Annotated in this window: 60 protein-coding genes and 1 pseudogene (2 of these 61 running past the window's edge); 46 read left to right on the forward strand and 15 right to left on the reverse strand. The window is 42.2% G+C overall.

Features of this window, described 5'->3' with window-relative positions:
• Nucleotides 1-220, reverse strand: the 5' portion of a protein-coding gene (locus ABM313_RS14140) for a hypothetical protein (protein ID WP_434683833.1). 461 nt of this gene lie to the left of the window's left edge; 220 of the gene's 681 nt are visible here — the first part of the coding sequence; its start codon is at nt 218-220; the stop codon falls past the left edge of the window.
• Between the two features lie 637 nt (nt 221-857).
• Here ABM313_RS14140 and ABM313_RS14145 point away from each other — a divergent pair.
• Complete coding sequence (locus ABM313_RS14145; protein ID WP_434683834.1) at nt 858-2,519, forward strand: S8 family serine peptidase; 1,662 nt, start codon at nt 858-860, stop codon at nt 2,517-2,519.
• A gap of 103 nt (nt 2,520-2,622) precedes the next feature.
• On the opposite strand, the gene ABM313_RS14150 is transcribed toward ABM313_RS14145, so the two are convergent.
• Entirely contained in the window at nt 2,623-3,243 is a 621-nt protein-coding gene (locus ABM313_RS14150) for a hypothetical protein (protein WP_434683835.1), read from the reverse strand.
• Between the two features lie 411 nt (nt 3,244-3,654).
• On the opposite strand from ABM313_RS14150, the gene ABM313_RS14155 reads away from it, so the two are divergent.
• The 16 genes from ABM313_RS14155 (at nt 3,655) to ABM313_RS14230 (ending at nt 13,481) form a co-directional block, all read left to right on the forward strand.
• Entirely contained in the window at nt 3,655-4,089 is a 435-nt protein-coding gene (locus tag ABM313_RS14155) for an ATP synthase subunit I (protein ID WP_434683836.1), read from the forward strand.
• Nucleotides 4,090-4,121: 32 nt separating this feature from the next.
• Complete coding sequence (gene atpB, locus ABM313_RS14160; protein ID WP_434683837.1) at nt 4,122-4,895, forward strand: F0F1 ATP synthase subunit A; 774 nt, start codon at nt 4,122-4,124, stop codon at nt 4,893-4,895.
• A 101-nt stretch (nt 4,896-4,996) separates the two neighbouring features.
• Nucleotides 4,997-5,242: an ATP synthase F0 subunit C gene (gene atpE, locus ABM313_RS14165; protein WP_094535410.1), complete on the forward strand. Its 246-nt coding sequence runs from the start codon at nt 4,997-4,999 to the stop codon at nt 5,240-5,242.
• Nucleotides 5,243-5,385: 143 nt separating this feature from the next.
• Nucleotides 5,386-5,883: a F0F1 ATP synthase subunit B' gene (locus ABM313_RS14170; RefSeq protein ID WP_434683838.1), complete on the forward strand. Its 498-nt coding sequence runs from the start codon at nt 5,386-5,388 to the stop codon at nt 5,881-5,883.
• Between the two features lie 68 nt (nt 5,884-5,951).
• Nucleotides 5,952-6,485, forward strand: coding sequence for a F0F1 ATP synthase subunit B (locus tag ABM313_RS14175; protein WP_434683839.1), 534 nt, complete (start codon nt 5,952-5,954; stop codon nt 6,483-6,485).
• Nucleotides 6,486-6,493: 8 nt separating this feature from the next.
• Entirely contained in the window at nt 6,494-7,051 is a 558-nt protein-coding gene (atpH, locus tag ABM313_RS14180) for an ATP synthase F1 subunit delta (protein WP_434683840.1), read from the forward strand.
• A 144-nt stretch (nt 7,052-7,195) separates the two neighbouring features.
• Nucleotides 7,196-8,713 (forward strand): F0F1 ATP synthase subunit alpha, encoded by a 1,518-nt coding sequence (gene atpA, locus ABM313_RS14185; RefSeq protein WP_434683841.1) that lies wholly within the window; start codon nt 7,196-7,198, stop codon nt 8,711-8,713.
• Nucleotides 8,714-8,821: 108 nt separating this feature from the next.
• The gene (locus ABM313_RS14190) at nt 8,822-9,727 is read left to right on the forward strand and encodes a DNA adenine methylase (protein WP_434683842.1); all 906 of its coding nucleotides are present in this window, start codon (nt 8,822-8,824) and stop codon (nt 9,725-9,727) included.
• A 3-nt stretch (nt 9,728-9,730) separates the two neighbouring features.
• On the forward strand, nt 9,731-10,462 hold the full coding sequence (locus tag ABM313_RS14195; RefSeq protein WP_434683843.1) for an HNH endonuclease: 732 nt from the start codon (nt 9,731-9,733) through the stop codon (nt 10,460-10,462).
• A 190-nt stretch (nt 10,463-10,652) separates the two neighbouring features.
• On the forward strand, nt 10,653-11,312 hold the full coding sequence (locus tag ABM313_RS14200; protein WP_434683844.1) for an HAD hydrolase-like protein: 660 nt from the start codon (nt 10,653-10,655) through the stop codon (nt 11,310-11,312).
• Nucleotides 11,313-11,342: 30 nt separating this feature from the next.
• Nucleotides 11,343-11,879: a hypothetical protein gene (locus ABM313_RS14205; protein ID WP_434683845.1), complete on the forward strand. Its 537-nt coding sequence runs from the start codon at nt 11,343-11,345 to the stop codon at nt 11,877-11,879.
• Between the two features lie 82 nt (nt 11,880-11,961).
• Nucleotides 11,962-12,096, forward strand: coding sequence for a hypothetical protein (locus tag ABM313_RS14210; protein ID WP_434683846.1), 135 nt, complete (start codon nt 11,962-11,964; stop codon nt 12,094-12,096).
• 158 nt (nt 12,097-12,254) lie between these two features.
• Nucleotides 12,255-12,509 (forward strand): hypothetical protein, encoded by a 255-nt coding sequence (locus ABM313_RS14215; protein ID WP_434683847.1) that lies wholly within the window; start codon nt 12,255-12,257, stop codon nt 12,507-12,509.
• Complete coding sequence (locus tag ABM313_RS14220; RefSeq protein WP_434683848.1) at nt 12,506-12,850, forward strand: type II toxin-antitoxin system RelE/ParE family toxin; 345 nt, start codon at nt 12,506-12,508, stop codon at nt 12,848-12,850. Before ABM313_RS14215 ends, ABM313_RS14220 begins: the two co-directional genes overlap by 4 nt.
• 120 nt (nt 12,851-12,970) lie before the next feature.
• Entirely contained in the window at nt 12,971-13,219 is a 249-nt protein-coding gene (locus ABM313_RS14225) for a type II toxin-antitoxin system Phd/YefM family antitoxin (protein ID WP_190581826.1), read from the forward strand.
• Nucleotides 13,212-13,481, forward strand: a complete 270-nt coding sequence (locus ABM313_RS14230) for a type II toxin-antitoxin system RelE family toxin (RefSeq protein ID WP_434683849.1) — start codon at nt 13,212-13,214, stop codon at nt 13,479-13,481. The genes ABM313_RS14225 and ABM313_RS14230 overlap by 8 nt, the downstream gene beginning before the upstream one ends.
• Here ABM313_RS14230 and ABM313_RS14235 read toward each other — a convergent pair.
• Nucleotides 13,465-13,707 (reverse strand): hypothetical protein, encoded by a 243-nt coding sequence (locus ABM313_RS14235; protein WP_434683850.1) that lies wholly within the window; start codon nt 13,705-13,707, stop codon nt 13,465-13,467. The two genes, ABM313_RS14230 and ABM313_RS14235, sit on opposite strands and share 17 nt — an antisense overlap.
• 42 nt (nt 13,708-13,749) lie before the next feature.
• Between ABM313_RS14235 and ABM313_RS14240 the strand changes: the two genes are divergently transcribed.
• The 5 genes from ABM313_RS14240 to ABM313_RS14260 all read left to right on the forward strand — a co-directional run bounded on the left by ABM313_RS14240 (nt 13,750) and on the right by ABM313_RS14260 (nt 18,095).
• On the forward strand, nt 13,750-13,965 hold the full coding sequence (locus ABM313_RS14240; protein ID WP_434683851.1) for a hypothetical protein: 216 nt from the start codon (nt 13,750-13,752) through the stop codon (nt 13,963-13,965).
• Nucleotides 13,966-13,968: 3 nt separating this feature from the next.
• On the forward strand, nt 13,969-14,373 hold the full coding sequence (locus ABM313_RS14245) for a hypothetical protein (protein WP_434683852.1): 405 nt from the start codon (nt 13,969-13,971) through the stop codon (nt 14,371-14,373).
• A 136-nt stretch (nt 14,374-14,509) separates the two neighbouring features.
• Nucleotides 14,510-15,847: an FAD-binding oxidoreductase gene (locus tag ABM313_RS14250; protein WP_434683853.1), complete on the forward strand. Its 1,338-nt coding sequence runs from the start codon at nt 14,510-14,512 to the stop codon at nt 15,845-15,847.
• An 87-nt stretch (nt 15,848-15,934) separates the two neighbouring features.
• Nucleotides 15,935-17,371: a Rieske 2Fe-2S domain-containing protein gene (locus ABM313_RS14255; protein WP_434683854.1), complete on the forward strand. Its 1,437-nt coding sequence runs from the start codon at nt 15,935-15,937 to the stop codon at nt 17,369-17,371.
• Between the two features lie 169 nt (nt 17,372-17,540).
• Complete coding sequence (locus ABM313_RS14260) at nt 17,541-18,095, forward strand: glutathione S-transferase family protein (protein ID WP_434683855.1); 555 nt, start codon at nt 17,541-17,543, stop codon at nt 18,093-18,095.
• 42 nt (nt 18,096-18,137) lie between these two features.
• Here ABM313_RS14260 and ABM313_RS14265 read toward each other — a convergent pair whose 3' ends face one another.
• The 4 genes from ABM313_RS14265 to psbE all read right to left on the reverse strand — a co-directional run bounded on the left by ABM313_RS14265 (nt 18,138) and on the right by psbE (nt 19,050).
• On the reverse strand, nt 18,138-18,257 hold the full coding sequence (locus ABM313_RS14265) for a photosystem II reaction center protein J (protein ID WP_009625496.1): 120 nt from the start codon (nt 18,255-18,257) through the stop codon (nt 18,138-18,140).
• Between the two features lie 111 nt (nt 18,258-18,368).
• Nucleotides 18,369-18,485, reverse strand: coding sequence for a photosystem II reaction center protein L (locus ABM313_RS14270; protein WP_071590099.1), 117 nt, complete (start codon nt 18,483-18,485; stop codon nt 18,369-18,371).
• An 81-nt stretch (nt 18,486-18,566) separates the two neighbouring features.
• Nucleotides 18,567-18,701, reverse strand: coding sequence for a cytochrome b559 subunit beta (gene psbF / locus ABM313_RS14275; RefSeq protein WP_094534729.1), 135 nt, complete (start codon nt 18,699-18,701; stop codon nt 18,567-18,569).
• Nucleotides 18,702-18,807: 106 nt separating this feature from the next.
• Entirely contained in the window at nt 18,808-19,050 is a 243-nt protein-coding gene (psbE, locus tag ABM313_RS14280) for a cytochrome b559 subunit alpha (protein ID WP_094534731.1), read from the reverse strand.
• 221 nt (nt 19,051-19,271) lie between these two features.
• Here psbE and ABM313_RS14285 point away from each other — a divergent pair, with 221 nt between their 5' ends.
• The 6 genes from ABM313_RS14285 (at nt 19,272) to ABM313_RS14310 (ending at nt 23,949) form a co-directional block, all read left to right on the forward strand.
• Entirely contained in the window at nt 19,272-19,943 is a 672-nt protein-coding gene (locus tag ABM313_RS14285; RefSeq protein ID WP_434688482.1) for a Uma2 family endonuclease, read from the forward strand.
• A gap of 9 nt (nt 19,944-19,952) precedes the next feature.
• A complete protein-coding gene (locus tag ABM313_RS14290; protein WP_434683856.1) occupies nt 19,953-21,179 on the forward strand; it encodes a GNAT family N-acetyltransferase in 1,227 nt (408 codons plus the stop codon).
• A gap of 52 nt (nt 21,180-21,231) precedes the next feature.
• Complete coding sequence (locus ABM313_RS14295; protein ID WP_434683857.1) at nt 21,232-21,621, forward strand: Fur family transcriptional regulator; 390 nt, start codon at nt 21,232-21,234, stop codon at nt 21,619-21,621.
• Between the two features lie 5 nt (nt 21,622-21,626).
• The gene (locus ABM313_RS14300) at nt 21,627-22,412 is read left to right on the forward strand and encodes a GGDEF domain-containing protein (protein WP_434683858.1); all 786 of its coding nucleotides are present in this window, start codon (nt 21,627-21,629) and stop codon (nt 22,410-22,412) included.
• 37 nt (nt 22,413-22,449) lie between these two features.
• On the forward strand, nt 22,450-22,989 hold the full coding sequence (locus tag ABM313_RS14305) for a DJ-1 family glyoxalase III (protein WP_434683859.1): 540 nt from the start codon (nt 22,450-22,452) through the stop codon (nt 22,987-22,989).
• Nucleotides 22,990-23,133: 144 nt separating this feature from the next.
• Nucleotides 23,134-23,949 carry a CHASE2 domain-containing protein gene (locus tag ABM313_RS14310; RefSeq protein WP_434683860.1) on the forward strand — a complete coding sequence of 272 codons (816 nt, stop codon included), beginning with the start codon at nt 23,134-23,136 and terminating at the stop codon, nt 23,947-23,949.
• On the opposite strand, the gene ABM313_RS14315 is transcribed toward ABM313_RS14310, so the two are convergent.
• Complete coding sequence (locus ABM313_RS14315; RefSeq protein WP_434683804.1) at nt 23,926-24,495, reverse strand: IS630 family transposase; 570 nt, start codon at nt 24,493-24,495, stop codon at nt 23,926-23,928. The genes ABM313_RS14310 and ABM313_RS14315 overlap by 24 nt on opposite strands.
• Nucleotides 24,496-24,497: 2 nt before the next feature.
• Nucleotides 24,498-24,998: a helix-turn-helix domain-containing protein gene (locus tag ABM313_RS14320; RefSeq protein WP_434683803.1), complete on the reverse strand. Its 501-nt coding sequence runs from the start codon at nt 24,996-24,998 to the stop codon at nt 24,498-24,500.
• Nucleotides 24,999-25,050: 52 nt separating this feature from the next.
• Here ABM313_RS14320 and ABM313_RS14325 point away from each other — a divergent pair, with 52 nt between their 5' ends.
• The 6 genes from ABM313_RS14325 (at nt 25,051) to ABM313_RS14350 (ending at nt 32,835) form a co-directional block, all read left to right on the forward strand.
• The gene (locus tag ABM313_RS14325; protein ID WP_434683862.1) at nt 25,051-26,262 is read left to right on the forward strand and encodes an adenylate/guanylate cyclase domain-containing protein; all 1,212 of its coding nucleotides are present in this window, start codon (nt 25,051-25,053) and stop codon (nt 26,260-26,262) included.
• Between the two features lie 82 nt (nt 26,263-26,344).
• Nucleotides 26,345-27,013 carry a DUF928 domain-containing protein gene (locus ABM313_RS14330; RefSeq protein ID WP_434683863.1) on the forward strand — a complete coding sequence of 223 codons (669 nt, stop codon included), beginning with the start codon at nt 26,345-26,347 and terminating at the stop codon, nt 27,011-27,013.
• Between the two features lie 4 nt (nt 27,014-27,017).
• Nucleotides 27,018-27,866 (forward strand): Rpn family recombination-promoting nuclease/putative transposase, encoded by an 849-nt coding sequence (locus tag ABM313_RS14335; protein WP_434683864.1) that lies wholly within the window; start codon nt 27,018-27,020, stop codon nt 27,864-27,866.
• Between the two features lie 250 nt (nt 27,867-28,116).
• On the forward strand, nt 28,117-28,410 hold the full coding sequence (locus ABM313_RS14340; RefSeq protein WP_434683865.1) for a hypothetical protein: 294 nt from the start codon (nt 28,117-28,119) through the stop codon (nt 28,408-28,410).
• A complete protein-coding gene (locus ABM313_RS14345; RefSeq protein WP_434683866.1) occupies nt 28,407-28,844 on the forward strand; it encodes a type II toxin-antitoxin system VapC family toxin in 438 nt (145 codons plus the stop codon). The genes ABM313_RS14340 and ABM313_RS14345 overlap by 4 nt, the downstream gene beginning before the upstream one ends.
• Before the next feature lie 196 nt (nt 28,845-29,040).
• Nucleotides 29,041-32,835: a tetratricopeptide repeat protein gene (locus tag ABM313_RS14350; protein WP_434683868.1), complete on the forward strand. Its 3,795-nt coding sequence runs from the start codon at nt 29,041-29,043 to the stop codon at nt 32,833-32,835.
• An 11-nt stretch (nt 32,836-32,846) separates the two neighbouring features.
• Here ABM313_RS14350 and ABM313_RS14355 read toward each other — a convergent pair whose 3' ends face one another.
• Together ABM313_RS14355 and ilvB are read right to left on the reverse strand one after the other, a co-directional pair.
• Nucleotides 32,847-33,332, reverse strand: a complete 486-nt coding sequence (locus ABM313_RS14355; protein ID WP_281006353.1) for an RNA pyrophosphohydrolase — start codon at nt 33,330-33,332, stop codon at nt 32,847-32,849.
• A gap of 178 nt (nt 33,333-33,510) precedes the next feature.
• Nucleotides 33,511-35,289, reverse strand: a complete 1,779-nt coding sequence (gene ilvB / locus ABM313_RS14360) for a biosynthetic-type acetolactate synthase large subunit (RefSeq protein WP_434683869.1) — start codon at nt 35,287-35,289, stop codon at nt 33,511-33,513.
• A 490-nt stretch (nt 35,290-35,779) separates the two neighbouring features.
• Here ilvB and ABM313_RS14365 point away from each other — a divergent pair.
• Nucleotides 35,780-36,652 (forward strand): annotated as a pseudogene (locus ABM313_RS14365) (FAD-binding oxidoreductase); the annotation flags it as partial.
• 227 nt (nt 36,653-36,879) lie between these two features.
• On the opposite strand, the gene ABM313_RS14370 reads toward ABM313_RS14365, so the two are convergent.
• Entirely contained in the window at nt 36,880-38,472 is a 1,593-nt protein-coding gene (locus ABM313_RS14370; protein WP_434683870.1) for a glycosyltransferase family 39 protein, read from the reverse strand.
• A 386-nt stretch (nt 38,473-38,858) separates the two neighbouring features.
• On the opposite strand from ABM313_RS14370, the gene ABM313_RS14375 reads away from it, so the two are divergent.
• The 5 genes from ABM313_RS14375 to ABM313_RS14395 all read left to right on the forward strand — a co-directional run bounded on the left by ABM313_RS14375 (nt 38,859) and on the right by ABM313_RS14395 (nt 44,647).
• On the forward strand, nt 38,859-40,181 hold the full coding sequence (locus tag ABM313_RS14375) for a sensor histidine kinase (RefSeq protein ID WP_434683871.1): 1,323 nt from the start codon (nt 38,859-38,861) through the stop codon (nt 40,179-40,181).
• 3 nt (nt 40,182-40,184) lie between these two features.
• A complete protein-coding gene (locus tag ABM313_RS14380; protein WP_434683872.1) occupies nt 40,185-41,177 on the forward strand; it encodes a pentapeptide repeat-containing protein in 993 nt (330 codons plus the stop codon).
• 327 nt (nt 41,178-41,504) lie between these two features.
• A complete protein-coding gene (locus ABM313_RS14385) occupies nt 41,505-42,239 on the forward strand; it encodes a hypothetical protein (RefSeq protein ID WP_434683873.1) in 735 nt (244 codons plus the stop codon).
• 1 nt (nt 42,240) lies between these two features.
• A complete protein-coding gene (locus tag ABM313_RS14390; protein WP_434683875.1) occupies nt 42,241-43,131 on the forward strand; it encodes a DMT family transporter in 891 nt (296 codons plus the stop codon).
• Nucleotides 43,132-43,303: 172 nt separating this feature from the next.
• A complete protein-coding gene (locus ABM313_RS14395) occupies nt 43,304-44,647 on the forward strand; it encodes a four-carbon acid sugar kinase family protein (RefSeq protein WP_434683876.1) in 1,344 nt (447 codons plus the stop codon).
• Nucleotides 44,648-44,718: 71 nt separating this feature from the next.
• Here the strand turns inward: ABM313_RS14395 and ABM313_RS14400 are convergent, their stop codons facing one another.
• Nucleotides 44,719-45,306 carry a pentapeptide repeat-containing protein gene (locus ABM313_RS14400; protein WP_434683877.1) on the reverse strand — a complete coding sequence of 196 codons (588 nt, stop codon included), beginning with the start codon at nt 45,304-45,306 and terminating at the stop codon, nt 44,719-44,721.
• A 796-nt stretch (nt 45,307-46,102) separates the two neighbouring features.
• On the opposite strand from ABM313_RS14400, the gene ABM313_RS14405 reads away from it, so the two are divergent.
• The 5 genes from ABM313_RS14405 (at nt 46,103) to ABM313_RS14425 (ending at nt 52,284) form a co-directional block, all read left to right on the forward strand.
• Entirely contained in the window at nt 46,103-46,522 is a 420-nt protein-coding gene (locus ABM313_RS14405; protein ID WP_434683878.1) for an Npun_F0494 family protein, read from the forward strand.
• Nucleotides 46,523-46,771: 249 nt separating this feature from the next.
• Nucleotides 46,772-48,418 (forward strand): hypothetical protein, encoded by a 1,647-nt coding sequence (locus ABM313_RS14410; RefSeq protein ID WP_434683879.1) that lies wholly within the window; start codon nt 46,772-46,774, stop codon nt 48,416-48,418.
• 239 nt (nt 48,419-48,657) lie between these two features.
• Nucleotides 48,658-50,010: a PhoH family protein gene (locus ABM313_RS14415; protein WP_434683880.1), complete on the forward strand. Its 1,353-nt coding sequence runs from the start codon at nt 48,658-48,660 to the stop codon at nt 50,008-50,010.
• 517 nt (nt 50,011-50,527) lie between these two features.
• A complete protein-coding gene (gene arsM / locus ABM313_RS14420; protein ID WP_434683881.1) occupies nt 50,528-51,496 on the forward strand; it encodes an arsenosugar biosynthesis arsenite methyltransferase ArsM in 969 nt (322 codons plus the stop codon).
• A gap of 77 nt (nt 51,497-51,573) precedes the next feature.
• Nucleotides 51,574-52,284 carry a TVP38/TMEM64 family protein gene (locus ABM313_RS14425; protein ID WP_434688483.1) on the forward strand — a complete coding sequence of 237 codons (711 nt, stop codon included), beginning with the start codon at nt 51,574-51,576 and terminating at the stop codon, nt 52,282-52,284.
• Between the two features lie 41 nt (nt 52,285-52,325).
• Here ABM313_RS14425 and ABM313_RS14430 read toward each other — a convergent pair whose 3' ends face one another.
• Entirely contained in the window at nt 52,326-54,863 is a 2,538-nt protein-coding gene (locus ABM313_RS14430; protein ID WP_434683882.1) for a sensor domain-containing protein, read from the reverse strand.
• Nucleotides 54,864-55,191: 328 nt separating this feature from the next.
• A complete protein-coding gene (locus ABM313_RS14435) occupies nt 55,192-55,962 on the reverse strand; it encodes a sirohydrochlorin chelatase (RefSeq protein ID WP_434683883.1) in 771 nt (256 codons plus the stop codon).
• Between the two features lie 210 nt (nt 55,963-56,172).
• Here ABM313_RS14435 and hflX point away from each other — a divergent pair, with 210 nt between their 5' ends.
• On the forward strand, nt 56,173-57,671 hold the 5' portion of the coding sequence (gene hflX / locus ABM313_RS14440) for a GTPase HflX (protein WP_434688485.1). The gene runs 172 nt beyond the window's last position; only the first 1,499 of its 1,671 coding nucleotides appear in the window; it begins with the start codon at nt 56,173-56,175; its stop codon lies beyond the right edge, outside the window.

A 57,671-nucleotide genomic window follows, 5' to 3' on the forward strand; every position in this document is an offset into this window, starting at 1 on the left:
CAACCCGCAGCTTTGTATTAAAGCTAGGAATATTATAAATATCTTCTAAAAGATTAGGTGGTTGCTCTAACCAACGCTGTAATACAGGACTACTCTCGATCACTTGCCGATCTATTTCTAAATCATTGGCTCGCTGTGACATTTTGGCATCGCCATAGGCTGCGGTGCTAATACCAAAGAAAGAAATTGCAGCTATCGCGATCGCCCAAGTTTTTGTCATAAATTTTTGAGACTGTCTAGCAAAGATTAAATTAATTAAAGGCTTCGTCGTCGTAGATAAGGAACTGATTTTTGATAATGCGGCAAAAGCATACCGTCAAAAATCTGTTTTTTATTAAATTGGCGAATCCTAAGTAAGCATATATAGATAATTATGCACGCATATTCTCGTATTCAGACCCTAGATTCAACCGCCAAAATACCTTTTAGGTTTCAAGATGAAAAGCGACACTTTTCATCTTGAAACCTAAATTTTAACGTGAGTTCGATAACGCCATTTGAGCGGCGCGAAGCGCCGCTCAAATGGCGGAAAATGGTAAAAATCGCTTAGCGATTTTTACCATTTTCCACTTTCGTCGAACTGACGTTAAATTTTAGCGAGAGCAGAGATAGATATAGTCTTGATTAAGCAAGCACGACTAACACTTAATTATTGATTAGGATGCATTAGTGCAACGTAACCCGCCTCAATTTGTCAAAATAAAGTGAATAATTAGTGGTGCGCGTCTAAGACGCGCACCACTAATTATTCACTCGAAAGAAAGTATCACCAGTATTACTAAAAGTTTTTGGCTATCCTAGTAATACTTAGCAGCAATTTTGGCGCAAAATCTTATAGACAATGAAGGTAAATAAAAATGCGTAGGTCAGGTTGGTTTGTCAGTTGGATTTTGCTCAGCCTGTCTACTGGCTCCACAGTTTGGGCGCTAGACAAGTCATCCGATCGTCAAGGTATTGATGCAAGAATCTTACAAAAACCACCCTATAACCTGACTGGCAAAGACGTATTTATTGGACAAGTTGAGCTAAGTCGTCCTAGCCGTTTTGCTGTAGATAAAATTTCCAATAAACTCTTGCAACTCGATCGCGTCATTGTCCAGCCCTACGAAGTCTTTTTTCGTGATGGTAAAGCAATCCCCAATCGCAATGTCGATGATCACTCAGCCCAAGTTGCCGCAGTAATCATTAGCCAACATAAAATTCGGCGCGGTATTGCCCCAGATTCTAGATTACTATCCTCGGCATATTCCCAACGCCGTCAAGATGGACAACCTGAAGCCTGCATTGCGGCTCAGCATGTCGCTCGACAATACAACAACAGCGTTCGCGCCATTAATTTTAGCTTTGGAGAACTCCTCAGCGAAGATCCTCGCCCCAAGCCAACATTAGATGGCGATGCGTTACTAACCCTATGCGTCGATTGGATAGCAACTACCTATAATACTTTGCCCGTTGTCGCTGGTAACCAAGGCAAGGGAGGTATCCCAATTCCTACCGATCTTTATAATGGCTTTACAGTTGGATTCACTCGTGAAGTCAATGGCATTTATCGTCAACTTGATCGCGGCAATCTGATTGATGAGCCATATCTAGATCGCAACAGTAATGGGAAATACGATCAGGGTGAAGTCTTTAGTGACCTGAATAAAGATCAGAAATGGACAGCAGGAGTCGAAAGCCCCATTGATGGCAGGAGGTCGATGGCGATACTAGCCCCCGGCAACAACTTACAACTGCCAACCTTACAGGGTAAATTCAAAAATGCTAATGGCTCCAGTTTTGCATCTCCCCATGTTGTTGGGTCGATCGCCCTATTACATGAATATGCCAATCGTCAAATTGCAAGCGGTAATTGGAGCATTGACGCACGTCGCCATGAGTTAATCAAAGCCGTGTTAATTAACTCCGCTGACAAGATTCAAGATCGTGGCGATGGCAAAATTCTTGGTATGTCCAAGACCATTCTCGATGCGTTTGGCAAAACATGGCTCGATACCGAAGCCTATCCAAATCGAGAAATCCCCCTCAGTCGTAGTCTTGGCGCAGGACAACTCAATGCCTATCGAGCGTTTCAGCAATATCAAGCAGGGCAACAATCTCCCATCAATGGATCAGGTAATATTTCAGCGATCGGTTGGGACACAAATATTGTCGAAGCTGATAAATATCAAGAATATGTTTTTAGCGATCCTTTAGTTGCTGATAGCTTTATTTCGGCAACCTTAACCTGGGACCGTCAAGTCAAGCTTAATGACAAAAATGGTAATGGATTATTTGATATTGGCGAAGGCTTTACCGACCAAGGTTTTAATAAAATTGAGTTGTATTTAATGCGATCGCCTGATACCGATATTTCTCAAAGCATCTGGTCATCAGTAAGTCAAATTGACAACTTACAGCATATTTTCATAAAAATCCCCATTACAGGCAAATACAAACTCAGAGTTGTCTTTAAATCACCCCAAACAAATAACTTAAATCAGCGCTACGGTTTAGCTTGGTGGGCAAAATCCATATAAAAAAGCCTCGCAAAGCGAGGCTTTTAATGCTTTGTCTCCTAGAAAGGGTTCACGTTGCGAACCCTTTCTAGGAGACAGTTAAAAAAATTAACCCGCACTGAGGTTATTTAGGTGCTGCCGCGTTAGGGCGCACAAACTGTGCATCCACAAAACCTAACTCAAACAATTGTTGATAAGCTTGTGAACCCAAATCACGAGTAGGCGCTTGACTACGAATCAACTGAATTAGCAGAGGTACAGCTAATTCAGGCTGATTTTTAGCCCGATAGACTACAGCAAGCTGATAGGTCGCCTCATCACGTAACTGAGCTGTTTGTAGAGCCTTGCGACGATGACTATCAGAAATGCGATTATCAATTCCTGAAAAACTCGTCGTTAACTCTTGATAAAAATTTGATAACTGGTTAAACACTTGACGGGCATCTTGCAACTTAGAGACAGCTTGATCGTAATTTTGCTGACTAATTGCATTCATCGACTCCGACATCAATCGCTGTCCACCCGTAATACTAAACACACTACTCTCAAGAGAATTGGGCTTAGTAGGCTCTACAGGCTGAGCTTGGGGAGAAGCGACGGGCTGTGACTGGGCTAGAAGTTGTTCTGCTGAAGCAGAATTTGGCGCGATCGCTCCTAGAGACAGCAAAGCAGCAGAGACAAGAGAAACAACTGCGGCTGGAAAAGCAAACTGAAACGGGCGAGGCTTAGCGAAAGATGTGGACATAGGTTGCAAATTCTGGATGCTCACAAAAAGTAATGAGTTTTAGGTGAACACTTATAAAGAGTTTAAAAAATAAATTTCAATTTAAACAATTTAAAATTTAATTTTTTAATTTAATTTTTTAAGCATTCGTCTAAAACTTTTTGCTATGGTAACACCCCAACATAGACGAAATACCTATTAAAAGTATCCGCCAAAAAGTATAGGAGGGTGATTTACGCTGCCACACATCTATTTGTTGAAGAGTTGTAAAGCAAATGTGACATCTTGCGTGATATGCTTAGCAACGGTGTAGGCAGCTACATCCAAGTTTTTGGACACCCATTTTCGTTACTATTCTCAGTAACAGTTCTTCACTCAAATCACTCAAATAATCAGCAAATTTCGCTAAAAAGCAGCCGCTAAAAGTCAACAGTGAAGATCATTCCCGCAAAAAACAGTACAGCGCCCCAGACGGTTGTAGAAACCTCATCCACATCAGTCTCTGATGGCATGGAAGAGTACAACCGCCTCAAGTTTAAGCTGTTATTACTTACGCTCGCTTCTGGAGTCATTATTGGCTTAGCAGTGTGGTTTTGGTATGGATGGAAAATCGCTCTCAGTTATGCTGTTGGGGCATTGGTTGGCACGGTTTATTTCAGAATGTTGACCAAAAGCGTAGACCGATTGGGTGGTGAGTCCAACCGTCTCGGTTTTTCTCGCCTTGGGTTGTTTGTAATTCTGATTGCGATCGCTGCCAAATCGGATCAATTGGAAATTCTGCCCGCATTCTTCGGCTTTATGACCTATAAAGTAGCTGTTTTAGTGATTCTTGCTCAAGATTTGAGCAATGGGTTCCATTCTCGCTGATTTGACCTCCTACAGGTTGTAACATATCGAACATGATTGATCCAGTATCTTTTGGCTATGCAATGAGCCATCAAACCAGTCTTGCCGCGCTAGAAGTGGGCAAACACTTTTATTGGCAGTTCGGTAACTTTACGGTACATGGTCAAGTATTAATCGTGAGCTGGATTGTAATGGGTGCAGTACTAGTTGCTGGACTCATTGGAGCTAGCACCGCTAAAGCTGACCAGCGTGTTCCCGCAGGTTTTCAAAATTTCATGGAATATGCTCTGGAATACGTTCAGGGCATCGCTAAAGACCAGATTGGCGAAAAGCACTATAGAGAATGGGTGCCATTTGTTGGTAGTCTATTCTTGTTTATCTTCGTATCAAACTGGTTAGGAGCGCTAGTTCCTTGGAAATTGATCGAATTGCCAGAGGGCGAACTTGCTGCCCCGACAAGCGACATCAATACCACGATCGCCCTAGCATTATTAGTCTCCCTAGCCTATTTCTATGCTGGATTGAGCAAGCGCGGTTTGGAATACTTCACTAGATATGTCCAAGCCTCTCCGTTTCTCCTTCCTTTATGGGTTCTTGAAGATTTCACAAAACCCCTTTCGCTAAGCTTCCGTCTTTTCGGAAACATCCTTGCGGATGAGCTGGTTGTGGGGGTCATGGTTCTCCTCGTGCCTTTGTTTGTACCTCTGCCATTGATGATTCTGGGACTATTTACCAGTGCCATCCAAGCTTTGATTTTTTCTACGCTGGCAGCGTCATACATCGGTGAAGCGATGGAAGGTCATGGTGATGAAGGGCATGAACATTAGTTCATTCACTTCAAACAATTGATTCAAGCGATTGATTCGGGAAGTTTACTTCCCATATATGTAAACCAATAACAATAATCTAAGAAAGGAAAAAGAACGTGATTGATCCATTAGTAGCCTCAGCATCCGTAATCGCCGCTAGTATCGCCGTTGGTCTTGGTGCAGTTGGACCTGGTATTGGTCAAGGTACAGCAGCAAGCCGTGCTGTAGAAGGTATTGCTCGTCAGCCTGAAGCTGAAGGCAAAATCCGTGGCACACTATTGTTGAGCTTAGCTTTCATGGAAGCTCTTACCATTTACGGTCTGGTTGTTGCACTTGTATTGCTATTTGCTAACCCCTTCGCCTAATAGCTCTAGCATCTCAAAGAAGCTAAGTATAGACATCCTGTAATTGTGGATCATCCTTAGCTTCTTTGTACATCTAGATAATCGCCTTTGGTGATTGCAATTCGTAATCGCACTAGAAAGAGTGCTGTTTCAGCAATATAACTATGACAATTTGGAACCTTTTTTCAACTGTTCTCATGGCTGCGGAAGCAGTAGAACACAAAGGCGGCTTGTTTGATATCAATGCCACGCTTCCAATTATGGCGGTGCAGTTTATTGTTTTCGTAGCGCTTCTCAACGTTATTTTCTTTAAGCCTCTAACCAAAGCGATCGATGATCGCGATGATTATGTTAGAACGCAAATTATCGGAGCAAAAGAGCGCCTCGAAAAGTCAGAACTAGTTGTTAAGCAATATGAGCAAGAGCTTGCTACTGCTCGTAAAGCGACTCAAAACATTTTGGCTACCGCTCAAGCGGACGCAAACAAGATTCGTAAAGAACGTATTGATGCTGCTGTTGCTGAAGCGCAAGCTAAGGTTGCCAGCGCAAAAGCAGAAATCGACAAGCAAAAGCAGGATGCTACTGCATCTTTGGACGCGGAAGTGGAGTCTCTCAGTCGCCAAGTTCTAGAAAAGCTACTAGGTAACTTAGTAAGATCCTAGTTTTAGTCTTTATATTCCTAGATAGTTCTTGTCTGGCTTCTTGCCATTGAGTAATAGAAATAACGTTTATGATTAGAAATTTCGTCTTACTTGCAAGTGAAGCGGTAGAGCATTCAGGGTTCGGACTAAACACCGATATTCTGGAAACTAACCTAATCAACTTAGTGATCGTTATCGGTCTTTTGATTTATGCAGGTCGCGGTTTCTTAGGCAAAATTCTCTCAGCGCGTTTGGAGTCAATCCAATCGGCGATCGCTGATGCAGAAAAGCGCCAAAAGGATGCATCAGATAAGCTTGCCGTACAGCAAGGAAAATTAGCGCAAGCCAAAACCGAAGCTGATAACCTACGTCAAAAAGCTGAAGCTGATGCAAAACACGCGGCTGATTTAATTTTGGCAACGGTTGATGCAGATATTGCGCGTTTGCGTGAAGCTGCCGATCAAGAGATTGCGACTGAACAAGATCGGGTAATTGTGCAGTTGCGTCAGCAAGTTGCCGAGAAAGCTCTTGCGAGTGTGCAGTCTTACTTTGATCGCGGTTTGAGTGAATCTACTCAGATCGAATTAATTGACCGTAGCATTGCCCTTTTGAGTTCTGACTAGGAGAAAACATGAAATCTAATTCTGTTAGTCAAGCCGTCGTTGCCCCTTATGCTGATGCTTTGATCTCTTTGGCGCAAGAGCAAAATCATTTGGATGCGATCGCCAAAGACGTTCGTTTAATTGGTGATACCCTTGCTGATTCTGTTGAACTCACTCAACTTTTGGCAAGCCCTCTAATTGGTGCAAATGTTAAAAAAGGTGTGATTGAAAGTGTTTTTGGTTCATCAGTTAATGTTTTAACCAAAAGCTTTTTACTCCTACTAGTAGATCGCAAACGTATTGCCTTCTTGGGTGAGATTGTAAAAGAGTTCAAAGCTCTGTTACGAGTAATCGATCAAGTTTCTCTTGCTGAAATCACGACTGCTCTGAAATTAAGCAGAGCACAAGAAGATAGCATCCGCGATCGCGTCAAAGCAATGACCAAAGCTAAGAGTGTCGAACTTGACATCACCATCAATCCTGACTTGATCGGTGGTGTAATCATCAAAGTTGGCTCTCAAGTAGTAGATGCCAGCATTCGCGGACAACTACGCCGACTAAAAAGCAGCCTAACCGCAGGCGTTTAGAAGTAAAAAGGTAAAAGGGAAAGGGAAAAAAGTAATCACCAATTCCCTATCACCAATTACCAAAAGCTAATAGCTAAATGCTAATAGCTAAACCCCCAAAATATTAAAAACAAATCGATCGCTGATAACTGGTAAAACACAACTATGGTTAGCATCAGACCTGACGAAATAAGCAATATTATCAAGCAGCAAATTGCTAATTATAACCAAGAGCTGCAAGTTTCCAACGTTGGTACTGTCCTGCAAGTCGGTGACGGTATCGCTCGTGTCTACGGCTTGGAACAGTGCATGGCTGGCGAGTTGCTGGAATTTGAAGATGGTACTGTCGGCATTGCGCTGAACCTTGAAGAAGACAACGTTGGTGTTGTGTTGATGGGTGAAGGTCGTAAAATCGCTGAAGGTAGCTCGGTCAAAGCAACTGGTCGCATTGCCCAGATTCCTGTAGGCGAAGCATTCATTGGTCGCGTTGTTGATGGGTTGGCTCAACCTATCGATGGTAAAGGCGAAATCAAAGCAACTGAATCTCGTTTAATCGAATCTCCTGCTCCTGGGATTATTGCTCGTAAATCCGTATTTGAACCTCTGCAAACTGGTATCACTGCGATCGACGCGATGATTCCTGTTGGACGTGGTCAACGCGAATTGATCATTGGTGACCGTCAAACTGGTAAGACTTCGGTTGCAGTAGACACGATCATCAATCAAAAAGGTTTGGATTGTATCTGCGTATATGTAGCGATCGGTCAAAAAGCTTCCACCGTTGCTAACGTAGTTAACAAGCTTCGTGAAAGTGGCGCAATGGAATACACGATCGTTGTTATGGCAAGCGCCAACGATCCTGCCACCTTGCAGTACCTCGCTCCTTACACTGGCGCAGCATTGGCTGAGTACTTCATGTACAAAGGCAAAGGCACTTTGATCGTATATGATGACTTGTCCAAGCAAGCTCAAGCTTATCGTCAGATGGCTCTCTTGCTCCGTCGTCCACCAGGTCGTGAAGCATATCCTGGGGATGTATTCTACTTACACTCTCGCTTGCTCGAACGTGCAGCTAAGTTGAGTGATGAACTTGGTGGTGGCTCGATGACCGCATTGCCAATCATCGAAACCCAAGCAGGTGACGTATCCGCTTACATTCCTACCAACGTAATTTCGATTACCGACGGTCAAATCTTCTTGTCTTCTGACTTGTTCAACGCTGGTATTCGTCCTGCGATCAACCCTGGTATCTCGGTATCCCGTGTTGGTTCCGCAGCACAAATCAAGGCAATGAAACAGGTTGCAGGTAAGATCAAGCTCGAACTAGCTCAGTACGATGACCTTGTAGCTTTCGCTCAGTTCGCGTCTGATTTGGACAAAACCACTCAAGCCCAACTAGCTCGTGGTCAACGTCTCCGCGAAATTCTCAAGCAGCCTCAATATTCTCCATTGCCCGTATGGGATCAAGTTGCAATTATCTACACTGCAATTAATGGTTATCTTGATGAATTGGAAGTCGAGCAGGTTGGCGCATTCAACAAGGGACTACGTAATTACTTGGCAACCAGCAAGCCTAAGTATTCTGAAATCGTTAAGGCTGAGAAGGCCTTGACTAAGGATGCTGAAGCAATCTTGAAAGAAGCGATCGCTGAATACAAGAAAACATTTTTGGCTTCTGTCTAATCCACAAATAAGCCAATAAAAAAGAGGGCAGATGATGCCCTCTTTTTTATTGAAAATGAAATTTAAACTCTGTGATATGCTGCTAGACAAGTAGTCTTTTTTACTTCGATGTCTAATTTGCCACATCCAGTTCAATATCAGGGGAGTAAGAGAAATCTCGCTTCATTTATTCTTGGTTTTTTCCCTGACAAAATAGATAGGTTAGTTGAGCCTTTTGCGGGGACTGCATCAATTAGTATTGCGGCTTCTGCGAATCATTACGCACAAAGATTTTGGTTAAACGATCTTAATCAACCTCTAATTGAATTACTTCAGTTGATAATTGATGACCCGCAAGCGATCGCTGATACTTACGCAAGTATCTGGGAAGAGCAGCATCATAATTCGATTAATCACTATTTTGAAATTAGAACAAGGTTTAATCAAACTAATGATCCAAAATTGTTTTTATATTTATTAGCTAGATGTGTAAAAGGTTCGGTACGTTATAACTCTGAAGGTTTATTTAATCAGAGTCCAGATAAGAGACGCAAAGGAACAATTCCTGCAACGATGCGTAAAAATATTTCAGGAGTTTCTAGCCTATTAAAAGGTAAATGTCAATTTACAGCTTGGGATTATCGCAAAGTATTAACGGAAGTCAAAAGAACTGATTTGGTTTATCTCGATCCGCCTTATCAGGGTGTATGTGGAAATAGAGATTCCAGATATTTCTCGGGTATTGATTTTGATGAATTTGTTCTCGCTCTTGAGAGTCTCAATGATCGGGGCATTAGGTTTGTAATTAGTTATGACGGGAAGTTAGGGAATAAGACGTTTGGGCAGATTTTGCCTGAGAGATTGGCTCTTAAGAGAATTGAAATTGAAGTTGGGAGATCGTCACAAGCAACTCTTTTAGGTAGAGCAGAAAAAACTATTGAGTCTTTGTATTTATCGCCAAATCTGATTCAGGATAAATTGATCGATTTATCTAGCTATAGGCGTGAACAGCCTAGACAATTGACGTTAGTGTAAAAAATGGATATCTCTCAGTCATTACCCGATGATTTTTTACAGCTTTGTCAGTCTGTGACTGCGAAAAGACCGAAAGCGGTAATTGATCACATTCTCCAATATGGTTTTATTACGACTGAAGATTTGAAGGAAACCTATGGTTATAATCATCCGCCGAGAGCTGCTAGGGATGTACGCGAGCATGGTATTCCCTTAGAAACTTTTCGGGTGCTTGGAAGCGATGGCAGAAAAATTGCTGCCTATAGATTTGGAGATATTAGCAAGACAAGATTTTCGAGGTTGTCTGGTCGCACAGGTTTATCGAAACAGATTAAGGATGAGTTGGTTAAGAAGTATGGTTGTCGCTGTTTTATCTATTTAGAGGAGGTAGATGAGCGGGAGTTACAAATCGATCATCGTGTCCCTTTTGAGGTTGATGGTGAACCAGATTTAGCGCCTGAAAACTTTATGCTTTTATGTGGTTCGGCAAATCGAGCTAAGTCTTGGGCTTGTGAGTATTGCCAAAATTGGATTGAGCTTAAGGATAAGTCTATTTGTTTGTCATGTTACTGGGCATATCCAGAAAATCATCTACATATTGCAATGCGACAGGTGAGACGAGTTGATCTTTTGTGGGAGGGTGATAAGGTGGCTGTGTATGAGGCGTTAAAGCAAATAGCAATTAGTTTAGGTAAAGAAATGTCTGAGTTTGTTAAGGAAATTATTGAGCGAGAAATTAGTTATGATAAAGATTAGGTAATTGGCAAATACTGACACCATTGATATCGTCTTTTCTCAAAATCCATTTTAGAAAGTGTGATATCTAGATAAAAAATGTGGTTTTATCTTATAACTATTTATGAGGTTAGCAACTCTAGAAATTAACTACTATCAATGTTAATCTTTATTTTTAAAGTCGGGCAATTTTTTATATGCAATAAAACAAATGGTTAAAGGAATAATTTTTGATGTTGGTGGAGTTTTAGCACATGACGTTTGGGAAGGTATGCTGCTTAATAAAGACAAAGGGTTGGTTGTAAGATATGGGTTGGATAGTGAACAAGCTTTTCAAATTGGCAAAGAATTATGGGAAGTATTTGCTTATAAGCCTTGTAAAAATCAAGAAAGTTGGATTGATATTGAAAAAGAATATTGGAGTCAGTTTATTAATAGGTGCAATATAGATACTTCTATTGAAGAAATTATTGATTTAACAGATGATTTTATTTTGCCAGTTAAAGGGATGCAAACTCTTTTAGGAACGCTCAAGGCAAATGGTATAGATTTAGCAATATGTTCAAATAACAACGAATTTTGGTTTCATCGCCAAATGACAAAACTTAATTTACAAAATTTTTTTGAACCGAATAAAATAACTATATCTAGTCGTGTTGGTTCATCAAAATCAAGTTCAGATTTTAAAATGTTTCATGCTACGATATCTGCGCTAAATATTGATATATCAGAATGCCTTTTCATTGATGATAGACCTGAAGCTATTATGCAATCTGTAAAATATGGTATTACATCTATATTGTTTCCATCACACGCTGACTTTGGCAGTCAATACCTCTCTTTCATATTGCAAAGAATGCAAGTTATCTAAAGTTATTTTTAGTCCTAAGTTATACCAACTATGAATTCATTAGAAATTATGTTTAAGGAATATGATGCCCTGAGGCAAGAAGTCTTAGCTTCGATGACCAACAGAATTTCTATTTTATCTTTTGGTATAGCTGCCGTCGGAGCTATTTTTACCGCTAGTATTGCAACATACACCAATCAACCTTCTTCCCTATTAATTAGTCTAATTCTTACAGTAATACTCCCATTTATATGCGCATTTATCTTATTTATGTGGCTTGGTGAATACCAGAGAATGCAAAGAGCGGGTAGATTTTTAGTTGAGTTAGAACAAAAAATTAATTTAGAAGCATCTAAAGAAATTCTGACTTGGGAAACTAATTTAAGAAAACAGCGCTCCCATATGAATTATCCCTATAATACAACTGTTTTATTACTTATCGTTATCAGCGGCGCTTCTCAAGTAATTGGATTAACTAATTTGGGTTCTTCTATAAGCATTATTGTAGGATTAGTAATTATAGGGATTATAATTCATATAATTTTGTATTTATATATGGTTTCTTTGATATCAAAATTACAGCAGTAAAATAATCAATCAATAGAATTTTTTTATTTTTGGTGAATAGGCGATCGCTGTTTGGTTATTTGAATGAATAGGTGATCGCTATTTGTGGGGATTGAATAGGCGATCGCTGGTTGGTTTGTTTTTTAGAGAGGCGATCGCTGTTTATGGGAAATGGATAGGCGATCGCTGGTTGGTTTGTTTTTTAGAGAGGCGATCGCTGTTTATGGGAAATGGATAGGCGATCGCTGGTTGGTTTGTTTTTTAGAGAGGCGATCGCTGTTTTTGGGGAATAGATAGGCGATCGCTGTTTTGTAATGTCAATGGTGGGGCGATCGCTGAGATTAATTTTCTAAGGCTATAATTGCTCTAGAAACTTTGTGCTGGAACAGTCATACTATGTCGATAGTTATTACCCTTAACCCAAAATTAGAAGCATTGCTCCATAGTAGAGCCGCCAAACAAGGACAAGACGTTAATTTTATTGCATCAGAATTGTTAGCGAATATCTTAGACTGGGAAGAGAAAGATTCTGAGGAAGCTATCAAGGGCATTCAAGTAGGACTAGATGATTTTAAGGCAGGAAGATATCGATCTTTTCAAGACTTTGCTGAAGAACAACGCCACAAGTACAACCTGCCAGTCAATTCATGAACTACCGTATCGAAATCTCAAGTATTGCTGAAGCTGAAGCTGATAAAGCATTTTTACGACTATCTCAAATTTCTTCTCCTACTAAAGCAAGCCAATGGTATTCAGGGTTATTAGATGTGATTACCTCTTTATCTCAAATGCCTAAGCGTTGTCCATTAGCAAGAGAGAATGAGCATTTTAGCCAAGAACTTCGTCAATTGCTCTATGGTCAAGGACGAAATTCATATCGAGTGATTTTTACTATTTTGGAAGGACAAGAAATTTCCACAGTTCGCATTCTTCATATTCGCCACGCATATCAGCAAACAATTGGTGAAGATCCAGAATTAGATGAAACTTAGGCGATCGCTGTTTATGGGGATGGATAGGTGATCGCTGGTTCATTTATTGAGGAGTAACAATAGCTAAAATAGCCAATATGGTTATAATAGCTAACAACACTGTTAGGAGCTATTACCACCATGAAAACGTTAGGGGCATCAGAAGCAAAAAACCGCTTTGGCGAACTACTGGATCTAGCTCGTAGAGAGCCAGTGCAAATAGCGAAAAAAGGACGCAGTGTCGCCATTATGATGTCAATTGAAGAATTTGAAAGATTTTTGGATTTAGAAAATCAATTTTTGGCTCTAAAAGCAGAGCAAGCCAGACAAGAAGGTTTTATCGGCATTACAGAAAGTGAGGCTTTATTATCAGAGATTCTAAATGCTTAAGATTAACCTGTCTCGACAAGCCGCTAAACGTTTAAAAAAGCTACCTGAAAAGAATGCCAAACAAGTCGCAACCAAAATCACCGAATTAAGCTCAAATCCTTATCCTCAAGATTCTCTCAAGTTAAAAGGTTATCCCTATCACAGATCTGATATTGGTGAATATCGGATAGTTTATTGTGTAGAAGAGCAAACACTAGAAATCTTATTAATTGATAAACGGAACGATGATGAAGTCTATAAACAACTTAAAAGAATGATATAGAAACTATGAGATAAAGAACTTCATCAGGGAGAGATCGATGTTTATGAAGATGGATAGGCGATCGCTGTTTAGTTGATTTTTTTGAGGGGCGATCGCTGTTTATGGGGATGGATAGGCGATCGCTATTTTGTAATTTGATTGGTGGGGCGATCGCATTGTTTTGTTTTTGATGAATAGGCGATCGCTGCTTGGTGAATTGAATGATGGGGCGATCGCATTTGATCAAGTAAGCTAGAAGAACAAGATCTCAGATTATGGAGACACTAACATGACATTAGCCGAAGTAATTCCAGCAGCACGACAACTTAGTGCGATCGAAAAGCTCAAACTAATTCGTGTTCTTGTAGAAGACTTAGATATTGCTGAAGATATTGCACCAATCGAACCATTTAAAACCTATGACCTGCCGACTCCTTACGATATGTTTGGTGCTGGTGCAATTTTAATGGAAGCCCTCAAACAAACAGACACGACTCATCAATAACTTATGAGATTCAAGTACTCCACCAGTAGCCCAAATCAAAACGAATTTGATAGCCTTCCAAGAGTTCCACTAACTCTACAACAAGGCGATCGGATAGTTGAAACAGTTGGTTTAGTAGACAGTGGCGCTACGATTAACGTCTTGCCATATGAAATTGGATTGCAACTGGGTGGTGGCTGGGATGACCGCAAGGCTATCATTCGATTAACAGGTAATCTTGGTAATCAGCAAGCAATACCATTTTCTGTAATCTCTCAGATTGGAGAATTTGAACCAATCAATTTAGTGTTTGCTTGGACAAATAGCCCAAACGCTCCGTTAATTCTTGGTCAAACTAACTTTTTTCTTGAATTTGATGTGTGTTTTTATCGTTCCAAGTCAGAGTTTGAAATTAAACTAAAATCGTAAATAAGGCGATCGCCTTATTTACGATTTTAGCGAATAGGCGATCGCTGTTATTAGTTTGCATGATGGGGCGATCGCTAATGTTGTCTTAGCAAGGCTTTTCAGAACTAGAATAGGATGATAGCGACAGTCGGCAAATATGCAAATATCTTTAGACAATCTGTTAGAAGAATTATCGGGACTTGAAACAATTACCAATCCCACTCAAGTTGCAAAACTTTCAGAGGATTATGCTCACTTTAGTCCAGTTCTTGTTCCATTACTAGCTGGCAAAGTCGGCGATGTCGTAGTCCGTCCTAGCAACGAAAGTGAAGTACTGAGAATCGCTAAAACTTGCGTAAAATACCAAATCCCCTTGACAGTGCGCGGTAGTGGTACAGGCAACTATGGGCAATGTACACCCCTCAAGGGTGGGGTGATTTTAGAAACTTCGCGATTGCAAGAAATCAAATGGATTAGAGCAGGACTTGCTTGCGTAGAAACAGGCGTAAAAATGGTGACCCTTGATAAAAAAGCTCAAGAAATTGGCTGGGAATCGCGGATGGTTCCATCAACGGTGCGAAGTGCGACTGTAGGCGGATTTATCGCAGGTGGTAGTGGCGGGATTGGCTCAGTTTTGTACGGGCAATTGCGCGATCGCGGCAACTTGCGAGCCGTGCGCGTCGTTACTCTCGAAGATGAACCAAGAGTCATTGAACTACGTGGTGATGATGTGCAGAAGGTTGCTCACGCCTATGGCACAAATGGCATCATTACCCAATTGGAAGTTCCATTAGCTCCTGCCTATGGTTGGGCCGAATATGTTGTCAGTTTCGCTGATTTCATGACTGCGGCGAGATTTGGGCAAGCTCTGGGGAATAGTGATGGCATTATCAAAAAGATGATCAGTGTTCATGCTGCACCAATTTCTAATTATTTCACCGCTTTACAGAGTTATATTCCCGCAGATTCTCATTGTGCTTTAGTGCTAGTTGCCGAAAGCGATCGCGAACCATTTAAAAGCCTGATCCAAGAATTTCAGGGTGAGATTTGCTACGAAAAAACTGCTCAGGAAGCAAGTAAAGGGATTAGTCTAGTTGAATTCTCATGGAATCACACTACTTTACATGCTCGCGCTGCCGATACTTCCCTAACTTATCTCCAAAGTCTATTCCTGAACGATCCGCAATTGGCACTTGTGCAGCAAATGCATGAGCATTTCGGTGATGAAGTGATGATGCATTTGGAATTTATCAAGGTAAATGGAGTCGTAATTCCTGCGGCAATTCAAGTGGTGCGCTTTACAACGGGCGATCGTCTGAATGAAATTATTGAATACCATGAGTCGCAGGGGGTATTTATTGCCAATCCCCATACCTATATTCTCGAAGATGGGGGCATGAAAACAGTTGATTACGATCAGCTCAACTTCAAGCGCCAAGTCGATCCCTACGGTTTGATGAATCCCGACAAAATGAAAGGCTGGCAAATTAAATAATCACAGATGACACTTTGCATCACCTGTGAGCAACGATCGCAAGCTAAACTATTTACATAACTTTACAAAGCGAATAGTCCATTAGCTATGACTGCAAACACTTTGCTTAGAGATAATCTCGACAACACGTTTAAATCTGAGACTGATCAGCGATCGCAAGTTTTGCCTGCGGGTGGACAAGATCCCGATCGCTTTGATTGGCAAGAGGTATGGTATCCCGTCTTTTATATTGAAGACCTAGATAAAACTAAACCTACCAAATTTACCTTGCTAGAACGCGATTTGGTGATTTGGTGGGATCGGCACACAAATTCATGGAAAGCCTTTGACGATCGCTGTCCCCATCGGTTAGTCCCTCTATCAGAAGGAAGAATTGCAGAGGACGGCTTATTAGAATGTCCGTATCACGGTTGGGCTTTTAAAGGCGATGGAAACTGCGATCGCATACCTCAACAGCCCGAAGACGGACAAGCTCACACCTCAAAACGTGCTTGTGTAAAGTCATTACCTACCTCTGAGCGTCAAGGCTTACTATTTATTTACGCAGGCAAGCCCGAAAATGCCCCTCAAGTCAAAATTCCAATCATTGAACCTCTGGAAACTGAGACTGAAAAATGGACTCTTTTCGGCACTTTTCGCGACTTGCCCTACGACGCGATCACTCTATTAGAAAATGTTCTTGATGCAAGCCATCTTCCCTTTACGCATCATAAATCTGTCGGTAATCGTGCTAATGCCGCTCCAATGATATTAGAAGTTCTCGAAAGTGATAAGTACGGTTTTACTGGAACTTGGGAAGAAGGTCCAAGACGAGGCAAATTAGGAAGGCAAGACACTACCTTTATCGCACCTTCGTTGATGTGGCATGATCTCACATCTAAGCAATTTGGTCGCACGATCACGGCTGTCTATGCGACACCCACTCGCAAAGGTGAATGTCGCTTGTTTGCGAGATTTCCCTTTCAATTTAATTCCGCAATTCCCAGATTTTTTATTGGTATTACGCCACGTTGGTATTCACATATTGGACAAAATGGAATCTTAGAAGATGACCAGATCTTTCTGCATTATCAAGAGCGTTATTTAGCCCAAGCTCTCACTCAGCCAGAAATTGATGGCAATTATGCTAAGGCATTCTATTTGGCAACAGCCGCCGACACCTATGTTTCGGAATTACGGAAATGGGTAAATCGGTATGAAGCCGATCCCTTTGTCGGAGAAAGATTAGCTGCACCCTTAGCTAAGGAAATTCTCTTAGATCGCTATCACTCTCATACTTCCAAGTGTGCAAGTTGCAGCCAAGCTTTGCGAAATGTCCGCAAAATTAAGGCAATCAGTATGGTGCTTGCGGCGATCGCATGGACAGCCACACCATTACTCAGTTATATTTTTGTCCCAGCTAATTTAACCATGATTTTGCTTGGTTCTAGTACTGCCGTGATCGCGATCGCCATCTGGCTAATTTGTAACAAACTAGAGCGTAAATTTATTTACGGACAAGAAACGCCTTTACGCAATTTATAGATAAAGATAAAGAGCTAGAGCTAAGCAAGCCCGTAAAGTTGCACCCCGTAGGGGCGCAACTTTACGGGCTTGGTAATTTTTTGCACAGGTACATAAAGCGCTTTGCACCTTAATATAAATGAGGTCGCTTAGCGACCTCATTTATCATTTATTGTGTTTAGGAAAAACTATGATCAAGCTCTATGGCGGCGCGAGAAGTCGCGCCTCAATCGTCAGATGGTATCTCGAAGAATTGCAAGCTCCCTATGAGTTTCAATTACTAGATATGAAAGTGGGTGAGCATTTACAGCCTGAATTCTTAGCCATTAATCCCTTTGGTAAAGTCCCTGCGATTGATGATGATGGCTTTATCGTCTGGGAATCAGGGGCGATTATGCTGTATCTGGCTGAAAAATATGACCAATTGAAGACGTTACAAGAAAGAGCGATCGCTGATCAGTGGGTCTTATTTGCTAACTCAACACTAGGAACTGGACTCTTTGTTACCGAAAGTCGTGAGAAAGAAACACCTCGTTTACTGGGCAGCTTAAACAAGGTTCTCGAAAATCAGGCTTATATTACTGGCGAAAACTTCACGGTGTCAGATGTAGCCGTAGGTTCGATTTTGGGCTATGCAGTTATGATGTTGCAAATGTCCTATGCTGACTATCCTACAATCGATGCTTACATGAAACGAATTAGCGATCGTCCCGCTTACAAAAAAGCAATCTTAGGGATCTCATAAAAAAAGAAGGGGCGCAATGCGCCCCTTCTTTTTTATGGAAAGTTAGCTTGCCGAACCAAGTCCAACATAGGAACCATAAAAGAAAAGACCGACAACGACTAGTACACCAGTACCAGCAACTGTAGCAACTAGCCAAAGCGGAATACGTCCATTTTGAAGCATGAATGAAACCTCCAAATAAAAATTGTTTTTATGAAATGAATTGCAAATGAGTTTGAGAATTTAGAGATTATTTAAGAAATAGAATCTCTTCTAACTAATCTCTACACCACACTAGTTAAAGAAATAACTGGAAAAAAGTAGCACAGTTACGAAAATGAGTAATAGTCCCAAGAAGAGAGAAGTACGGTTCAACTCTACAGGTTGGCTGTTAGGATTTTTAGGAGCCATAGGTAGGTAAAAGGAGAAAGGTTAAAGGTATAAGGTAAAAAGTTTTGTTTTTTAAGAAAGCAAAACTAGAATAAATTTCGATTAGCGGCTAATGAATTGCATTGCAGCGATCGCGCCGATGAAGAACACGGTAGGAACGCCTAAACCGTGAACAGCCAGCCAACGGAAAGTAAATACAGGATATTGAATGGGTTGGTTAGGGTTGTTGCTTGCCATAGTTATTAAGTAGTGGATGCGTTGATTGAGTGCGTTAATGGGGAGTCGTTAATTTAGCGCTTGAGTTGATGGCTGCAAAATTAACGAAATATTGTGGATCTAAGCGCTATTTACCCATTTGGATATCTTTGGAGGGATTGTAGCGATCAGTTACCAGAGGAGCGGTCTGACGATCTTGACCGTAGTATTCGTTGGGGCGTGGTGTGCCAAATACGTCATAAGCTAAGCCTGTGCTTACAAATAGCCAACCTGCCAAAAATAAAGCGGGAATTGTAAGGCTGTGGATTAGCCAATAACGAACGCTAGTAATAATGTCGGAAAATGGGCGTTCTCCAGTAGTACCTGCCATAACAGTCCTCTAAATGTGTGATGTTTAAAATCTTTATCTTAAATAATAATTTACTATTGTACATACTTGCGATCGCAGAGCTAAAACAATAGCCTCATCAATCCTAAATATTTTATGAGAGTAAGCCCTGTGGGGGCTTACTCTCATAAAATATTTAGATGATATCAATTACAATCAAAATATCTCAAAACTATCCAATTTCAGTTTGGGAGCCAAACAAAATGGTCAGTCAACTGAGCAAACCTAACCCCAACGAAGTCGAGATTATTTATCCCGAAAGTGATGGCAAACCAATGGCTGACAATACCAAACAGTTTGAACTAATCGTGGAAATTAAGAAAGGCTTAGATTGGCTATACTTCAATAATCCCCAAGTATTTGTAGCAGGGGATCTATTCTGGTATCCTGTCAAAGGGCAGAACACGATAGTTACTGCACCTGATGTAATGGTCGTATTTGGTCGTCCAAAAGGAGATAGGGGATCTTATCGTCAATGGGAAGAGGATAATATTGCGCCTCAAGTCGTTTTCGAGATTCTCTCACCTAGTAATAGCCGTCATGAGATGAGCAAAAAGCTTCTCTTCTTCGATCGCTACAATGTCGAAGAATATTATCTCTATGACCCCGAAACCAATCTACTTGATATTTGGCTCCGCACTAACAATGGATTAGAGCCAATCTTCTCCAATGATGATTGGGTTAGCCCACGCCTCAATGTTCGCTTTGATACATCTACAGGTCATCTACAACTCTATCGTCCTGACGGTACAAAGTTCCAATCCTATATCGAAGTCAATAACTTGTTAGAAGCAACTACAGAGAGACTTAGTGAAGCCGAAGCTATGCTTCAAAAATATCGAGATCGCTTTGGTGATCTCCCAAGCGAAGGCTAGAGCTAAGGAATGAAAATTCGCAAAATCGACAAAAACGATCGCCTTGAAATTCTCAAGGGGGATTTGTATGCCTATTCACGCTGGACTAATCAAGATTTGCCCCGATCGCATTTGACAGCGATCAATCCTGAAGAGGTCTTAGCGGCGGAAATTGATGGGACGATTGTGGCGGCGTTGCAATGTTTTAGCTTTCAGCAGTCAGTGCGCGGTAGCCTCAAAGCGATGGGAGGCATCGGTGGGGTATGGACATATCCTGAATATCGCAATCAAGGCTGTGTCAAGGCTCTGATGAAAAGTGCTTTTTTAGAAATGCGGATGCAAGGGATCTGCGTAAGTATGCTTACGCCCTTTAAAGAAAGTTTTTATGAGTCACTGGGCTATGCGATCGCCAATGCCACCCATGAAGTCAATATTCCTGTCTCGTCTTTATCAAAATATTTAAAACTGCCAAAAGCAGATCACTTAACTTGCGATCGCCTCGCCGCAACTGAAGCAAAGGATATTTTGGCAAATTTCCTCTACGAAAGCCTACGATCGCAAACACTGCTACCCCATAGTCATGGGCTGGCAATTACCAATTTCACCTACGATCAGTGGTGGCATTTGCATCGCCAAAAACTCTGTGTAGTAATCAAACGCGATCGCCAACCCGTAGCCATAGCGATCTACGCAATCGATAGCAGTGGCAATTTGCCAATGCGCGATCGCCAAATCGAAGTTTCGTCAATATTTTGGACAGATATTGAATCACGCGATCGCTTATTCAACTTCTTTGCTAGTCATCGTGATCAGATTCATAGCTTGAAAATGCCAATACCATTGGGCGCAAATGTGCATACATGGTTCAGTAATGCAGGACGTTTAGAATCAACCATGACAGATCCTTGGATGGTCAGAGTGATCGATATTGTCGGAGCTTTGCATGGGTTACCGATCACCTGTGAGCCATTTACCTTTGCCCTCAGTGATCCCTATTGCAATTGGAATGATGGTGTTTTTGGCGTGAATGGCGATCGCGGTCAGCTTACTGTTAAACGCTACGGTAATGGTGATATGGCAAATCTGGCGATAGACTTTCAAGCAACGATCACAGGTATTTCCGCTTTGATTTATGGTACTCAGGCGATCGATGAAATTGTACATCAACAATGGATTAACCAAATCACGCCAGAAACCTGTGAGCGATTAGAAAAATGCTTTACACCATGTCTGATTTATAATCCTTTTAAGTTCTAACCATGCCCAAGAAAAGATCCTGCGGATATTTTCTTGGGTAAATATCAAAAGCATGAAAGTAAAACTCACTCGCAGCCAAGAACGAGTGCTACATCTCCTCCAACATCACGATCGCGCTATATCCGCGCAGGATATTCATTCGGAGTTACGCAATAGTGAAAACAGTGTGGGTCTGGCTACGGTTTATCGCTCTCTAGATACACTTAAACTACAAGGCTTAATCAAAGCATTGACCTTGCCCAATGGCGAAACTGTTTATAGTGTTACTCCCGCCGATAAACACCACCTCAACTGTCTCAATTGTGGTAAATCTTTACCCATTGACTGTTGCCCTATCCACGATCTTGGCAATCAACTAGCCAAAAAGCATACCTTTCAAATTTACTATCACACGCTTGAATTTTTTGGTTTGTGTAGTGAATGTCAACAGGGAACAGATTAGATGTTATGTCTCACAAAAAGATTCAAAGTGGAAATAGTTGGCAAAAAGTCATATTAGGGCTGGGACATTTTCGCGCAGTATTAGCCATCACTTTGTTTTCCATTGTGTTGTCGGTAGTGATCACTTTCGGAATGATGACACTGTTGTGGTGGGAGGGACTGGATATACTATTCAGATCATTGCAGGTTGCTGTCATTGTTCCCGCAGTTGTTGCGCCATTAGCAAGTAACTTTGTTTTCAAACTGTTATTTGAGCTTGAGGATCTACAAAAACAACTTAGAGAAATGGTTAACTGCGATCCCTTAACGAAGGTACATAGTCGTCGATATATTATGGATTGTCTGGAAATTGAATCAACAAGAGCCTTGCGCTCAAATGAGCCAATGTCGTTGATGATGATTGATGCTGATAACTTTAAGTCGATTAATGATTGTTATGGACATGCAACTGGCGATATCGTTCTCCAAGAGATTGCTCAAAAATGTAAATCTACCCTGCGCCCCTATGATGTAATAGCCCGTTTCGGTGGTGAGGAATTTGTGGTACTTTTGCCAAACACGACCTTGCTAGAAGCCTATGATATTGCTGAGCGTATTCGTGAGAATGTGGCTGGGCAGCTTATTGAATCAACTGATGGAACACTGATTAGAGTCACGGTTAGTATAGGCATTAGCCTTTTTACACCGCCAGATCTAAGGTGCATGAACTTACTATCCCACGCAGATCGCGGATTGTATAAGGCTAAGCATAATGGTCGTAATCAATGTGCGATCGCAGGAGACTCAGACTAGTAGCATCTCTAAGCAAATCATAAAATCAATAAATATCATGATCAGAGTTCTTATCCCCCTTTTTGAAGGCTTTGAAGAAATCGAAGCGGTTACGGTTATCGATGTATTGCGTCGTGGGGAGATTGAGGTAGTTACGGCTGGCTTAGTAACGACAACGGTGATGGGTGCTCATGCGATCACCATTATTGCCGATACACTTCTCGATCAAGTTGATGCTAGTCAATTTGATGCGATCGTCCTCGCTGGTGGAGCAGGTACGTTTCAGCTGAGAGAAGATCCACGCATTGCCAAAATGTTAATCGCCCATGCTGCTGCCAATAAATTAGTCGCCGCTATCTGCGCTGCTCCAAGTGTTCTCTCCACCGCAGGTTTACTCAAGGATAAACGCGCCACATCCTATCCATCAGTCAAAGCTCAAATGCAAGTCGCGGAATATTTGACAATTCCTGTGGTCGTTGATGGCAATGTGGCGACCAGTCGAGGACCGGGCACAGCGATGGCGTTTGCGCTGAAGTTAGCGGAGATTTTGCAAGGTGCGGAGATCGCTAATAAACTCGCCACAGATATGATCGTGTAGCATATACAGGGTTTTGTGTTATGAGATTCTATGGGTTTAATTTGTCCTAAGCATTATGGCGATCGCTATAGATACGATAAAACTATTAGAGTTAGGCTTAACTAATCCTGACTCTAATTGAAATTAAGACTTTTATCGGTACTAATGCTAAAGAAGTTTCAAGGGCTTAAATCTCTATTTCCCAAATACCAAATGCCGAATCAATTGCCGAATTTGACAGGATTAAAATTGTCGAGATTTCGGTCGGCATTTGTCAGCAGCGCAATTATTTTGGGGATGCTTTATGGAGTCAGGCAACTTGGGGGACTGCAACAATTGGAGCTACTGTTTTTTGACCAGATGATGCGATCGCGTCCAGACAAAGTAGCCGATCCGCGATTGTTACTGGTCACGATCACCGAAAGCGACATCAAACAATACAAATGGCCCCTAACCGATCGCCTTGTCGCACAGACTTTATCAGAGCTAAATCGACATCAACCCGCCGCGATCGCTGTCGATCTCAACCTTCAGCGCAATATTCCCATTGAGCCAGAACGTAGCGAACTAATAGCTCAATTGCGTCGCCCCAATGTGATTGCCGCAGTGAGCAGTGGCAACAATCAGAACGAGCGCATCGATCCACCCGTTGAGTTACCCAAAGAACAGGTCGGCTTAGTCGATCTACCTGCCGACCCTGATGGATTTATGCGGAGGGTATTGCTATTTACCAATCGCGCTTCTTTATCGATTCAACTGCTCAATGCTTATTTGCGAGCAGACTGTCCCCGCGATCGCCCACAGCGCCAAGATTTAGTTTGTCAAAATCTCAAGCCATCTTTTAATTCCCAAAAAGAATATCAATTAGGAGAAGTGACATTTCCGCTTCTCAAGTCAGATTCTGGAGCTTACCAAACGATTAATAGTGGCGGCTATCAGATTCTGATTAATACCAAATCACAAAAGAGAGGCAACAGATAGAGCATCCAGTATGGAATCTCTACCGACAAGAGAAGCAATTACAGATTTAGTCATTTCGGAGAGACGATTCTTGACCAAAAGCCGCAACTCATCCATATTTTTGGGTAAAGAAAATCTCAACCCTTGCTTCAAATGTAGCCAAACCCGCTCAATTGGGTTTAATTCTGGAGAATGAGCAGGCTGAAATATCAAAATGATATTGTGAGGTAATCGTAAACGCTTAGCCCGATGACAACCAGCCTGATCAACTTGCAAGATAATTATGCTGTCTGCAAATTTCTCTGATACAAGGTCTAGAAATATTTGAAAACAGTCAGTGTTGAGATGACTAAATTCATAGAAAAAGCTTTCTCCCGTCGCAGGTTCGACGATGCCGTATAACCATGTAGCCTGAAACTGCCACTGGACTTTTGCCTTGGGTTTGACCCCACGAGCCGTTATTTTACGACCACTGATGGTTTTCAAACCAATCCTTGTTTCGTCTTGACAAAAGAATCGGACTTTTCCCGTTAATCCCAACACGGTCACGGCATACCATGCCACCATGGCTAGGTTATCCGAGAGTTTTTTTTATATTCCTCGCGTTGCCCTTGGTTTTGACTGGCGCTATAGGGACGGGCTACCTTTGGTTTTGCCTTCATTCGGTAATGCACCAAGTCATGCACATTTTTATAGGTACTTTCGATTCCTAGTTTTTCCTGTAGCCATTGTCGTATCTCTCCGTAGCTATTAAATCCTTTTTCCTGTTGCAGTTGTTTGTCCAGTGCTTTTTGCGCCCAATCTGGGATTTTGGGTATTCTGCCTACTCTTGGTTTATGGCTTAGTATTCCTGCTATTCCTCCCTCTCGATATCCTCTGATCCACTCTTGCACTGTGCTACGGTTTCTCCCGATTAGTTGAGCGGCGGCTTGCACTGTGCCAGCTTGCTTGCTTTTCAGTAAGTACAATACTTGCACTCGTTCTTTATCTGAGCCTGTTTTCTGCCGCCCTAGCATCTCTTTTAGCTCTTCTTCGCTTTCACTTATTTCTAATCTATATACCCCTGCCATTTTGTTATCCTCTTTCTCCTTTTTCTCTTATATCATCTGTTGCCTCTTCTTTGTGTTTTGGTATGACTATCGTGGTTCTTCTCAATCATTGCAGCGAGTGACTCTCTCTCAAGTTCTGCAAAAGGAAGTGAATCCTGATTTGATTAAAGGGAAAATTGTGCTGATTGGTGTAAGTGCGCCCAGCCTCAAGGATGTCTTTTTAACGCCTTATAGTTCGACAGCTAAGGGAACTGTGAGAATGGCAGGAGTGGAAATTCAAGCTCACATTACCAGTCAGTTGCTTGGTGCAATGCTAGATGGCGATCGCCTGTTCTGGTTTTGGGCGGAGTGGCAAGAGCTTTTATGGATGTTAATTTGGGCGATCGCAGGGATTAGCTTAACTTGGCTCATTCGCAAACCGCTTATTTTAATCCTTAGTGAACTTCTAGGTCTATTGATCCTATTGGGATTCAGCTACGGTCTATTTTTGCAACAGGGTTGGATTCCTGTGGTTGCTCCTGCATTAGCGTTTGGGCTAGCGAGCATTACCACCTTAATTGATCGCCAATATCAGCTTCAACAACAGCAACAAATGATGATGCGGCTATTGGGTCAACAGACTTCACCAGAGATTGCCAATGCACTTTGGGAAGGACGCGATCGCCTGTTGCAGTCTGGTCGATTACCTTGGCAAAATGTGACCGCAACGGTTCTATTTACGGATATTCGGAGTTTCAGTACGATTGTGGAAGGGGCAGATCCAGAACGGGTGATGGGTTGGCTCAATGAATATCTGACGGTAATGGCGGATGTGGTGCAGTCGCATCAGGGCGTGGTGAATAAGTTTATTGGCGATAGTGTGATGGCGGTGTTTGGTGTGCCGATCGCCCTTCAGCAACAGGCGGAGATTGCTACGGATGCGCGGCGATCGGTAGCTTGTGCCTTGGCAATGCGATCGGCGCTAAGGTCATTAAATCAGAATTTTGAGCAGAGAGGATTACCCAAAATTGAGATGCGGGTGGGCATTTTTACGGGGGCAGTGATGGTGGGCAGTCTGGGTGGTAAGAGTCGTTTGGAATATGGGGTAATTGGCGATACGGTGAATATTGCCTCACGGTTGGAGTCCTGTGAGAAGGAACGTCAAGATGAAGACTGTCGCATTTTAATCGCACACGAGACGCTGGATTATTTGGAGGAGCTTTATGAGGTGGAAAGTTGGGGAGCGATATTTTTAAAGGGTCGGGTGCAGTCAGTGGAAGTGTATCGCGTAATTGGTTACAGATAGAGGTTATGGCGAAAATTGTATTTCATCGTAAGATCTTGTAAATTACATTGCTTGTTTGTGCTGGATTACACTCCATAAATTCATGAAAATTCTTAGTCAGACTAGGTTTCTTAGGACAATGGTATTGATGGCTTGTGCGATCGCGGCAATGCCAAGCCAGTCACTCACAGCACAAACTATTCCCTCCTACGATCCACCTCCACAAACTGAGCCGACAATACGCGGTAATAATTGCTCTACGGTTGCACCTGAGTTGTTGTCGCCTGTGTCAAAGAAGGTGATCACTACGGCTGCTTATCCAACATTTTTGTTTTTTGTTCCAACTACTACAGCGCGTCAGGTGCAGTTCTCAATACGCGATCGCGATCGTAAGTCGATTTATCGCCAGACTTTTAGTTTGTCTGGTCAGTCGGGGATTTTGCGAGTGGTGCTACCGACTGAACCCAATATTAAAGAGCTTGCGATGGGGCAAAGCTACAAGTGGGAATTTAGTATCATTTGCGATCCTAGGAATCGCCGCATTGATGATTTTGTGGTGGGTGAGTTGCAAAGGGTGGCGCTGGTTGATGCTAAGGTTCCGACTCAGTTGACTCTATGGGAGAGATATAGAGCGTTTGAGTATGATGCTTTGATGGTCTTAGATTTGTTACGCCGAAATAATCCTAAAGATCGCCTAATTCAGTCTGAGTGGGAGGCTTGGTTGGTGCGTCACCAGATGGGTGATGTGAAAGGATTGCCAGCGATTAAATGAAGTCATGATCGACAATATCTGTAAGTTCTTAGCCGAAACCTTCCCCACCGATTTTGCCAGTTGGCTTTTAGGGGAAGCGATCGCCTTGACGACACTCAAACCCTCTGAACTCTCAGTTGAACCGATTCGCGCTGACTCGGTTATTTTTCTCCAGTCATCAAAAATCATTCTCCATATTGAGTTTCAGACCGAAGCGAATAAAAATATTCCTTTCCGTATGGCAGATTATCGACTGCGCCTGTATCGACAATTTGCAGACACAGAAATATATCAAGTCGTCATCTACCTCACCCCCAGTCAATCGCCCCTAGTATATGAAAATACGTTCAGTGCTGGGGAGCTAAATCATAAATTTAATGTGATTAGACTCTGGGAGCAGCCTACGGAGATATTTCAAAAGTATCGCGGACTATTGCCCTTTGCAACGCTGTCACAAACGGACAACCCTGAGGAAACGTTAAGACAAGTTGCTAAGCAAATCGAAAATATTGCTGATAAGCAGGTGCAAAGTAACGTAGCTGCATCGACCGCTATAATATCAGGCATAGCCCTGAGCCAAGAAATCATCCAAAGATTACTAAGGAGCGAAATCATGAAAGAGTCAGTTATTTATCAAGCAATTTTGCGGGAAGGCATGGCTGAAGGTGAAGCTAAAGGCGAAGCTAAAGGTAAGGCTGAAGGCAAAGCTGAAGCTACTAATCAGCTTGCCTTAAATATGCTGCGCTCTAATATTGCTATAGATTTGGTTGTGCAAATTACTGGATTAAGTCTCAAGCAAGTCCAAAAGTTGCAAAAAACCAGCACTAAACCGCCAAAAGCCTCAAAGTCACCAAAGCGATTATCGCCGCGTTAATGTCATAAATTATTGCGCCCCTATAAACACAAATTTGTAGGGGTTTAGCATTTGCGCCAATATTTTTATACTCCCCATCACAATCTTGAAACGCAAATGCTAAACCCTCTATGCTTTCACCGATCGCTTGTCCCTGCGTTGTGAGGTTAGGGCAAAGCATTCCCAAATTAAATTTGCCTGAAAACTTATAGATTTCTGTGGGAATGCTTTGCCCCTACAGAGATCATCTGTGTATTTTAGAGGAGTTAATATGACGCAAATTATTTTAGAAATCGGTCAGCCTGTGGTCATTGAAAAGCTGAGAAGTCTTGCCCAAAAGTATCAGCGAACTTTGGAGGAGCAGATTGTTCTAATTTTAGAAAATGCTGTTACTCCTTTGTCACAAGAACAAAGCACTTTTTTTGCCTTAGATAATGGTCAAGATGGCTTTTGGGACATGACTTTAAGGTTTAGACAGAGGATGCAGCAGGAGGATATTGTGTTCGCCGACGAAGATTTTGCCGATCTACGCGATCGCTCTGTGGGTCGGGAGGTTGAGTTTTGACTTTAAGGTATTTGCTAGACACCAATGTTATTTCGGAGGCAACTCGTCCAATTCCTAATTCTAATATTGTCCGAAAGCTTACTGAGCATCAACGAGAGATAGGGACGGCATCGGTGGTGTTGCATGAGCTTTTATATGGTTGTTTGCGTTTGCCAGAGTCACAAAAACGCCAATTTTTGCTTGAGTATATCAATCAAATTCCTTTTAAAATGCCAATCCTGAGCTATGACCCACAGGCGGCGCAGTGGCACGCGGAGGAGAGGGCTAGGTTGTCAAAGGTTGGTAAAACTCCTGCGTTTGCAGATGGTCAGCTTGCGAGTATTGCTTACATCAATAATTTAGTTTTAGTGACTAATAATGTTTCTGATTTTCAGTTTTTTGATGGCTTAAAGATTGAGAATTGGTTTGTTAATAGCGAGGATAGAGAGTTATGAGTACGATCATAAGGCGATTATCGTAGCTGCATCGACCGCTAAAATTTTAGTAGTTTCAGCATAAGAAATCTGTAAATGCCCAGATCCCCGACTTTTTCTAAGCAAGCAATGACAATTTGCAAATTCACAAAAAAAGTCGGGGATCTTAATCTATAGCTTTAAATCAAATTAACGTTCAATCAATAGAGATGATGAAATGATGCGTAAAGTTGGTGTGGCGGTGAGTCGGGTTGGATTGATTTTGATGTTGGGAATGTTTGGTGTTCCTTTGGTTGCGCCGAGTTTTAGTCAATCAAATTCTGCTGTTTCAGAGCGATCGGCAGCTTTGAAGGAAGCAGATGAACTCAATCAGCAGGTGGTTCAACTCTACAGTCAGAGGAAATATCGAGAGGCTATTGCTATTGCACAACGTGTCCTCGCAATTTCCGAAAAAGTATTAGGAGCCGAGCATCCTGATGTCGCCCAAAGCCTCAATAATCTTGCCGTGTTGTATGAGTTACAAGGGAACTACCCATCCGCCGAACCACTTTATAAACGTTCCCTCGCGATTCGCGAAAAAGTATTAGGATCTGAGCATCCCGATGTTGCCATTAGCCTCAATAATCTTGCAGAGCTGTATCGCGCCCAAGGAAACTATCCAGCCGCCGAACCTCTTTTCAAGCGTTCCCTCGCGATTCAAGAAAAAGCATTAGGAGTAGAGCATCTTGATGTCGCCACTAGCCTTAATAATCTTGCATTGTTGTATGAGTTACAAGGGAACTACCCCGCCGCCGAACCACTTTATAAACATTCCCTCGCGATTCGCGAAAAAGTATTAGGATCTGAGCATCCCGATGTTGCCATTAGCCTCAATAATCTTGCAGAGCTGTATCGCGCCCAAGGAAACTATCCAGCCGCCGAACCTCTTTTCAAGCGTTCCCTCGCGATTCAAGAAAAAGCATTAGGAGTAGAGCATCTTGATGTCGCCACTAGCCTTAATAATCTTGCATTGTTGTATGAGTTACAAGGGAACTACCCCGCCGCCGAACCACTTTATAAACATTCCCTCGCGATTCGCGAAAAAGTATTAGGATCTGAGCATCTTGATGTCGCCACTAGCCTCAATAATCTTGCAGGGTTGTATCAGTTACAAGGAAACTACCCAGCCGCCGAACCTCTTTTCAAGCGTTCCCTCGCGATTCAAGAAAAAGCATTAGGAGTAGAGCATCTTGATGTCGCCACTAGCCTTAATAATCTTGCATTGTTGTATGAATTACAAGGGAACTACCCCGCCGCTGAACCACTTTTTAAGCGTTCCCTCGCGATTCGAGAAAAAGCATTAGGAACCAAGCATCCCTCTATCGCCAATAGCCTCAATAATCTTGCAGGGTTGTATAGCGCCCAAGGGAACTACCCAGCCGCCGAACCACTTTATAAACGTTCCCTCGCGATTAGTGAAAAAGCATTAGGAACTGAGCACCCCTCTGTCGCCAATAGCCTCAATAATCTTGCAGGGTTGTATAGGTTACAGGGGAACTACCCAGCCGCCGAACCACTTTATAAACGTTCCCTCGCGATTCAAGAAAAAGCATTAGGAGTAGAGCATCTTGATGTCGCCACTAGCCTCAGTAATTTTGCAGGGTTGTATTATTTACAGGGAAATTATCCAGCCGCTGAACCACTTCTTAAGCGTTCCCTCGCGATTCGAGAAAAAGCATTAGGAACCAAGCATCCCTCTGTCGCCACTAGCCTCAATAATCTCGCAGTTTTGTATGTAGCACAGGGAAATTATCCAGCCGCTGAACCACTTCTTAAGCGTTCCCTCGCGATTCGAGAAAAAGCATTAGGAGCAGAGCATCCCGATGTTGCATCTAGCCTCAATGGTCTCGCATTTTTGGATAAATCACAGGGGAACTACCCCGCCGCCGAACCACTTTATAAACGCTCTATCGCGATCTACGAAAAAGCCCTAGGATCAAACCATCCCGAAGTCGCCTCTGGTCTTCATAATCTCGCAATGTTGTATGTTGAACAAGGAAACTACTCAGATGCCGAATCACTTTTTAAACGCTCCCTCGCGATCTATGAAGTTTATAAAGTATTTGGAGATGAGCTTCCTAATATTTCCTACACCCTCAATGGTCTCGCAAAATTGTATTGGTTACAAGGAAACTACCCAGCCGCCGAATCACTTTTTAAACGCTCCTTGGTGATTCGAGAAAAAGCATTAGGAGCAGAGCATCCCGATGTTGCCACTAGCCTTAGTGGTCTCGCGGTGATGTATTGGTTACAAGGGGATATCGATCGCGCCATCACATTCCTCCAAAAAGGACTTGAAGTTCAAGAACATAACTTAAAACTCAATCTAGCGTCTGGCACTGAAACCCAAAAACAGGCTTACATGCAAACCGTTTTAGGAACAACCGAGTCCACCGTTTCCCTCCACGTCCAATCCGCCCCCACAAACCCCGCAGCCATTCGCCTTGCACTAACTGCCATCTTGCAACGCAAAGGTCGTCTCCTCGACATCCTATCGACCAACATGCACACCCTGCGCCAATACATCACCCCCGACATCCAACCACAATTTGACCAATGGCTCACCCTCAAAAGCCAACTCGCCAACCTTGCCCTCAAAAACACCCCCATCGACAAATATCGCACCCTCCAACAACAAGCCGAAGCACTAGAATCCAACCTCAACCGCCGCAGTGCCGAACTGCAAACAATCAACGAAACCGTCACGATCGCCGCCGTCCAAAAACAAATCCCCACCAATGCCGTCCTGATTGAATTCTTTCGCTACGATCCATTCAATTCTAAAGCCGCACTGAATAAAGACAAATGGGGCAAGCCTCGCTATGTTGCCTATATCCTCCAAAACCAAGGAGAACCCAAATGGGTAGACCTCGGTGACGCGGCAACCTTAGAGCCATCAATTCAAACATTTCGCCAAGCCATCAGCCGCCCACCCACAAACCCCGATCGCGAAGTCGATCCGCAATTAACCGTAGCCGAAGTCAAACAAACTGCCCGTGAACTTGACCAAAAGCTGATGCAACCGATCCGCCCATTGCTAGGCAACGCCCGTCATCTGCTGATTTCCCCCGATAGCGATCTCAACCTCATCCCCTTCGCCGCCCTCGTCGATCAGCAAAATCGCTTCCTCCTCGAAACCTACGACATCACCTATCTCTCATCAGGACGTGACTTGCTCCGCCCCAAACGCACAGACATCAATCTCACAAATCCTGTACTCTTCTCCGATCCTGACTATGGCAAACCCTCAGACAAAATGATCGCCACCATCGGTCGCAACCCTTGCTCAGTTCAAATAGCTTCTAGAGGTGAAGAAATAACTTCCCTCGCTAATCAAATATTCTGTCAACTTCCCAACGTCGCCGCCGAAACTAGCGCTATTCAGAACCTCTTGCCACAGGCGCAATTATTGAGCCAAGCCCAAGCCACCAAATCTGCCGCCAAAAAACTTCGCAACCCTAGCATTCTCCACTTTGCCACCCACGGCTTCTTCCTACCCGATCCACCCAACGCCAACCCCGACACCCCGATCCGCCAAAATCCCCTCTCGCAATCTGCTCTCGTTCTCGCCAACTTCAACCAGCGCCAATCCTGCGGCGATGATCCCAACTGCAACGGCGTACTCACCGCCCAAGATGTAACTACTATTGACCTCAGAGGAACCAAACTCGTATTTCTCTCCGCCTGTGAGACAGGGCTAGGCAAAATCACCAACGGCGAAGGCGTATATGGATTGCGTCGCGCCTTTACCCTCGCAGGAGCCGAGAGCCAAGTGATGAGCCTCTGGAAAGTCAACGACCAAGTTACAAGAGAGTTAGTCGAGAGCTATTACCAAAATCTCAAGGCAAATCAAGGGCGCAGTCAGTCCCTCAAAACAATTCAGCTAGATTTGCTCAAAAAATATGGCTATCCCTACTATTGGGCCGCCTTTATCCCCTCTGGCAATTGGTCAGCAATGCCCGAAGTTTTTTGAAATCCTCAAAATTATGGTAGTTTCCCAATGTAATCGCGAATTACGGGCGTAAAGATTTTAACTACCTGTTGATAAACCTCTCTTTTAAACCTAACAATCGAATCCAGAGTCTTGTCGATCGCCATAAATTGCACCACCCGAAACTCGCGATCATGGATATCTAATTGGCAATCAGAGGCAGGATGATCCCAATAAAAAGCAAACCAGCGCTGTCTTTGACCACAATAGTTTGCCCATTTGCCTGATAGCTTTAGGGTCGGTGGGAAATCATAATAGAGCCATTCAGGATGCACATAGGCTAATACGGCATCGTTAATGCCAACTTCTTCATACAGTTCACGCAACGCGGCGGCTTGAGGATCTTCACCATCATCGATTCCACCCTGTGGAAATTGCCATGAATCAGGCACTCCGATACGTTCACCGACCAGCACCTCACCTTTGCGATTAAAAACAATAATCCCCACATTTGGGCGATAAGATTTTTCTGGTGTCATAGATTTTCACGTAAACAAAGCAAAAGCATAGCACCGTCATTAATTATCATCAAAAAGAGAAAATCCTCGCGCTCAGTGCGAGGATTTTCTCTTACAGCGCTTTGCACTCAAGTCCATATATGAATCCAGCAAAGTGCTGCTTGGCAGCACTTTGCTGGATTACGATCGAGGCGTAGCCCTAGACTAAGACTCGTTCCAATTGAGCTACAGGTTCCGAGATTTCTGAACTTAGCGGCGATCGCTTTGGAGTTTGCAAACCAACCATTTCCGCATTACTTGCACCTGGAGGAACCATCGGATAGCAGTTTTCATCACGCTTGACGCGGAAATCTGCAAATACAGGACCATCATAGGCAAGAATCTCCGCAACCGCAGATTGCAAATCACTTGGTTCAATTACCTTAATCCCCTTAATCCCAAAGGCTTCAGCAAGCTTCACAAAATCAGGCATACCCACTTCCATATTAGAAGAAGAGTAGCGCTCATCATAAAAGCTTTCTTGCCATTGGCGCACCATGCCTTGCCAACCATTATTGATAACGATCACTTTGACGTTAATGCCATACTGCGCCAAAGTACCAAGCTCCTGAATATTCATCTGAATACTGGCATCACCACTAATACAGATCACTTGGTCGTCAGGTAAAGCTACCTTTGCGCCCATTGCCGCAGGCATCCCATAGCCCATCGTGCCAAGCCCTGCGCTGGAAATCCATTTGCGAGGACCAGTTTTGATTAACTGAGCCGCCCACATTTGATGCTGACCAACATCAGTAGTGAAATAAGCATTAGGTGCTTGCTTACCAAATTCATAGATCACTTGCTGTGGTGACAAAACATTGTCATAGGCAGGCACTTCCAGAGGGTAATCCTCTTTCCACTCGTCAAGTTGGACGAACCAATCTTTGGTTTGAATATTTTCTTCGTAACTAGTTGCTTCAAGTAGAGCCTGTAGGACTTCCTTCACATCGCCGACGATTGGCACATCGGGTTTACGATTTTTGCCTACTTCCGCAGGATCGATATCAATATGGATAACTTTGGCTTCAGGTGCAAACTTGTCTAGACGACCCGTAACGCGATCATCAAATCTTGCCCCAACAGCAATCAATAAATCGCATCCCTGTACGGCAAAGTTAGCATAGGCAGTACCATGCATCCCCAACATACCGAGGGAAAGATAATTGCTCTCGTCATACGCACCTTTGCCCATTAGGGTTGTGGTTACAGGCAACTGGAAGCGTTTGGCAAGTTCGGCAAGCTCAGCATGAGCGTCAGCAAGCACCGTACCACCACCTGCATAGAGCAATGGTCTTTTGGCTTCACGGATTAAAGCGATCGCCGCAGCAATTTGATGCAGATGTCCCTTGACCTTGGGCTGATAACCAGGTAAATCAATCTGCACATCAGGATTATATTCAAATGATTTCTGAGCAATGTCCTTAGGAATATCTACTAATACAGGACCCGGACGACCAGTGCCAGCAATATGAAAAGCTTCAGCAATGATTCGTGCAATATCTTCAGGTCTACGAATTACATAGGAATGCTTAACGATAGGAAGAGTAATGCCCCAAATATCCGTTTCTTGAAAGGCATCTGTACCGATCGCATAGGAAGGAACTTGTCCTGTGATTACCACCATCGGGATCGAATCCATTTGCGCCGTCGCAATCCCAGTCACTAAGTTGGTTGCCCCAGGTCCTGAGGTCGCAACGCATACCCCCACGTTTCCAGTAGCGCGGGCATATCCATCAGCAGCATGGACGGCTCCCTGCTCATGACGCACGAGATAATGCTTAAGCTCTCCTCTTGCCTCAGACTTATAGATTTCATCGTACACTGGCAGAATTGCTCCACCAGGATAGCCAAAGATATGTTTTACACCCTGCCGTCTCACACTGTCGATGAGAGCAAATGCACCCGTTGTTAGCAAAGTAGCCTCCTCTAGACTCATACTGATCTTGTTCGCGATCTAAGCAAAACTTGTTGTTGAAGCATTTCCAGATACTTTTTGCCCTCTACTACGAACAAGTAGTTTGTTGCAAGTACCTTAAGTTGATAATTTGTAGCAATTGTATCGATAATAACATAGACAAGCTGCCCCAAAGCTGCTATGAACGATGTCTTCAGCAGCCAAAATTTAAGGAGTTATGCCTTAGTCCTGCCAATCAAATTTTGGCGCATAGTAAAGCCAGTAGCTCATTCTAAATTTGCTATCGAGATTTTGACTTTTTTTAAGTTTTGTTATGGGCTGCTCAAAGCGATCGCAATATCTTCCAAATTTCAAGAATTCAAAAAATATTAACAAACATGTAATGTTTGCCCCACAAAAGAGATCTTTAAGCTACAAAATACCGACAAGTCCCATTTGAAAATATAATGACTTCGTGTTCTTCTGTCATATATCGTCCATATAACTTCTCATGAGTGCAAATTCAGACAAAGATATTCCCGTTAATATCTACCGACCTGCCAATCCCTTTACAGCAAAATGTATCTCCAATGATGTACTGGTTAGACCAGGCGCAGTTGGTGATACTCGCCATGTAAAGATTGATATTTCTGGAGGCGATCTTCGTTACTTAGAAGGTCAAAGTATTGGTGTCGTCCCCCCTGGTGAAGACAAAAATGGTAAGCCGAATAAACTTCGCCTCTACTCGATCGCCTCAACCCGCCTCGGTGATGATCTTGATGGTAAAACTCTATCTTTAAGCGTCAAGCGTTTAGAGTATCAAAACGAAGCAGGTGAAACTGTTAAAGGTGTATGTTCTAATTTCTTGACCGATCTTAAACCTGGTGATGAAGTCAAGCTGACTGGTCCAGTTGGTAAAGAAATGTTGTTGCCAGACGATCCTAATGCCACAATCATCATGATTGCTACAGGTACAGGTATCGCACCTTTCCGTGCCTTTTTATGGCGGATGTTCAAAGAAAAGCATGAAGATTACAAATTCAATGGTTTAGCTTGGCTGTTCTTTGGTGTACCAACTGACACGACAGTTTTGTACAAGCCAGACCTTGAATGGCTAGCTTACAAACACAAGCGGAACTTCCGCTATGATGTGGCGATTAGCCGTGAGCAGAAGAATTCTAAGGGTGAAAAGATGTACATCCAAAATCGCATGGCTGAATATGCTGATGAGTTGTGGGAAGTAATGCAAAAGCCAACTACCCATACTTACATGTGCGGCTTGCGCGGTATGGAAGATGGGATCGCTGAGTTTATGACTAAGACAGCTGAGAAAAATGGTGCTGTTTGGAAGGATTTTGAAAAGCAAATGAAGCGTGACGGTCGTTGGCACGTTGAAACTTACTAAAAAACTTAGATTGGAGTTCTTTCTTCTACTATCTAATACCAACTCAAAAAAGTTTAGTTATGCTTTTATGAGTTAAGTATCAAACCTAGCAAGGGTTTTCAAAAGATAGTTAGAGAACAAATCAAAGCCCAAAATAAAAGTGGAGGCGCAAAGTGCCTCCACTTTTATTTTGGAATATACTATACAAGCTACAAATGGCTATATCGAAATCACGTTATATTAGCGACTTAGGTCGGCTTTAATTTCCAAATAATTGTTTTGTCACCTTCTTTCAATACTACTGGCTGTACTTGATAACCTTGATTAATAATTTCTGATAAATCAGGTCCTTTATCATTAGTTTTATCAAATCCATGGATATGATAAAAAACAAAAATATCTTTAAATTGATTAGGAATCTTCGGATTATTAGGCTGTTTAAACAAAAATAGTTTCGCTTTATTTTGTAATAAATAACTTAGGCTGAATATATCGCCAACATCAGCAACAGAAATATTTTCCTTGTTGCTGATAAAGTTAATTAACAAAGGGGATTCACTTTTATTAATAATATCTGCAACCAAACTTAGTTGGTCATCCTTGCTATCTTGAACTAACTTTGCTGTAGAACCAGTAAACCCAATGATAAGGGTAATGATCAGAATTACTATTCCTGTATTTCTTAACCAATTTTTATTTGACTCTGATGCAATCATATAGCCAATCACACAAGTCAAAGCAACCTGAGTCCCCAACAAAAATGGCCATAGATATCTAGGAATAAAAGAAAAACTTGATTTAGAAACTAAGTCTGCAATTGTAAATATGATTAGAGTTGGCAATGTTGATGTTAATACAAATAGCCATATACGCTTAGAGACTTTGCTATACATGAAGTAAAGTGAAGCCAAAAATATTATAAGAAAGACGATTCTAACCCTTGAATAATGAACAAAAACATGGGTAATATTGACTAACCAAATGTACACTAAATCTTGAATAGGGCGATCAACAAACATCCAAGATGTAGTACTTTTAACTCTAGATGTATTAGTTAATATAATCCATATCCAAGGGATATAAGATAAAATTGCGGCAAATGCAGAAATCAAAAAATAAATCAAAATTTTTGTCAGTCGAAACTTTTCTATAACAGCTAGATAAATTCCATGACCAAGCAAAACTATACCAGTTATTGGAAATGTATATAAACCTACAATTATACTTATTGCATAAATTGCAAAACTAGTTTTAGTCTTAAGTCTTATAGCTCGAAGAAAAGCAGCACTTGAGCACAGAATTGTTACTATCCATAAACTATATTCTCTTGCTTCTTGAGCATAGGTTAAATGGAGTAATGAAAATGAAGTTAAGGTAATAGCAATCCATCCTAAAAGTGGCGAATTAAATAATTCAATACATAGCCAATAAATGCAGGGAAAAATCAATAAGCTAATTAATACAGATAAAATTCTAATCATAGCAGGTGAACTACCTACTAACTCAGCCCAAAACCTAACCATGACAAAATATAGCGGAGGATGTTGAGCATCATCAACGACTAAAGAGTTAATAGTATCACTCCAATTTCTTTCTAGACTTGGCTTTTGGAATTTCTGGAGATCATTGACATCGACAACTTTGCTATCATAAAGTTGCTGAGCGACTTCTGCTGTTGTAAAACCTGCAATTCTAAAAGAAGTAGCAACTTCATCCAACCAGTAAATTCTTTTGTCTAAACCATTGAATCTCAAAAAGATTCCAGCAACTAAGATCAAAATAAATAAGAAACGTAATCCTTGAGAGATTTTATTTACAGAACGTATTTGAAAATTTAGCATTTTAGTTTATTAACTGCCATAACTTAGACAGAAAGATTAGCAATGATTAAGTGTAAAGCTATCTTAAATAGATGTTTGAAATTTGTCAGCTTAGGAATTGACAAGATATCGTTAAGAGATTTATTTCATAAATCTCTTAACGATATCTTGTGAGGTTTCTCAACGTAAAAATGTTATGTATAAATACAAGAAGTGAGAAATTTACTAATGAATATTTTAGAGTTTAGCGACTCTGGCATATTAACATAGATAAAATAGATGCATAAATAAATATTAAATCATTGGTAAGTAGAAAGGCTTAATTAATAATTACATGCTGAAAAGCCATGTTCAAAAACTTGTAATACTACTGTTTAAGGATTATCGCTATTTTAGAGGGCATAAAAGTGGAATTGCTCTGGTTGCTTGTCGGAATTGCCATTGGCGCGATCGCTACTAGTGCCTGCTGGTTTAGTTGGAATTATGCCAAACAAAGACAGGAGCGCCGCTTTCGTAAGCGATCGCGTCATGTGTTTAAAGCAAAATCAATCCATAGTCTAAAATCTTGGGCGCAGAAGGTTCAGCAAAATATTCGCAAAGAAGTTGCTGAATCCGTAGACAATGGTGGAGAGCGCTTACTGTGGGGGAAAATCGTCGAATTATCTCCTATTGGTTATATCCAAGTTGATCAAGATAATCGTTTAGCCGTATGTAATCAAAAAGCAGCAACCATGATGGGGATTGCTAACCATCAACAGGGATTAATTCGCAAGCCATTTTTACTACAACTAATTCGTTCCTATGAACTTGATCATTTAGTCGAACAAACGAGAACGCGGAAACAAGGCTCGCAAGTGGATTGGGTCTTTCATCCTGCAATTCCTGATCCTGTTGATCCTGTACCACAGGTAGGTAGACCGACTAGAGCCTATAGTATTTACCTAGGGCTGGGGCAGATTGGCATTTTTTTGGTAGATCGCCAAGAGGCGGTAACGATCACACAGCAACGCGATCGCTGGACATCAGACATTGCCCATGAGTTAAAAACACCACTAACCTCGATCCGTCTAGTTGCAGAGACGCTCGAACCCCGTGTTGATCCTGCGGCAAGAATATGGGTAGAACGCCTCCTCGGTGAAATAGAAAGGATTACCAAACTTGTCCAAGACTTGCTGGAGTTAGGTCAGATGGATGTGGGGATAGAGTCTGTTCTACATTTAAGTGAAGTAAATGTTGCGTCAATAGTGGGATCAGTTTGGGCAACTCTTGAACCATTAGCCAATCGCAAACAGGTCAAGCTTAAATATATCGGCGAGGAACAACTAATTTGGCAGCTTGATGAGTCACGCATTTATCGACTTTTGCTTAACTTATTAGACAATAGTATCAAGCACAGCCCATCACTTCAGTCGATTACAATCAAAACCAGCGTGGTAGACTCAAACTTACAAATAGAAACAATTGATGCTGGAGAAGGTTTCCCTGAAGAAGCTCTACCGCACATTTTTGATCGTTTTTATCAAATCGATCCATCAAGGACAAGATCGGGACTTGAGCGTGGCGGTAGTGGCTTAGGATTAGCGATCGTCCGTCAGATCGTCACACTTCATAAAGGAGCGATCGCAGCCAGAAATCATCCTGAGACTGGCGGAGCATGGATTACGATCACCTTACCATATCCAAATCCTGCAACAGAAAAATTGCAAGGCTCTGAGCAACTTCGTAACTAAATCATGAGCGCAGAAAAACTCCTGAAAGACTATGCTGCTGGTCGGCGTGACTTTGCTAGCTTAAATCTAGCCAATGCCAATTTATTTAACAGCGATTTGATCGGCGTGAACTTGACCAAGGCTGACCTGCGGCGAACGAACCTTGTATTCGCCTATCTCAACAAAGTCACCTTCAATCATGCAAATTTATCAGGTGCAAAACTTGGTGGAGCAACCCTGAACCAAGCGATCATGATGAGCGCGAATCTGACTGAAGCAGACTTGCATGGAGCAATGCTGCAACGTGTAAATCTTTTTGGGTCAAATCTTTCCCTAGCTAATTTAATGGATGCCAACCTGACTGAAGCTGATTTACGCAGTGTCAATCTCCGTGGCGCAAATTTACGCTGTGCGATCTTGAGTGCTACGCTTATGCGAGAGGAGAGAGGCTATCCACCCACAACCATGAGTGGGGCAAATTTACGCAAAGCTGATTTGCGTGGCTCAAATCTGAGCGGTGCTGATCTCACAGGAGTTGATCTTTCTGGAGCAAATCTAAGTGAAGCGACCCTTTCAAGGGTGAATTTACAGGGAGCCAATCTGAGCGGCGCGATCGCGAGTGGCGCAATTTTTACTGAGGCAAATCTGAGTAATGTTAATCTCACTGAAGCTAATCTCAAAGGAGCGAACCTTACTAAGGCTGATCTCAAAAATGCCAACTTGCGACTCGCCAACTTATTTGGAGCTAATTTCACTAAAGCGAATATGAGTATGACGACTTTAAGTAATGCAGGCTTAATTCAAGCCATACTTAATGGTTGTGATTTATCGCGATCGCTCCTAGATAAAGCAAATCTGAGTCAAGCTAGTCTAGTTGATGCTTATTTAGTAAGAGCTAATCTCGATGGAGCCGATCTCAGTGATGCGGTGTTAACCAGAGCTGAAATGAGTGGATCCAGCACTATTGGCACAAATTTTAGTGGTGCAACTATGCCCGATGGCAAGTCTCACTTATAGGATGTTCCGCCAGCTACGCTGGCGGAACATCCTTTTTGAGTTTACTTAAACATAGCCATTAGCGGCGTGCTTTGCACGCCGCTAATGGCGAAAAATGGTAAGAATCGCTAAGCGATTCTTACCATTTTTTGCTTTCGTCGAACTGACGTTAAAATACAAATAGCGGCGCAAAGTGCCGCTACTTGTATTTTGGGTTTTATGCCCCAAGCAAAAATTAATGGCAAAAGACAAAATGGCGTAGCCATTTTGTCTTTTGCCATTAATCTTGACTTAGACTGCCTTCATCAATCAATATGACAACTGAGCATTGCATCGCCTAACAAAAATATGGAAGATTTAAATCTTCTAGAGGAAGTTATAGATAGTTTGGAGCAAGACAGCAATGTACTTCGCATTAAACGACTAATCCTCTTTACCTGTCATGATTCTTGGTCAAATGATGTCAACGAAGTTAAAGCGTTGCAGATTCGTCAGCTTGTCCGCGACTTAATGATCATGTTTCCTGATCTCAATACGCTCAAACACAAGTTAAACGCCCATGTCAAGCAGCTTAGTAAGCAGTCTGACTATCTGCTTGCGGCGGACAACATTATTGATAGTCTTGGGTTTCTGTATACTTTGCGCGATGAAGGAAACCTACCTCATAGCTTTTTAAATCCAGATCATCCAGAGCCAGACTCAGGATCGCAACGCGGTTCTTCTGCGGCTAGCGATGATGGATATGAAAAAACTGAAAGTGATACGATTCCCCACAAACATAATCTCAAATATTTAACTAATCTATTTGATTTACGAGCTGATATTTCGAGAAATATCAGTCCTCTCCATGCCAAAATCCTGTTATTTTCTAGTCTAAATTATCGTTTTAGTCCCCAAGAACGTGACTGGTCAGCACTTTATACCTATGACATTGATGATTTGATTCAGCTTATCTTCCAAACCTACGAAACTGTCGAAGCTCTGGAAGCAAGGTTAACTGAAGTCAGCTTAACTCTGGATCAACCCGAAGATGCTAAACGAGCCTCAGCCGTAATTTTACAAGCCATAAAACCTTTCTACTAAAATGACTAGTCCGCAAAATAAAGAAGTAAGTATGGGACTGGTTTATGGATTTCTTGGAGTAGTAATTTTTAGCGTCACTTTGCCTGCAACCCGCATTGCTCTAACTGCTTTCGATCCTGTATTTGTGGGACTAGGTCGAGCAGTAATTGCCTCTGGCTTGTCATTGATTTTATTAATTGCTACTAAGCAGTCGATTCCATCTTGGCGGTTTCTGCCCAACTTTGCTATTGTCGTAATTGGTGCTGTAATTGGTTTTCCATTGTTATCTACGTTAGCAATGCGTGACGCTTCTGCATCCTATGGAGCTGTCATCATTGGTTTATTACCATTAGCGACGGCTCTGTTTGGGGTTTTGCGAGCAGGAGAGCGACCATCATTGATATTTTGGATTTGCGCGATCGCAGGTAGTAGTTTAGTAGTTGCCTTTGCGCTGATATCGGGAACGGGGAGTATGAGTTTTGCAGATTTGTCTCTACTAGGAGCAGTCGTTACCGCGAGCTTAAGCTATACAGAAGGGACAATTTTAGCGCGTACTTTTGGTTCGTGGCAGGTAGTTTGTTGGGCTTTAGTACTGTCTTTCCCGATGATATTACCGATCGTATTACAACATCTGCCTCCATCCTTCACAACTATTTCTAGTAATGCTTGGATCAGTTTCTTATATATCAGTTGCTTCAGTATGTTTTTAGGCTTTTTTGCTTGGTATCGAGGTTTGTTTTTGGGTGGGATAGCTCGGATAGGACAACTGCAACTTTTTCAACCATTTCTGACAATTCTTGCCTCAGCGATACTGCTAGGAGAACCAATGACTATTACCACCTTGGGTTTTGCTTTCGGCGTATTAGTATGTGTAGCTCTAGGCAGAAGTGCTCAATTTAGAGCTAAACCATAATTGGCGGCGCTTTGCGTCGCCAATTATGGTTTAGATTTTTGAAAACTAACCTGCGGCTAGCTTTCAAAAATCTAATTGTGAGGATTGATGTTTGTGATGCTGAAGATTGGCTATTTTTACATAAATCAAGATAAGCTTCTACAAACATTAGTTTGCATTTTATAGAAAAGCAATGGCAGCTACTTCTTCTCGACAGCCTAAAATTATTGTGCTTGATGACGATCCAACAGGCTCACAAACTGTACATAGCTGCCTATTGTTGACTAAGTGGGATACAGACACCCTAAGAATTGGACTTGCCGATCCTTCACCGATTATGTTTGTGTTGACGAATACGCGATCGCTTACGCCTGAAGATGCAGCTAGTGTGACACGCGAAGTCTGTCGCAATCTCAAACCTGCGATCGCCGCCGAAGGTATTCAAGAATTTATGATCGTTAGCCGCTCCGACTCGACGCTGCGTGGACATTATCCCGTCGAGACAGATGCGATCGCTGAAGAGTTAGGTGATTTTGACGCGCATTTTCTTGTGCCAGCATTTTTTGAAGGGGGACGCTTTACCAAGTCGAGTGTGCATTATTTAGTCGTTAATGGTGTACCAACTCCAGTCCATGAAACCGAATTTGCTAAGGATTCAGTTTTTGGCTATACCCACAGCTATTTACCTGATTATGTCGAAGAAAAAACAAAGGGGAAAATCCTTGCTGACAATGTACAGCGTTTTTTATTAGGCGATATTCGGGCGGGGGTACGTCAGCGCTTAGCCAGAATGCATGACAATCAATGTGGTGTGGTCGATGCGGAAAACCAAGCCGATCTCAACCAATTTGCTGCGGATATTTTGGCTGTTGCGTCAACAGGTAAAAGATTTTTGTTCCGTAGTGCGGCGAGTTTGCTGACTGCCCTTGCTAAGCTACCACCCCAACCGATCGCCGCAGAGGAAATGTCGAAATATATGCGATCGCATAAAGCGGGTGTCGCGATCGTTGGTTCTCACGTCAAAAAAACCACTGAGCAATTAGAAAACCTACTCAAAGCACCTAATACTTGTCCCGTAGAGATCGATGTTTCTCGACTCTTAAGTGATGCCGAATCTCAATCCGCAATTCTTAAACAAGAAGCCTTAGCACAGGTTTACCAAGCTCACGGATTAGGTCAAACCGCCGTAGTATTTACCAGTCGCAAAGAACTGGAATTTGCGGATATCGCTGCTCGTCTTGCCTTTGGTCAGGCAGTGTCAGCACTATTGATGGCGATCGTGCAGGAATTACCCACAGATATTGGATTTTTAATTAGTAAAGGTGGGATTACTTCCAACGATGTGTTAAGCACAGGTTTAAATTTGCCTACAGCTAGACTGCTAGGACAAATTCTTGCTGGTTGCTCCGTCGTGCGTACCCCCGAAGATCATCCCCGTTTCCCCGATTTACCCGTAGTCCTCTTCCCTGGTAATGTTGGCGATGCCAATGCATTGGCAACTGTATATACAAGACTGGCGATCGGTATTGAAGAATAAAAGGTTTTTTGTGGTGTGGCTTTGCCACTCCGCAAACCATTGCCAATCATTTTTTATAAATTTCCCTAATCCTAGTAACTAGCGTTGTTTAGAGTTGTGCCATCTAGCAGGGCATATTCAAAGTTACTTTTGAGAAGATTGGAATTGTCTAGATTTGCCTCGGTCAGATTAGTATGTTTGAGATTGGCATAACTCAGATTACAGCCAAAGCAGTTTGCACCTGTCAAATCTGCACCTTCTAGATTTGCAAATTCTAGGCGAGCATTGCTCAGATTTGCCCCTCGTAAATTGGCATTTTGGAGAATTGCACCTCTCAAAATTGCTCCACTTAAATCTGCTCCCCCCAGATTTGCTCCTTTTAAATTGGCATTGCTCAAATCAGAATTAGTCAAGTTTGTAAAACTAAGCGTTGAACGTTCTAGATTTGCTCCCCGTAGGTCAGACTCACTTAAATCAGTTAGGTCAAGATCGGCATTTCGTAAATCTGAACTAGTCAGATTGATAGCTGATAGCTTACAGCAAGATAATTTTAGCCCCGAAAAATTTTCTGAATCAAAATCTTTACGCCCCAGCTCATACATTTTTTTAAGAGCCATTCCCATCGCAAGGGCATTAGTTGTAGGAGAGTGATGAAGTTTAGGGTTTTGAGTGGACATCATGACGATCGCTCTCTAGCTTAGACAATAGCTGTTTGTAGCTATTTGTTTAAATATAAGGCGATCGCCCTTGATTGCACTTCACCCTAATGGATTGCATAAGATGCTTGCTTTCTAAAATAAAGAAGAGACGCAAAGTGCCCCTTCTTTATTTTTAGATTGAATATCTTAACAAGAATAGTAATCTATTTGAACAATGAAGTTTTTTAAAAAAGAAATTAAATTTAATTTCTTTTTTTTAACTCATGTTACATTTCCTAAGGAATGAAGATCACAGATTATTTAGAATCAAGGTATAATAATAGCAATAAGCATGATTAAATATTGCTGATTCCCGCTTGTTATCGGCACTGGAGGAAATAATGTCTAAAGAACAAAAGGGCAATAAAGAGGCTAAAAAGCCCAAGAAAGATCCTTCTGAGAAAAAAGAGAAAAAAGACCCTAAAAGATATAACTAATTTCAATTTTACTCCGTGGATAAACTGAGAATTTCTATAAAGCAAGATTGACTTAATTACAAATCCTTAGGCTGTAAAGTTATACCTATTCTTGAAAGTGTTGTCTCACTTTCAAGAATTAAAAACCAAACCCAGTAATGGTTTTAAAAGTACAAAATGGCTATGCTATTTTGTGCTTTGCTATTTTTATGTTTTAGTATTACGTCCCTGCGAGGTAAAGCTTTAAGGTTGGGGATCTTTCATTTTGGACAATTACTTATCCAAAGGTTAATGCCAGCATTGGGTAGTGCTGCTAGCATTAACTTTAAAGTATTAAACTAGACCAATGCTCGGAAAATGTCATGTCAACCGAAACTTTAAGTAAAAGTAACAACAAAGATATTACTGAATACGAACTACAAATATTACAGAGAGCCGAAGTAGCGCTAAGATGTGCGCCCTTTACAACTAAGTTATTCGCGGATATGGCAACACAAGGCGTAAACCTGAGAGCGATCGCAGGTAATGATGGCATCAAAAATCAATATTTGACCAATCCTACAAGTTTGATCATCGCCGAAAATGCTTTACTATGGCTGATCCAAGTAGGCGTTTTGCGTCGCGAGGTGGATGGACAGGGCATTACTGATAGTTTTCGACTGACCCCGATGGGACATTTGTTATTAAATAAATGGCGATCGCAGCCAAGATTTCCGATCGCAAGTTTAGGCGATCGCTTGCAAAACTTTTGGGCACAGATTCAAATATCACGATTTCTTTAAAATTATAGTCATCCAATTTTTTAAAGAAGGGCAGTGCTTCGCACTGCCCTTCTTCAGACAATAAAGGCAACCCTTAGGGTCGCCTTTATTGTTGTAATGGAACAAAAAACTAGAGAGATCGTCTGCATTCATTAAAGACTTCTTTGCCTAAATATAGTGACGCATTGTGCGCTTGTTTTGCCATGCGTCACTAATCAATAGGTTGACTCTAGCAAATCATGCAATAAATCGAGCTAGGAATAAATAATAATGAACATTTTTCGTAAAAGTTTTCAGAAGACATCTTTATGTCTTCTTGCAGCAACTCTGACTACAGCATCTTTGCTAAATACTATAGAAGTGATCGCCGCTCCATCTGTTCCTCAAATCGTCGCCCAAGTCCCACAGGACTGGCAAACAGGGGTACAGCTATTGCGCTTGCTCGACAACTCTGGCAACCTCTCAAGCATTGGCATTTTATTAGATATTGCCAATAAGCCTTCGACAACCTACGCGAATGCAGTATATCAACTTTATGTCAGACGTGCTGGAGAATGGCGCGAAGTTTATACCAACTCAGGTGCAAGACTACTTTCCAAAAATGCAGGACGACAATCCGCTTTTGTGGAAGTGATTCCTTTACGCCTATTGAGCGAAAAAATTTCGCTTGACGATATTTATAATGGCGATCTTAAGGCAGTGACTAGCGTGCGCTACGATCAGTCCAATGGTTTAAAAGATGCCAGATTTGAGATCGAAGAAATCAGATCCTTTACTTCAATTATCACAGCTAGCGCTTCTGAAGTAAGTTCTGGACGTATTTCTTCGATATACATTAATACATCGAACAATACATCGAACAACTCATCAAACAATTCCTCAAATAACTCATCGAATAATTCAGGACTTTCGGATCGTGATTTGGGAATTACAACTTCTTCTCAATCAACAAGTTCACAGTCTAGCCAAACTGTTGTCGTGCAAACTACCAATGTCCAGACTGGTAGCTCTGTGAAACCGATGAAGCCCATCGTTGTCTCTAGAAAAGATGACGATGACGACGACGATGACGATGATCGTCGCTCTAATCGTCAAGATCGAAAGGATCGTGATGACGATGAAGATGATGATTATGATGACGATCGCCGCTCAGATCGTAAGGATCGTAAGGAACGTGATGGCGTTGAACTATCGAGAAAGAATCCTCATCGTGGGCATTTTAGTCTCGCTGTTTTGCAAAATCAGCCCCGTTTGTCTCAGGTGATTACACGTCTTTCGATCAGATCAAAGCGTTCTAATGGATTTCTTGCAGAGCGATTTGTCGGTGATTATCGCTTTAATATTAATCAGCGTGCGACCTTTATCCGTGGTCTCAATCCAGGCGATCGCCTAATTGTGCGTTTATTCGATTTGAATAATCGTCCTCTCGGCTATAGCGAAGTGCAATTGCTCAAAGACTTCTCAGCTATCAGTTTGATTTTACCTAGCGATCCATCGGCTTATGGAACGTTAAGAACTGTATGTGGTATTGATTCTAAGCGTGTTGGTAAGATCGATAAGAATGTCAAAGTCTATGACTACTTCACTCAAATCCAATCGACCAATGTTCTCAATCAAACAGTTGCTCGTTTTCTGACAACATCGCAAGGTATCCCCATTGGGTTGTTTAATGTTGCAGGGCTACCTCAAGCAACTAATCAATTCACCTATACCAACGCTTTTTCAAAAGGTAATTTTGCACTGATTAATCGCACGATTAATATGTTCACTCAGGATATGCCTCCTGTGATGCAAGTGTTACCAGGTCAGCTAGCCTCTATCATTCCGATTACTAACTCGCAGTCTACATTTGATGTAGTTCGCAAGATTCTAGATTACAAAGATCTGCGTCCAAATGGTATTTCTACCTTGTTTTAACTAAAAAAGGGGCGCTAAGCGTCCTTTTTTAGTTTTACGCATAAACCCAAAATAAAAAAAGCTGCGCTTCGCGCAGCTTTTTTTATGTTTTGGTGTTAAGCATTGTAGCAATTGCTACATAAAATCCACATAATGGTTTCGAAAGTGTCAAGATTAAATTTTAAGGATAGACAGCTTTACTCGGTAAGAAAGCCCTTTCAAATCCTTGCCATCTTTAGCAATACTTAAAATTCAACAATATGAAAAAGATTTTTGTACTTGACACTAATGTATTGCTGTACGATCCCACAGCAATGAAACGATTTGAGGATAATGAGGTCGTCTTACCGATGACCATTATTGAAGAACTCGATCGCTTTAAAAAGCAACCTGAGATGATCGGACGCAATGCACGACAAGTTTCACGAGACTTAGATGAATTGCGAAGTCAGGGGAATATTATCCAAGGGATTGAGTTGGAAAGTGGGGGATTGCTGCGAGTAGCCCTGTGCGATCGCGAAACGTTAAAAACTCTGCCCATTGAACTAGAAGGAGATCGCAATGACAATGCCATTCTCGCAGTCGCACTCGAACTTAAACGTGGTTGTCAATGTCGGGTTGTTATGGTCAGCAAAGACACCAATCTACGGATCAAAGCTGATGCCCTAGGACTGGAAGCTCAAGACTATGAGACGAATAAGGTTGATGTTTCTGAGCTTTATACAGGTATTACGGAAGTAATCGTTGATGCGGCAAAAATTGATCAACTTTTTAAGAATGGTGCGATTTCTATTGATGGTGAACTTTGCCCAAATCAAGCGGTGATGCTGATCGATCAGTTCAATCCTTCCCATACGGCTTTAGCGATCGCCAGCACTAGTAGCCAAGACTCCACGAAACTAGTATCCATTAATAAGCTCATCAATTCAGGAGTTGTCGGAATTAATGCACGCAATCGCGAACAAAAATTTGCCCTCGATCTTTTGCTGAATGACTCAATTCCCCTAGTTACCCTCGTTGGTAAAGCTGGCACTGGCAAAACTTTGTTAGCGATCGCCGTGGGATTACATAAGGTAGCCGATGAGCGCGTATATACTAGGCTGCTAATTTCACGCCCCGTAATCCCAATGGGTAAAGACATTGGCTTTCTGCCTGGAGATATCAAAGAAAAACTGACACCTTGGATGCAGCCCATTTACGATAATTTCGATCTGATTTTTGGTTCTCAGTCTCCTAAAGAGCCGAAAGAAAAGCGGAGTATGCATTCACATACTCGGCGAGGACATGAAGACTTAATGGAGCGAGGACTACTTCAGATTGAACCACTGACATACATTCGAGGACGGACTATTCCTCAACAATTTCTGATTGTGGATGAAGCGCAAAACCTTACTCCCCATGAGGTGAAAACTATTCTTACTCGTGCTGGTGAAGGCACAAAAGTGATTCTAACAGGTGATCCAGAACAAATTGATAATCCCTATATTGATGCAGCAAGTAACGGTTTAACCTATGTTGTAGAGAGGTTTAAAAATGACCCATTGGCTGGACATATTACTCTCAGTAAGGGTGAACGCTCTAAGTTGGCAGAACGCTCTACTGAACTCCTTTAAATCCAAAAGATGAAAGGCTGCACTAAGTGTCACCTTTCATCTTTTAGACGAGAGGCAACGTAGAAAAAGCTAAACTAAAGCAGTAACACCAAAACACAAAATTGCATAGCCATTTTGTGTTTTTAAAACCTTTACTGGGTTTGGGTTTTAATTCCCGAAAGTGTTGTCACACTTTCGGGAATTGGTATAAGTAACTGATGTTAGTTACGTGGAACTCAGATAATGAACCTCTTGCTGCTAGCATAACAAGGCAACCACGGGGGGATTGCCCCTACCTGTAAATTTTAGATCTTGTAGGGGCTGCGCCCCCGTGCCAGCCCTAGACTTACGCCATCGCAAGAATTCCTTCCACGTAACATCAGTAAGTAAGTCATCAAAAGAAACTTGTAAATGTAAAGATCCCCGACTTTTTTTGTGAATTTGCAAATTGTCTTTGCTCGCTTAGAAAAAGTCGGGGATCTTAAATCTCCGCTTTTTTAGTTTTCTTAATCCAATCATTATCCTTGAGTAAATCTTCATGAGCTATCTCGAAACTACCGCCGAATTTTATACGGAAGCTGCAAAAACACCACAGGTTGGGTTGTGCTGCATTAGTACGCCACCACTGCAATTTCCTAATCTCAAAATACCTAAAATCATTGAGCAGATGAACTATGGCTGTGGAACAACTATCCATCCCACAGAACTACGTGGTAGTCCAACGGTCTTGTATATTGGGGTTGGCGGTGGTTTAGAAGCTCTGCAATTTGCTTACTTCTGTCGTCGTAAAGGAAGTGTTATTGCCGTTGATCCAGTTGCTGCCATGCGCGAAGTTGCTAGTCGTAATTTGCAATTAGCGGCTCAAGAAAACGATTGGTTTGAGCCTGAATTTGTGAACATTTTAGAAGGAGATGCCTTTGCATTGCCCGTTCCTGATGCTTCGGTTGATGTGGTTGCTCAGAATTGTCTCTTTAATATTTTTGAGCCTCAAGACTTACAAAGAGCTTTAAAGGAAGTTTATCGAGTTCTCAAACCTAAAGGTAGATTGATTATGAGCGATCCGATCGCTACTCGTCCTATTCCTGCAAATCTCCAAGCTGATGAGCGATTACGGGCGATGTGTCTATCGGGAGCCATGACCTATGACGAGTATATTCATTATCTAATTGCCGCAGGATTTGGACAAATAGAAGTCCGCGCCCGTCGTCCCTATCGCTTGCTGGATACCCATAGCTTTGATTTGGATACGCCGCTGATGTTAGAGAGTTTAGATTCTGTATCATTTAAAGTTCCCATTCCCAGTGATGGAGCTTGTGTATTTACAGGCAAAACCGCTGTTTATAGTGGGCTGGAGTCATCTCTAGATGATCAAGCAGGGCATGTTTTGCAGCGTGGCAATCCTACATCTGTATGTGATAAAACTGCGGCAAAACTTGCTGACAAGTTTCCGCAAGATGTGCTGATCACGGATTCGACTTGGCACTATAACGGCGGTGGATGTTGCTGATGTATAAGAATCCCCTCACCCCTAGCCCTTCTCCCACTGGGAGAGGGGAACAACAGTTTTATGTATCCTCTTACTTGATGCGCTTGCTTTTTGGAGCGATCGCCTTTTTAGCCATCAATGCCATCATAGCCAATCCTGTCTTTGCTCAAGATCCAGCAACCACCTCCAGTTTCAATCCCCAAGAACTACTCCGCACATCCTTGAAATGGGTGGAAAGTCTAGGTTACATCGGTGGGCTTGCTTTTATGCTCATTTATATTGTTGCGACCGTCGCCTTCATCCCAGGTTCCATCTTGACGTTAGGTGCTGGTGTGGTATTTGGGGTATTGTTAGGCTCGCTCTATGTATTCGTCGGTGCAACCTTAGGGGCGATCGCTGCTTTTTTAGTTGGGCGGTATTTAGCCCGTGATTGGATTGGGAAAAAGATTGAAGGTAATCAAAAATTTGCAGCGATTGATCAGGCTGTTAGCCATGCAGGATTCAAAATTGTTCTGTTAACGAGACTGTCACCAGTATTTCCATTTAATTTACTTAATTACGCTTTTGGAATTACTGGAGTTACCCTCAAAGACTATGCAATGGCTTCTGTTGGCATGTTTCCTGGGACGGTGATGTATGTCTATATTGGTTCTCTGGCTGGAGATATTGCCCGTATTGGTAGCGAGAGTCAACCCACAGATGCCACTATTCAATGGGTCATTCGGATTGTTGGTTTTATAGCTACAGTTGCCGTAACGCTATATATCACCAGCATTGCGCGTAAGGCGATCGCCGAAATTAGCAATTAGCAAATCCCAAGAGTAATGGTGGCGCAAAGCGCCACCATTACTTATTTTAATTGTGCTTGCAGTAATAAAGTCGCTTCATGGGCAGGCACAGGGCGGCTAAATAGATAACCCTGCACCGCGTCACAATTATGCGATCGCAAAAATTCCAATTGCTCTTTGCGCTCCACACCTTCAGCGATCGCCCTAAGATTCAAATTATGAGCCATCGCAATAATTGCTGATGTAATTGCGGCATCATCCTTATTTTGAGGGGTTTCGCGAATAAAGCTAGCATCAATTTTTACCTTACTTACAGGCAATAGTCTTAAATAACTCAAAGAAGAATAACCAGTTCCAAAATCATCAATCGATACACTCATACCTCTTGCCTGTAACTGCTTCAGCATCGCAATTGTTGTATTTTGGTCTTGCATCACCAAGCTTTCGGTAATTTCCAATTCTAAATATTGTGGGTCTAGATCGGTTTCCACAAGAATTTGCATAATGCGATCGCAAAGATCGACAACTTGAAACTGTTTTGCAGAGAAATTTACAGCCATCCGAATCGGTGGTAATCCTTCTATTTGCCATAATCGATTTTGGTTGCAGGCTGTTCTCAACACCCATTCACCCAAGCGCACAATCAAGCCATGCTCCTCGGCAGCAGGAATAAACTGATTGGGAGGAACCCATCCTAATTCAGGATGCAGCCAACGCGCTAACGCCTCCATACAGTCAATCTCACCTGTAACCAGATTAATTTGCGGCTGATAGAACACCTGAAACTCTGAGCGATCTAGAGCTTGGCGAATCCCATTCTCGATCGCTACATATTCCTTCACTTTTGCACCGATCGCATGATTGTAGAGTTGATAATGGTTACGCCCCCGTTCTTTAGCCCGAAACATTGCAGTATCCGCATTTTTCATTAAAGTCTCTTCGTCCATACCATCGTTGGGGTAAAGACTAATACCAATACTAGTGCCAATATAAAGAGCCATTTCTTCAACAAAGAAAGGACTTTCAAAGGATTGTAAAATTAGTTGGGCAAATTGTTGAATTGATTCTACACTCTGCAATTCAGGCACAAAGATCATAAATTCATCCCCACCCATCCTTGCTAAAAAGGTATTTTCAATCATGCACTCACTTAACCTTTTAGCAACTTCAATTAGGAGGCGATCGCCTGCGGCATGTCCCATGGTGTCGTTCACTAACTTAAAACGATCTAAATCCAGAAACAGCACCGCTAGTAATGGTGGAATCACTTTAATTTCAGCTAAGTTATTGTGCTCGAGATAGATTTGGAGTTGTTCCGAGGCTTTGACCAAAGCCGTTGACAGGCGATCGCGAAAGAGAACCCGATTCGGCAAATTTGTTAAAGAGTCATGAAAAGCAAGATGTTCAATTTCAGCTTTGGCACGTTTACTTGCCGTAATATCTTCAACTGTTCCTTCAAAATACAGAATATGACCAGCAATATCGTAAACCGCATGAACATTTTCTGAAGTCCAAATAATTGAGCCATCCTTGCGATAAACTTCAGATTCAAAGAATTTTACTTCTTCTTGTTCTTCCAAAAGCTTGATTAATTCTGACCGACGCTGAGGATCGGTATATAGTTGCTGTTGGATATTAGTAAGAGTAGAAATCAAATCTTCAGGAGAATCATATCCATAAATTTTGGCAAGCATCGGATTTGACATCAAGAACTTGCCATCAACGGTTGTTTGAAAAATCCCTTCAATCGCATTCTCAAAAATACTGCGATACTTAGCTTCAGCACGTTTGAGCGCTTCTTCAGCCTGCATCTTTTGGGTAATATCATTGATCAAAATCAGTTCACATTTATGATTTTGATAGTCAAGGGTGTGGGCTGAAACTTCTACAAAGATTTGCGTCCCATCTTTTTTGCAATGTCTCCATACTTCAGGCACACTAAATCCTAGTGAAACCTTGGAGAGAGCCTCCAAAAGCATCGGAATATCTTCGGCAGGACGAATATCCTGTAAGGTCATTGATAGAAATTCTTCTTCGCTATAGCCATAGTGAGTTATGGCAGCTTGATTCACCGCCAAAAACTTTAATGTTGCGAGATCATAAATCCACATCGGATTAGGATTGTTCTCAAATAGATAGCGGGTTCGGTTTTCAAAGTCTTGCTTATTTTTAGCAGTCTGTTCCCAATCAGTAATATCTTCAAATCGATTCACAAAGTGAGGTTCATTCGAGCCGCCAACGTCGAGATCTGTACTTTGAAGTACTTGGACAATTTGACCATCTTCGCGAATATAACGCACATTGATATAACAATGATCGATTTCTCCTGACAGTAATCTCTCTTTGAGAAAATAATACGCAGACAAGTCATCAGGATGACAAATCTGCTGGTACTTGAGTTGGCAGACTTGTTCAGCGCTGTATCCTAACAAATCACAAAAAGATACACTAACCCCCCGAATTTGATCATCTAGAGTTGTTTCAAAAATACCAACTGTACTGTTTTCAATGCATTTAGCAATCCGCATTAAGTTTTTAAGACGCTCTTGTTTGAGAATCTCTTGATATATGGGATTAAGATGTTGATATCTTTCAGACAACTTTTTTTACCTTGTCGGTCTTATTAAAATTGCAGTTTTGCATAGGTAAGCATTTGTGCAACATAACTACCCAAGCCTGTAAATTTACGACACTGCGGGTGACAAATTTACAGGCTTGGATTTGTAATTAATTATGTCCATCTACTTAGGTTAGGCAAGTGTAATTAAAAATAAAACCCTAAAACCTGTTCCACTTGCGTAGCAAGTAGAACAGGTTTTGGTTCTATTTTTTGATTATGGTGAGGTACTTAGAACTTTTGTTCATGTCCACAATGTAAAATACATCATGATTCAGCTTTAAATCTTATAACAATCTGTCGAACATCAGCTAAATGAGTTTTAATGCTAAATCTACAGTCTGCTCATTCGACAATGGTACAGGTAACTGCTGAATCTGGATGTGATCACGATATGGTTTTAGTTTATTGGTAATCGCTTCAGTAATTCCACCTTCAGTCAAAAAATATGGCAACACATTAATTTTACGAATGCCCTGTGCTAAAAAATTCTCAATTTGAGTTTCTATTTTCGGCTCAACTCCCCAATAAGCGGCGATCGCCTGACTCTGGGTTGCTAAGTCCTCAACTACCTGATTCGCCCCAAACCGACGACTACCATGGGCTATGAGAATGCGTCCTTGCCTTTCTAAGCTGCTCTCGTCACTATATTTCTCAAAGTGCTGCAATAGTAGACTCGGAATCTGATTATCTGTACCTACGTGAGCCGTAATCCGAAATATTGATCGATCATCAGATCGATCTGAGAATTTATCAGGAAACTTTTTAGTTAATTTACTTGCCGCGATCGCTACTTGTTCAGGAATATCTTCGCTAACATGCACTCCTTCTAGCAAAAACAGAGGCAAAATCACAATTTCGGAAACCCCATCTGGGATCACCTCCGTCGCAAATTGTTCTAATTGCTGCGATAAATTAAGTTCCTGACCTTCTAGACAACCACCGCTAATATAGCGATTATCATAATCATCGCCATACTTATTTTTTCGCGATCGCGCTATGGTTACAAAATTTTGTAAAGCTAACCATGAACGGCGATCGCTACTGCCGTGGGTTACTAAAAAAAGCGCTGTAGCGTTCATAGTTCTGACTCAGTATAATTGTGATAGCTATCTTAGAACCCCTTTAAGAATTATCTAGATCCCCCCAGCCCCCCTTTTTAAGGAGGGAGAATTTAAATACTTCCCCCTTAAAAAGGGGGATTGAGGGGGATCTCTTAGAGCTTTTGACCGCAATAAGTGATTCTCAATTGGTTTTATAGGCAGTCATCACAATTATACTGAGTAACGCATATCGAAACTATTTACGGAAAAACCCAAGGACTAAAGGCACATCAATTAAAGCAATTGGATCGATTGTACCGATCGCGATTGCCTCAAGATAGCCTCACCACGCCTGAATTAGCTCAACGTCTTGCCGCAGTTAGTGCTGAGCTAAAGGAATCTATCTGCATATATATCAATAGGCGCGGACAGGTGATCCGTGTGGCGATCGGGACACCTAATCAAACCAAAATCCCACCCCTTGAACTGCCTCGCTATGGTAGCGATCGCCTCAGTGGATTGCGCTGTATTTGTGCAAGTCCTGATGCGCTGCCACCCAATCCAACTGACTTAACGGCGATGTTGATGCAACGCCTTGATGCCTTAATAATTTTGCCAGTTAATCCCAAAGGCTATGCTGAGCGGGGATATTTGGCGCATTTATTACCAGCCAATGATACAGAACTGCCTGAACAGCAGAATGCTTGGCGGGTATCAACACCGATGACCGTCGAGGCGCTATCCAAGCAAGATTTCTTAGAATTAGTAGAAGGGCTAGAAGAAGAATTTAGCCGCAACTTTGCAGGTCGAGCGACTGATGATGATTGCGATCGCGTAGTGCTAGTCGGACTGATGCATCAAAAAGAAAAGTCTGACTCGATGCCCTTTACGATGATTGAACTTGGTCAACTCGTAGAAAGCGCAGGCGGCAAGGTGCTAGATGCACTCTGGCAAAAACGCGAACGTCCCCATCCTCAGACCGTTCTCGGTGAAGGCAAAGTATTAGAACTCGCGATCGCCGCCCAAACTAAAGGCGCAAATCTGGTCGTATTTGATCGCGAACTCACAGCTTCCCAAACCCGCAATATTGAAAGAATGATCGGCTTACGAGTTAGCGATCGCACCGAAGTAATTCTTGATATTTTTGCTCAACGCGCCCAGTCATCGGAAGGGAAGTTACAAGTTGAGCTAGCTCAGCTAGAATATCGATTACCGCGATTAGCAGGGCATGGGCAGGCTCTCTCTAGACTCGGCGGCGGTATCGGTACACGCGGACCTGGTGAAACCAAGTTAGAAACCGATCGCCGTGTGATTCAGAAGCGCATCACCTTCCTTCAGCAGCAAGTTAATCATCTGCAAGCACAGCGATCGCGCATTCGCCAAAAACGAGTCGATCAAGAAGTCCCTACAGTCGCGATCGTAGGCTATACCAATGCAGGTAAATCAACCTTACTTAATGCCATGACCAAAGCCGAGGTCTATGCAGCTGACAAGTTGTTCGCCACCCTCGACCCCACCACGCGCCGCCTTACGCTCACGGGTGAGGATGATCAAATGCATACGGTGCTACTCACCGACACCGTAGGATTCATTCACGAACTTCCCAAATCGCTGGTTGATGCCTTTCGTGCCACGCTTGAGGAAGTCTCAGAAGCCGATGTACTAGTGCATTTAGTGGATGCTTCTCATTCTGCTTGGGAAGATCAACTTAAGTCGGTAGATAAAATTCTCAAAGATATGCCGATCGC

Source organism: Pseudanabaena minima str. Chao 2107 (assembly GCF_051131155.1).
Taxonomy (GTDB): domain Bacteria; phylum Cyanobacteriota; class Cyanobacteriia; order Pseudanabaenales; family Pseudanabaenaceae; genus Pseudanabaena; species Pseudanabaena minima.

Excerpts from the sequence above, each read along its gene's own strand:
- ABM313_RS14145 (WP_434683834.1), top strand. The coding sequence starts at position 858 with ATGCGTAGGTCAGGTTGGTTTGTCAGTTGGATTTTGCTCAGCCTGTCT.
- ABM313_RS14150 (WP_434683835.1), bottom strand. The coding sequence starts at position 3,243 with ATGTCCACATCTTTCGCTAAGCCTCGCCCGTTTCAGTTTGCTTTTCCA.
- atpB (WP_434683837.1), top strand. The coding sequence starts at position 4,122 with ATGATTGATCCAGTATCTTTTGGCTATGCAATGAGCCATCAAACCAGT.
- ABM313_RS14170 (WP_434683838.1), top strand. The coding sequence starts at position 5,386 with ATGACAATTTGGAACCTTTTTTCAACTGTTCTCATGGCTGCGGAAGCA.
- ABM313_RS14175 (WP_434683839.1), top strand. The coding sequence starts at position 5,952 with ATGATTAGAAATTTCGTCTTACTTGCAAGTGAAGCGGTAGAGCATTCA.
- atpH (WP_434683840.1), top strand. The coding sequence starts at position 6,494 with ATGAAATCTAATTCTGTTAGTCAAGCCGTCGTTGCCCCTTATGCTGAT.
- atpA (WP_434683841.1), top strand. The coding sequence starts at position 7,196 with ATGGTTAGCATCAGACCTGACGAAATAAGCAATATTATCAAGCAGCAA.
- ABM313_RS14190 (WP_434683842.1), top strand. The coding sequence starts at position 8,822 with ATGTCTAATTTGCCACATCCAGTTCAATATCAGGGGAGTAAGAGAAAT.
- ABM313_RS14195 (WP_434683843.1), top strand. The coding sequence starts at position 9,731 with ATGGATATCTCTCAGTCATTACCCGATGATTTTTTACAGCTTTGTCAG.
- ABM313_RS14200 (WP_434683844.1), top strand. The coding sequence starts at position 10,653 with ATGGTTAAAGGAATAATTTTTGATGTTGGTGGAGTTTTAGCACATGAC.
- ABM313_RS14205 (WP_434683845.1), top strand. The coding sequence starts at position 11,343 with ATGAATTCATTAGAAATTATGTTTAAGGAATATGATGCCCTGAGGCAA.
- ABM313_RS14215 (WP_434683847.1), top strand. The coding sequence starts at position 12,255 with ATGTCGATAGTTATTACCCTTAACCCAAAATTAGAAGCATTGCTCCAT.
- ABM313_RS14220 (WP_434683848.1), top strand. The coding sequence starts at position 12,506 with ATGAACTACCGTATCGAAATCTCAAGTATTGCTGAAGCTGAAGCTGAT.
- ABM313_RS14225 (WP_190581826.1), top strand. The coding sequence starts at position 12,971 with ATGAAAACGTTAGGGGCATCAGAAGCAAAAAACCGCTTTGGCGAACTA.
- ABM313_RS14230 (WP_434683849.1), top strand. The coding sequence starts at position 13,212 with ATGCTTAAGATTAACCTGTCTCGACAAGCCGCTAAACGTTTAAAAAAG.
- ABM313_RS14240 (WP_434683851.1), top strand. The coding sequence starts at position 13,750 with ATGACATTAGCCGAAGTAATTCCAGCAGCACGACAACTTAGTGCGATC.
- ABM313_RS14245 (WP_434683852.1), top strand. The coding sequence starts at position 13,969 with ATGAGATTCAAGTACTCCACCAGTAGCCCAAATCAAAACGAATTTGAT.
- ABM313_RS14250 (WP_434683853.1), top strand. The coding sequence starts at position 14,510 with ATGCAAATATCTTTAGACAATCTGTTAGAAGAATTATCGGGACTTGAA.
- ABM313_RS14255 (WP_434683854.1), top strand. The coding sequence starts at position 15,935 with ATGACTGCAAACACTTTGCTTAGAGATAATCTCGACAACACGTTTAAA.
- ABM313_RS14260 (WP_434683855.1), top strand. The coding sequence starts at position 17,541 with ATGATCAAGCTCTATGGCGGCGCGAGAAGTCGCGCCTCAATCGTCAGA.
- ABM313_RS14265 (WP_009625496.1), bottom strand. The coding sequence starts at position 18,257 with ATGCTTCAAAATGGACGTATTCCGCTTTGGCTAGTTGCTACAGTTGCT.
- ABM313_RS14270 (WP_071590099.1), bottom strand. The coding sequence starts at position 18,485 with ATGGCTCCTAAAAATCCTAACAGCCAACCTGTAGAGTTGAACCGTACT.
- psbF (WP_094534729.1), bottom strand. The coding sequence starts at position 18,701 with ATGGCAAGCAACAACCCTAACCAACCCATTCAATATCCTGTATTTACT.
- psbE (WP_094534731.1), bottom strand. The coding sequence starts at position 19,050 with ATGGCAGGTACTACTGGAGAACGCCCATTTTCCGACATTATTACTAGC.
- ABM313_RS14285 (WP_434688482.1), top strand. The coding sequence starts at position 19,272 with ATGGTCAGTCAACTGAGCAAACCTAACCCCAACGAAGTCGAGATTATT.
- ABM313_RS14290 (WP_434683856.1), top strand. The coding sequence starts at position 19,953 with ATGAAAATTCGCAAAATCGACAAAAACGATCGCCTTGAAATTCTCAAG.
- ABM313_RS14295 (WP_434683857.1), top strand. The coding sequence starts at position 21,232 with ATGAAAGTAAAACTCACTCGCAGCCAAGAACGAGTGCTACATCTCCTC.
- ABM313_RS14300 (WP_434683858.1), top strand. The coding sequence starts at position 21,627 with ATGTCTCACAAAAAGATTCAAAGTGGAAATAGTTGGCAAAAAGTCATA.
- ABM313_RS14305 (WP_434683859.1), top strand. The coding sequence starts at position 22,450 with ATGATCAGAGTTCTTATCCCCCTTTTTGAAGGCTTTGAAGAAATCGAA.
- ABM313_RS14310 (WP_434683860.1), top strand. The coding sequence starts at position 23,134 with ATGCTAAAGAAGTTTCAAGGGCTTAAATCTCTATTTCCCAAATACCAA.
- ABM313_RS14315 (WP_434683804.1), bottom strand. The coding sequence starts at position 24,495 with ATGGTGGCATGGTATGCCGTGACCGTGTTGGGATTAACGGGAAAAGTC.
- ABM313_RS14320 (WP_434683803.1), bottom strand. The coding sequence starts at position 24,998 with ATGGCAGGGGTATATAGATTAGAAATAAGTGAAAGCGAAGAAGAGCTA.
- ABM313_RS14330 (WP_434683863.1), top strand. The coding sequence starts at position 26,345 with ATGAAAATTCTTAGTCAGACTAGGTTTCTTAGGACAATGGTATTGATG.
- ABM313_RS14335 (WP_434683864.1), top strand. The coding sequence starts at position 27,018 with ATGATCGACAATATCTGTAAGTTCTTAGCCGAAACCTTCCCCACCGAT.
- ABM313_RS14340 (WP_434683865.1), top strand. The coding sequence starts at position 28,117 with ATGACGCAAATTATTTTAGAAATCGGTCAGCCTGTGGTCATTGAAAAG.
- ABM313_RS14350 (WP_434683868.1), top strand. The coding sequence starts at position 29,041 with ATGATGCGTAAAGTTGGTGTGGCGGTGAGTCGGGTTGGATTGATTTTG.
- ABM313_RS14355 (WP_281006353.1), bottom strand. The coding sequence starts at position 33,332 with ATGACACCAGAAAAATCTTATCGCCCAAATGTGGGGATTATTGTTTTT.
- ilvB (WP_434683869.1), bottom strand. The coding sequence starts at position 35,289 with ATGAGTCTAGAGGAGGCTACTTTGCTAACAACGGGTGCATTTGCTCTC.
- ABM313_RS14370 (WP_434683870.1), bottom strand. The coding sequence starts at position 38,472 with ATGCTAAATTTTCAAATACGTTCTGTAAATAAAATCTCTCAAGGATTA.
- ABM313_RS14380 (WP_434683872.1), top strand. The coding sequence starts at position 40,185 with ATGAGCGCAGAAAAACTCCTGAAAGACTATGCTGCTGGTCGGCGTGAC.
- ABM313_RS14385 (WP_434683873.1), top strand. The coding sequence starts at position 41,505 with ATGGAAGATTTAAATCTTCTAGAGGAAGTTATAGATAGTTTGGAGCAA.
- ABM313_RS14390 (WP_434683875.1), top strand. The coding sequence starts at position 42,241 with ATGACTAGTCCGCAAAATAAAGAAGTAAGTATGGGACTGGTTTATGGA.
- ABM313_RS14395 (WP_434683876.1), top strand. The coding sequence starts at position 43,304 with ATGGCAGCTACTTCTTCTCGACAGCCTAAAATTATTGTGCTTGATGAC.
- ABM313_RS14400 (WP_434683877.1), bottom strand. The coding sequence starts at position 45,306 with ATGATGTCCACTCAAAACCCTAAACTTCATCACTCTCCTACAACTAAT.
- ABM313_RS14405 (WP_434683878.1), top strand. The coding sequence starts at position 46,103 with ATGTCAACCGAAACTTTAAGTAAAAGTAACAACAAAGATATTACTGAA.
- ABM313_RS14410 (WP_434683879.1), top strand. The coding sequence starts at position 46,772 with ATGAACATTTTTCGTAAAAGTTTTCAGAAGACATCTTTATGTCTTCTT.
- ABM313_RS14415 (WP_434683880.1), top strand. The coding sequence starts at position 48,658 with ATGAAAAAGATTTTTGTACTTGACACTAATGTATTGCTGTACGATCCC.
- arsM (WP_434683881.1), top strand. The coding sequence starts at position 50,528 with ATGAGCTATCTCGAAACTACCGCCGAATTTTATACGGAAGCTGCAAAA.
- ABM313_RS14425 (WP_434688483.1), top strand. The coding sequence starts at position 51,574 with ATGCGCTTGCTTTTTGGAGCGATCGCCTTTTTAGCCATCAATGCCATC.
- ABM313_RS14435 (WP_434683883.1), bottom strand. The coding sequence starts at position 55,962 with ATGAACGCTACAGCGCTTTTTTTAGTAACCCACGGCAGTAGCGATCGC.